Origin of the sequence: Pantoea phytostimulans, from assembly GCF_046118715.1 — a bacterium.
GTDB classification, from domain to species: domain Bacteria; phylum Pseudomonadota; class Gammaproteobacteria; order Enterobacterales; family Enterobacteriaceae; genus Pantoea; species Pantoea phytostimulans.
In genome coordinates this window covers 2,075,654-2,133,324 of the sequence record NZ_CP173698.1, presented here as the reverse complement: position 1 = coordinate 2,133,324, position 57,671 = coordinate 2,075,654, and the positions used below count along the sequence as shown (strand labels likewise).

51 protein-coding genes (2 of these 51 running past the window's edge) are annotated in these 57,671 nt (G+C 52.1%); 41 read left to right on the top strand and 10 right to left on the bottom strand.

Annotated features, from left to right (window positions below):
• A protein-coding gene (grpE, locus tag ACF2G4_RS09870; protein ID WP_215845835.1) for a nucleotide exchange factor GrpE crosses the window boundary here: on the top strand, window positions 1–4 show its 3' end. 578 nt of this gene lie to the left of the window's left edge; 4 of the gene's 582 nt are visible here — the last part of the coding sequence; its start codon lies off the left edge, out of view; its stop codon occupies window positions 2–4.
• Window positions 5–61: 57 nt separating this feature from the next.
• On the opposite strand, the gene ung is transcribed toward grpE, so the two are convergent.
• Window positions 62–742 carry a uracil-DNA glycosylase gene (ung, locus tag ACF2G4_RS09865; RefSeq protein ID WP_409074753.1) on the bottom strand — a complete coding sequence of 227 codons (681 nt, stop codon included), beginning with the start codon at window positions 740–742 and terminating at the stop codon, window positions 62–64.
• 260 nt (window positions 743–1,002) lie between these two features.
• Here ung and grcA point away from each other — a divergent pair, with 260 nt between their 5' ends.
• Window positions 1,003–1,386 (top strand): autonomous glycyl radical cofactor GrcA, encoded by a 384-nt coding sequence (gene grcA, locus ACF2G4_RS09860; protein ID WP_243077378.1) that lies wholly within the window; start codon window positions 1,003–1,005, stop codon window positions 1,384–1,386.
• Window positions 1,387–1,614: 228 nt separating this feature from the next.
• Here the strand turns inward: grcA and srmB are convergent, their stop codons facing one another.
• Window positions 1,615–2,943 (bottom strand): ATP-dependent RNA helicase SrmB, encoded by a 1,329-nt coding sequence (gene srmB / locus ACF2G4_RS09855; protein WP_215845836.1) that lies wholly within the window; start codon window positions 2,941–2,943, stop codon window positions 1,615–1,617.
• 163 nt (window positions 2,944–3,106) lie between these two features.
• Here srmB and trmN point away from each other — a divergent pair, with 163 nt between their 5' ends.
• Entirely contained in the window at window positions 3,107–3,856 is a 750-nt protein-coding gene (trmN, locus tag ACF2G4_RS09850) for a tRNA(1)(Val) (adenine(37)-N(6))-methyltransferase TrmN (RefSeq protein ID WP_409074752.1), read from the top strand.
• On the opposite strand, the gene nadB is transcribed toward trmN, so the two are convergent.
• Window positions 3,841–5,502, bottom strand: coding sequence for an L-aspartate oxidase (gene nadB, locus ACF2G4_RS09845; RefSeq protein WP_243077380.1), 1,662 nt, complete (start codon window positions 5,500–5,502; stop codon window positions 3,841–3,843). The genes trmN and nadB overlap by 16 nt on opposite strands.
• A gap of 376 nt (window positions 5,503–5,878) precedes the next feature.
• Between nadB and rpoE the strand changes: the two genes are divergently transcribed.
• The 11 genes from rpoE (at window position 5,879) to acpS (ending at window position 15,188) form a co-directional block, all read left to right on the top strand.
• Entirely contained in the window at window positions 5,879–6,457 is a 579-nt protein-coding gene (gene rpoE / locus ACF2G4_RS09840) for an RNA polymerase sigma factor RpoE (protein ID WP_243077381.1), read from the top strand.
• Window positions 6,458–6,484: 27 nt separating this feature from the next.
• On the top strand, window positions 6,485–7,138 hold the full coding sequence (rseA, locus tag ACF2G4_RS09835) for an anti-sigma-E factor RseA (RefSeq protein ID WP_409074751.1): 654 nt from the start codon (window positions 6,485–6,487) through the stop codon (window positions 7,136–7,138).
• Window positions 7,138–8,094, top strand: coding sequence for a sigma-E factor regulatory protein RseB (gene rseB / locus ACF2G4_RS09830; RefSeq protein WP_215845838.1), 957 nt, complete (start codon window positions 7,138–7,140; stop codon window positions 8,092–8,094). Before rseA ends, rseB begins: the two co-directional genes overlap by 1 nt.
• Window positions 8,091–8,555: a SoxR-reducing system protein RseC gene (rseC, locus tag ACF2G4_RS09825; protein ID WP_215845839.1), complete on the top strand. Its 465-nt coding sequence runs from the start codon at window positions 8,091–8,093 to the stop codon at window positions 8,553–8,555. The genes rseB and rseC overlap by 4 nt, the downstream gene beginning before the upstream one ends.
• Window positions 8,556–8,773: 218 nt before the next feature.
• Complete coding sequence (gene lepA, locus ACF2G4_RS09820; RefSeq protein ID WP_243077383.1) at window positions 8,774–10,573, top strand: translation elongation factor 4; 1,800 nt, start codon at window positions 8,774–8,776, stop codon at window positions 10,571–10,573.
• Window positions 10,574–10,582: 9 nt separating this feature from the next.
• Window positions 10,583–11,557 carry a signal peptidase I gene (lepB, locus tag ACF2G4_RS09815; RefSeq protein ID WP_215845840.1) on the top strand — a complete coding sequence of 325 codons (975 nt, stop codon included), beginning with the start codon at window positions 10,583–10,585 and terminating at the stop codon, window positions 11,555–11,557.
• 131 nt (window positions 11,558–11,688) lie between these two features.
• Complete coding sequence (gene rnc, locus ACF2G4_RS09810) at window positions 11,689–12,369, top strand: ribonuclease III (protein WP_215845841.1); 681 nt, start codon at window positions 11,689–11,691, stop codon at window positions 12,367–12,369.
• Window positions 12,366–13,271 (top strand): GTPase Era, encoded by a 906-nt coding sequence (gene era, locus ACF2G4_RS09805; RefSeq protein ID WP_215845842.1) that lies wholly within the window; start codon window positions 12,366–12,368, stop codon window positions 13,269–13,271. The genes rnc and era overlap by 4 nt, the downstream gene beginning before the upstream one ends.
• A 4-nt stretch (window positions 13,272–13,275) precedes the next feature.
• Complete coding sequence (gene recO, locus ACF2G4_RS09800; RefSeq protein WP_243077385.1) at window positions 13,276–14,004, top strand: DNA repair protein RecO; 729 nt, start codon at window positions 13,276–13,278, stop codon at window positions 14,002–14,004.
• 72 nt (window positions 14,005–14,076) lie between these two features.
• A complete protein-coding gene (gene pdxJ / locus ACF2G4_RS09795) occupies window positions 14,077–14,808 on the top strand; it encodes a pyridoxine 5'-phosphate synthase (protein ID WP_243077386.1) in 732 nt (243 codons plus the stop codon).
• On the top strand, window positions 14,808–15,188 hold the full coding sequence (gene acpS, locus ACF2G4_RS09790) for a holo-ACP synthase (protein ID WP_243077387.1): 381 nt from the start codon (window positions 14,808–14,810) through the stop codon (window positions 15,186–15,188). The genes pdxJ and acpS overlap by 1 nt, the downstream gene beginning before the upstream one ends.
• Here the strand turns inward: acpS and ACF2G4_RS09785 are convergent.
• Together ACF2G4_RS09785 and ACF2G4_RS09780 are read right to left on the bottom strand one after the other, a co-directional pair.
• Entirely contained in the window at window positions 15,185–15,433 is a 249-nt protein-coding gene (locus ACF2G4_RS09785; RefSeq protein WP_215845845.1) for a YfhL family 4Fe-4S dicluster ferredoxin, read from the bottom strand. The genes acpS and ACF2G4_RS09785 overlap by 4 nt on opposite strands.
• Window positions 15,434–15,487: 54 nt before the next feature.
• Entirely contained in the window at window positions 15,488–16,327 is an 840-nt protein-coding gene (locus tag ACF2G4_RS09780) for a MurR/RpiR family transcriptional regulator (RefSeq protein WP_215845846.1), read from the bottom strand.
• A gap of 156 nt (window positions 16,328–16,483) precedes the next feature.
• On the opposite strand from ACF2G4_RS09780, the gene yfhb reads away from it, so the two are divergent.
• Together yfhb and tadA are read left to right on the top strand one after the other, a co-directional pair.
• Entirely contained in the window at window positions 16,484–17,122 is a 639-nt protein-coding gene (yfhb, locus tag ACF2G4_RS09775) for a phosphatidylglycerophosphatase C (protein WP_215845847.1), read from the top strand.
• 66 nt (window positions 17,123–17,188) lie between these two features.
• Window positions 17,189–17,683, top strand: a complete 495-nt coding sequence (gene tadA / locus ACF2G4_RS09770; RefSeq protein WP_243077389.1) for a tRNA adenosine(34) deaminase TadA — start codon at window positions 17,189–17,191, stop codon at window positions 17,681–17,683.
• Here the strand turns inward: tadA and mltF are convergent.
• A complete protein-coding gene (gene mltF, locus ACF2G4_RS09765; RefSeq protein WP_215845848.1) occupies window positions 17,680–19,137 on the bottom strand; it encodes a membrane-bound lytic murein transglycosylase MltF in 1,458 nt (485 codons plus the stop codon). The genes tadA and mltF overlap by 4 nt on opposite strands.
• Before the next feature lie 269 nt (window positions 19,138–19,406).
• Here mltF and purL point away from each other — a divergent pair, with 269 nt between their 5' ends.
• The 5 genes from purL to glnB all read left to right on the top strand — a co-directional run bounded on the left by purL (window position 19,407) and on the right by glnB (window position 27,743).
• Window positions 19,407–23,297 carry a phosphoribosylformylglycinamidine synthase gene (purL, locus tag ACF2G4_RS09760; protein ID WP_243077390.1) on the top strand — a complete coding sequence of 1,297 codons (3,891 nt, stop codon included), beginning with the start codon at window positions 19,407–19,409 and terminating at the stop codon, window positions 23,295–23,297.
• Window positions 23,298–23,869: 572 nt separating this feature from the next.
• Window positions 23,870–25,297 carry a HAMP domain-containing sensor histidine kinase gene (locus ACF2G4_RS09755; protein WP_243077391.1) on the top strand — a complete coding sequence of 476 codons (1,428 nt, stop codon included), beginning with the start codon at window positions 23,870–23,872 and terminating at the stop codon, window positions 25,295–25,297.
• Window positions 25,298–25,300: 3 nt separating this feature from the next.
• Window positions 25,301–25,969 (top strand): two-component system QseEF-associated lipoprotein QseG, encoded by a 669-nt coding sequence (gene qseG, locus ACF2G4_RS09750; RefSeq protein WP_215845850.1) that lies wholly within the window; start codon window positions 25,301–25,303, stop codon window positions 25,967–25,969.
• Window positions 25,969–27,303 carry a two-component system response regulator GlrR gene (gene glrR / locus ACF2G4_RS09745; protein ID WP_409074750.1) on the top strand — a complete coding sequence of 445 codons (1,335 nt, stop codon included), beginning with the start codon at window positions 25,969–25,971 and terminating at the stop codon, window positions 27,301–27,303. Before qseG ends, glrR begins: the two co-directional genes overlap by 1 nt.
• A 101-nt stretch (window positions 27,304–27,404) precedes the next feature.
• Complete coding sequence (glnB, locus tag ACF2G4_RS09740) at window positions 27,405–27,743, top strand: nitrogen regulatory protein P-II (protein ID WP_007886217.1); 339 nt, start codon at window positions 27,405–27,407, stop codon at window positions 27,741–27,743.
• Window positions 27,744–27,806: 63 nt separating this feature from the next.
• On the opposite strand, the gene hmpA is transcribed toward glnB, so the two are convergent.
• Window positions 27,807–28,991, bottom strand: a complete 1,185-nt coding sequence (gene hmpA, locus ACF2G4_RS09735; RefSeq protein WP_409074749.1) for an NO-inducible flavohemoprotein — start codon at window positions 28,989–28,991, stop codon at window positions 27,807–27,809.
• Between the two features lie 330 nt (window positions 28,992–29,321).
• Here hmpA and glyA point away from each other — a divergent pair, with 330 nt between their 5' ends.
• On the top strand, window positions 29,322–30,575 hold the full coding sequence (gene glyA, locus ACF2G4_RS09730; RefSeq protein WP_215845852.1) for a serine hydroxymethyltransferase: 1,254 nt from the start codon (window positions 29,322–29,324) through the stop codon (window positions 30,573–30,575).
• Between the two features lie 128 nt (window positions 30,576–30,703).
• Window positions 30,704–31,852, top strand: coding sequence for a 3-phenylpropionate MFS transporter (locus tag ACF2G4_RS09725; RefSeq protein ID WP_409074748.1), 1,149 nt, complete (start codon window positions 30,704–30,706; stop codon window positions 31,850–31,852).
• Here the strand turns inward: ACF2G4_RS09725 and csiE are convergent.
• A complete protein-coding gene (gene csiE, locus ACF2G4_RS09720) occupies window positions 31,834–33,102 on the bottom strand; it encodes a stationary phase inducible protein CsiE (protein ID WP_409074747.1) in 1,269 nt (422 codons plus the stop codon). The two genes, ACF2G4_RS09725 and csiE, sit on opposite strands and share 19 nt — an antisense overlap.
• Before the next feature lie 155 nt (window positions 33,103–33,257).
• On the opposite strand from csiE, the gene ACF2G4_RS09715 reads away from it, so the two are divergent.
• From ACF2G4_RS09715 to ACF2G4_RS09705, 3 genes are all read left to right on the top strand, one after another.
• Window positions 33,258–33,884, top strand: coding sequence for a DUF1007 family protein (locus ACF2G4_RS09715; RefSeq protein ID WP_409074746.1), 627 nt, complete (start codon window positions 33,258–33,260; stop codon window positions 33,882–33,884).
• Window positions 33,875–34,855, top strand: coding sequence for a nickel/cobalt transporter (locus ACF2G4_RS09710; protein ID WP_409074745.1), 981 nt, complete (start codon window positions 33,875–33,877; stop codon window positions 34,853–34,855). Before ACF2G4_RS09715 ends, ACF2G4_RS09710 begins: the two co-directional genes overlap by 10 nt.
• 210 nt (window positions 34,856–35,065) lie before the next feature.
• The gene (locus ACF2G4_RS09705) at window positions 35,066–36,079 is read left to right on the top strand and encodes a TIGR04086 family membrane protein (RefSeq protein ID WP_409074744.1); all 1,014 of its coding nucleotides are present in this window, start codon (window positions 35,066–35,068) and stop codon (window positions 36,077–36,079) included.
• 88 nt (window positions 36,080–36,167) lie between these two features.
• Here ACF2G4_RS09705 and suhB read toward each other — a convergent pair whose 3' ends face one another.
• Complete coding sequence (gene suhB, locus ACF2G4_RS09700) at window positions 36,168–36,971, bottom strand: inositol-1-monophosphatase (RefSeq protein ID WP_215845856.1); 804 nt, start codon at window positions 36,969–36,971, stop codon at window positions 36,168–36,170.
• Between the two features lie 120 nt (window positions 36,972–37,091).
• Here suhB and trmJ point away from each other — a divergent pair, with 120 nt between their 5' ends.
• From trmJ to sseB, 5 genes are all read left to right on the top strand, one after another.
• Window positions 37,092–37,844, top strand: a complete 753-nt coding sequence (gene trmJ / locus ACF2G4_RS09695; RefSeq protein WP_215845857.1) for a tRNA (cytosine(32)/uridine(32)-2'-O)-methyltransferase TrmJ — start codon at window positions 37,092–37,094, stop codon at window positions 37,842–37,844.
• Between the two features lie 129 nt (window positions 37,845–37,973).
• Window positions 37,974–38,471 (top strand): Fe-S cluster assembly transcriptional regulator IscR, encoded by a 498-nt coding sequence (gene iscR / locus ACF2G4_RS09690; protein WP_215845858.1) that lies wholly within the window; start codon window positions 37,974–37,976, stop codon window positions 38,469–38,471.
• A gap of 88 nt (window positions 38,472–38,559) precedes the next feature.
• Window positions 38,560–39,726: an IscS subfamily cysteine desulfurase gene (locus tag ACF2G4_RS09685; RefSeq protein ID WP_409074743.1), complete on the top strand. Its 1,167-nt coding sequence runs from the start codon at window positions 38,560–38,562 to the stop codon at window positions 39,724–39,726.
• A 164-nt stretch (window positions 39,727–39,890) separates the two neighbouring features.
• Window positions 39,891–41,177 (top strand): aminopeptidase PepB, encoded by a 1,287-nt coding sequence (gene pepB, locus ACF2G4_RS09680; protein WP_215845860.1) that lies wholly within the window; start codon window positions 39,891–39,893, stop codon window positions 41,175–41,177.
• A 48-nt stretch (window positions 41,178–41,225) separates the two neighbouring features.
• A complete protein-coding gene (gene sseB / locus ACF2G4_RS09675; RefSeq protein ID WP_215845861.1) occupies window positions 41,226–41,990 on the top strand; it encodes an enhanced serine sensitivity protein SseB in 765 nt (254 codons plus the stop codon).
• 55 nt (window positions 41,991–42,045) lie between these two features.
• On the opposite strand, the gene sseA is transcribed toward sseB, so the two are convergent.
• On the bottom strand, window positions 42,046–42,888 hold the full coding sequence (gene sseA / locus ACF2G4_RS09670) for a 3-mercaptopyruvate sulfurtransferase (RefSeq protein WP_332625208.1): 843 nt from the start codon (window positions 42,886–42,888) through the stop codon (window positions 42,046–42,048).
• Window positions 42,889–43,035: 147 nt separating this feature from the next.
• Between sseA and ACF2G4_RS09665 the strand changes: the two genes are divergently transcribed.
• The 10 genes from ACF2G4_RS09665 to bamB form a co-directional block, all read left to right on the top strand.
• Window positions 43,036–47,931 carry an alpha-2-macroglobulin family protein gene (locus tag ACF2G4_RS09665; protein ID WP_409074742.1) on the top strand — a complete coding sequence of 1,632 codons (4,896 nt, stop codon included), beginning with the start codon at window positions 43,036–43,038 and terminating at the stop codon, window positions 47,929–47,931.
• Window positions 47,932–47,946: 15 nt separating this feature from the next.
• Window positions 47,947–50,271: a peptidoglycan glycosyltransferase PbpC gene (gene pbpC, locus ACF2G4_RS09660; RefSeq protein WP_409074741.1), complete on the top strand. Its 2,325-nt coding sequence runs from the start codon at window positions 47,947–47,949 to the stop codon at window positions 50,269–50,271.
• 177 nt (window positions 50,272–50,448) lie between these two features.
• Window positions 50,449–50,880, top strand: coding sequence for a nucleoside-diphosphate kinase (ndk, locus tag ACF2G4_RS09655; RefSeq protein WP_003848684.1), 432 nt, complete (start codon window positions 50,449–50,451; stop codon window positions 50,878–50,880).
• A gap of 184 nt (window positions 50,881–51,064) precedes the next feature.
• The gene (locus ACF2G4_RS09650; protein ID WP_215845863.1) at window positions 51,065–52,234 is read left to right on the top strand and encodes a bifunctional tRNA (adenosine(37)-C2)-methyltransferase TrmG/ribosomal RNA large subunit methyltransferase RlmN; all 1,170 of its coding nucleotides are present in this window, start codon (window positions 51,065–51,067) and stop codon (window positions 52,232–52,234) included.
• 81 nt (window positions 52,235–52,315) lie between these two features.
• The gene (gene pilW / locus ACF2G4_RS09645; protein WP_409074740.1) at window positions 52,316–53,062 is read left to right on the top strand and encodes a type IV pilus biogenesis/stability protein PilW; all 747 of its coding nucleotides are present in this window, start codon (window positions 52,316–52,318) and stop codon (window positions 53,060–53,062) included.
• Window positions 53,052–54,044 (top strand): cytoskeleton protein RodZ, encoded by a 993-nt coding sequence (rodZ, locus tag ACF2G4_RS09640; protein WP_215845865.1) that lies wholly within the window; start codon window positions 53,052–53,054, stop codon window positions 54,042–54,044. Before pilW ends, rodZ begins: the two co-directional genes overlap by 11 nt.
• Window positions 54,045–54,081: 37 nt before the next feature.
• A complete protein-coding gene (gene ispG / locus ACF2G4_RS09635; protein ID WP_243077405.1) occupies window positions 54,082–55,203 on the top strand; it encodes a flavodoxin-dependent (E)-4-hydroxy-3-methylbut-2-enyl-diphosphate synthase in 1,122 nt (373 codons plus the stop codon).
• A gap of 105 nt (window positions 55,204–55,308) precedes the next feature.
• Complete coding sequence (gene hisS, locus ACF2G4_RS09630) at window positions 55,309–56,583, top strand: histidine--tRNA ligase (RefSeq protein WP_243077406.1); 1,275 nt, start codon at window positions 55,309–55,311, stop codon at window positions 56,581–56,583.
• A 39-nt stretch (window positions 56,584–56,622) separates the two neighbouring features.
• On the top strand, window positions 56,623–57,240 hold the full coding sequence (locus ACF2G4_RS09625) for a YfgM family protein (RefSeq protein ID WP_409074739.1): 618 nt from the start codon (window positions 56,623–56,625) through the stop codon (window positions 57,238–57,240).
• Window positions 57,241–57,259: 19 nt separating this feature from the next.
• Window positions 57,260–57,671: the beginning of an outer membrane protein assembly factor BamB gene (bamB, locus tag ACF2G4_RS09620; RefSeq protein ID WP_243077407.1), read on the top strand. 770 nt of this gene lie beyond the right edge of the window; the window shows 412 of its 1,182 coding nt (coding positions 1–412); its start codon is at window positions 57,260–57,262; its stop codon lies off the right edge, out of view.

Sequence of the window (57,671 nt, the reverse complement as noted above, 5' to 3'; positions counted from 1 at the left end):
CTGAGTTTACGTCTGAAAATTGCTAGACGGCCGCGCATTGTCGCGGCCGTTTGCATTTGGCCTATTCAGGCAGAACAGGTGTCCAGTTAATGGGCGTTTTGCCTTCTTCAGTCAGAATCGCGTTGGTTTTAGAAAAGTGCTGACACCCAAAAAAACCACGATGTGCTGAAAGCGGGGAAGGGTGCGGAGCCTGTAAAACGTGATGGCGCTCGCGATCGATAATGCTGCCTTTTTTCTGCGCGTGAGAGCCCCAAAGTAAAAAGATCACACCTTCCCGATGTTGGTTGATGGCTGCAATGACATTATCCGTAAACGTTTCCCAGCCGAAACGCGCATGCGAATGCGCTTTTCCCGCTTCTACGGTTAAAACCGTATTCAGCAACATCACGCCTTGTTTAGCCCAGCTTTCGAGAAAGCCGTGATGGGGTTTTTGGAAGCCCTCAATATCTTGCTGCAACTCTTTATACATATTCTGTAGGGAAGGCGGGGTAGGAACGCCCGGCAACACTGAAAAAGCCAGACCATGCGCCTGGTTTGGGCCGTGATAAGGATCCTGTCCTAGAATAACAACCTTAATATCATCCAGTTCAGTTAAGCGAAACGCATTAAAAACATCTTTTTGGGGAGGATAAACAGTTACCCCTGCAGCACGCTCATTGGCAACAAGTTTTAAGGTTTCAACGAAGTAAGGTTTCTCTTTCTCTTCTGCCAGCACATCATGCCAGCTCAGCTTTTCAGCCATGTTTAGCTCCTTCAAAAATCGATGTCTTAAGCTTAGCTGTTCTCGCTAAAGAGCAGAAGGGTAAAAATATTTTAAAAAGACAACAAATGTTGATCAGTGTTGTTCAGATAAATCAATAAGATAATAAAAACGATTTTTTTTGCCCCGATGAGATTGATGCAGGTCAAATCTTCATCACTTCAACAATGCTATACCAACGCCTCTATTTGATTTCTTCACCAGATTGGCAATAGTCAATGCAATGCCTTGGAGGCTCAATCATGATTACTGGTATCCAGATTACTCAGGCTAACAATCCACAACTTCTCAACTCTTTCTGGCTGCTGGACGATGAGAAAGCAGAAGCGCGTTGCCTGTGCGCGAAAGGGGATTATGTAGAAGATCAGGTTGTAGCGGTGAAAGAGCTGGGTGAAATTGCGTATCGTGAAGTGCCATTGGAAATGAAGCCGCAGGTTCGCGTGGAAGGGGGGCAGCACTTAAATGTGAATGTGCTAAGCCGTGAAACGCTGGAGGATGCAGTTAAACACCCAGAGAACTATCCGCAGTTAACCATTCGTGTTTCAGGTTATGCGGTACGCTTTAATGCACTGACACCTGAACAGCAGCGTGACGTGATTACCCGCACTTTTACTGAAAGTTTGTAATAACGGCGTTCCGGCGCTTTTGAATCACCGGTAGGAAAAAGAGACAAGACTCACACAGTATGTTTTCTTTTTATAATTATAAAGATAGGAAGAAATAACACCTTTCAGCATGAGTGAAAATTAACTTTATACTCATCAGAGCTTAGTTTCATCTCCAACGCGTTATTAATCGTTATATAAACAAAAAAATCGCCTTTTTAAGAGGCGATTTTTTGTCTGGGTGTCGATTTATTCAGCTTTACCGGTGGTTGCTGCTTCACCGCTCGGCTTGCGGCGTTTGCCGACGTTTTTCATGTCACGATGACGTTTCTTCACACGTGGCTTTTCAACTTCTTTATCTTTGTTCTCAGAGCGCTTCGCAAGCACCTTTTTCGACGGTTTACCTGTCGCTTTTGCACTTGGTGCTCGCGTAGTTGGACGTAACTCATCGATGGTGCGAATCTTTATCGGCTCATTGACATAGCGGGTGATTTTACCCAGCAAGATATGGTCATGCGCTTCAACTAACGATATCGCGATACCTTTACGGCCCGCACGGGCGGTACGGCCAATGCGGTGTAAATAGGTGTCGGCGGTGCGTGGCATATCAAAGTTGATGACGTGACTGACGTCATCAATATCGATACCACGCGCGGCCACATCGGTCGCGACTAACACATTAATTCGGCCATCTACCAAGCGTTTCAGCGCTTCAGTACGCTTAGCCTGCACCATCTCACCTTCAAGATAGCTGCTACGAATCCCTGCATCATGTAACCAGCTAACCAGCTCGTGTAAACGTTCACGCTTACGAACAAAAACAATGGTACGCGTAGCTTCTGGCTGCTTTAACAGATGAACAAGCAGCTTGGTTTTATGCTCGAGATCATCAGCGCGGTAATACCACTGCTGAATTTTTTTACGCTCGCGACGGCTTGGATCGGCTTCAAGCTCAACCGGATCGTTAAGCAGACGCTCAGCAAAATCTTTGATGTTCTCGCCTTCCAGCGTTGCGGAAAACAGCATCGTCTGTTTGCGCCAACGCGTTTCAGCGGCGATGGTTTCGATATCCTGCGCAAAACCCATGTCCAGCATGCGGTCGGCTTCATCAAGAATCAGCGTTTCTACGGCGCGGCAATCAAAGTTCTCTTCTTTGATGTACTGCAACAGGCGTCCGGTCGTGGCAACGACGACGTCCTGATTCTCGCTGAAGACTTCAGCATGGTTCATGTAGGCGACGCCGCCGGTAATGGTCGCGATGTCGAGATGAGTATGTTTAGCCAGTTCACGCGCTTGATCGGCAACCTGCATGGCCAGTTCACGCGTTGGCGTGAGGATCAAAATGCGCGGTGGGCCTGATTTTTTACGTGGAAAGTCGAGCAGATGCTGCAACGCCGGTAGCAAAAATGCGGCGGTTTTCCCGGTCCCGGTAGGTGCCGAACCCAGAACGTCGCGGCCCTCCAGAGCGGGCGGAATAGCAGCAGCCTGGATCACTGTTGGGCGCGTGTAGCCTTTTTCCTGCAGTGCTTCTAGCAGGCTTTCGTCAAGTTCGAGTTCGGAGAATGTGGTTACTGTCATGGTCTACCTCAGTTTGGGGCGCTGATTATAGACAGATCAAACATAATCTTCATCTGTTAATCCGCATCCTCTGCGTCCGGCATCGTCTGTTACGTGAATTCCACTACACGTCACGTTACACTGATGCGCTGTCGTACGGCAGAAAAATCAATGGTAGCAGAGAATGATGCAGGACAAACCGCCTGGGCGGCCCCAGTTAAAAAAGAATGGTTTTACCTTTAAACAGTTTTTTGTTGCACACGATCGCTGTGCAATGAAAGTGGGCACTGATGGCATTTTATTAGGTGCATGGTCGCCCATTGCCAATGTAAAACGCATTTTAGATATCGGTAGCGGAAGCGGACTTATTGCGCTGATGCTGGCTCAACGCACGCCGGAAACCGTTCATATTGATGCGGTTGAACTGGATAGCCAGGCGGCACAGCAAGCACGCGAAAATATTCAACCGTCACCCTGGTCAACACGCATTCATGTTCACCCGCAAGATATTGCCTCGTGGGCTGAAAACAGCGATCAACGTTATTCATTAATCGTCAGTAATCCACCTTATTTTGCGCCTGGCATTGCGTGCTCAAGTCCCGAACGTGACAGTGCGCGCTCGACCGCGACGCTCGATCATCAAACATTATTGCGTAGCGCAGCGTTACTCATCGAAGAAGATGGCTTTTTTTGTGTAGTGCTGCCAGAAACGGTGGGGCAAGACTTTAGCGCGTTAGCGCTGGCTGATGGCTGGCATTTACGTTTCCGCCTTGACGTGGCGGAATACGCAGAACGTCCGCCACATCGTGTACTGCTCGCTTTTTCGCCCAGCCCAGGCGAAACGTTACTTGAACGCCTCGCTATCCGCGCTAAGGACACCCATTACTCAGAAGATTGGTGCGGCTTAACGCGTGACTTCTATTTGTTTATGTAAGCATCGGGAGCCAGTATCGTTGGCAAGGCTTCCGGCAGTAGATCAGGGTAATCGAGAGTGAAGTGCAGGCCGCGGCTCTCTTTTCGCTCCAACGCACAGCGCACCATGAGATCCGCGACCTGCACCAGATTACGTAACTCTAATAAGTTATTGGATAGCCGGAAGTGAGCGTAATATTCATTAATTTCTTGCTGCAGCAAATTAATGCGGCGAAGCGCTCGCTCCAGCCGTTTAGTGGAACGGACAATCCCCATGTAATCCCACATAAATAACCGTAATTCATGCCAGTTGTGTTGAATCACAACGCGCTCGTCGGCGTCGTCCACTCGACTTTCATCCCACGCTGGCAACGTATCCACGAGGCTAATTTCAGGCAGCGTACGGATTAAATCTTCCGCTGCAGACCAGCCATAAACCAGACATTCCAGCAACGAGTTTGAGGCCATGCGGTTAGCGCCGTGTAAGCCGGTATAACTGACTTCACCGATAGCATATAAGCCGTTTACATCGGTACGACCTTGTTGGTCAACCATGACGCCGCCGCATGTGTAATGCGCCGCCGGTACTACCGGTATGGGGTCTTTAGTTAAGTCAAAACCGAAGGTCAGCAACTTCTCATAAATCATGGGAAAATGAGCGCGGATAAACTCTTCAGGCTGATGGCTTATATCAAGATACATACAATCTACGCCTAATCGCTTCATTTCATGATCGATTGCGCGTGCCACCACATCACGCGGCGCTAATTCTCCGCGCTGATCAAAGTCAGGCATAAAACGAGTGCCATCTGCACGAACCAGTCGAGCACCTTCACCGCGCAGCGCTTCTGTGAGCAAAAAATTTTGCGCTTGTGGATGAAACAAGCAGGTCGGGTGAAACTGATTGAATTCAAGGTTAGCCACGCGGCTACCGGCGCGCCAGGCCATGGCAATGCCATCGCCAGAAGCAATATCTGGGTTAGTCGTGTATTGATAGACTTTTGCTGCGCCACCTGTCGCCAGAACCACCGCTCGTGCGCAGCAGGTTTCAACTTGTTCGCGATTACGGTTCCAAATCCAGGCACCTACGACCCGACGTGGCCCTGGCAAGCCAAGTTTATCGGAAAGTATGAGGTCAACGGCATTGGTACGTTCGAGTATGCGAATATTAGGATGGTTTAGCGCCTGGCTAACTAAAGTCGTTTCGACTTCACGTCCGGTAGCATCAGCGCTATGTAAAATGCGGCGGTGGCTGTGCCCGCCTTCTTGGGTCAGGTGGTAACGCATATCACCTGCAGCCTGCGGATCGAGATCAAAGGCAACGCCATTATCAATCAGCCATTGCACACAATGACGGGCATTGTTGGCGATAAACGAGACCGCGTTGCGGTCACATAATCCTGCGCCAGCAATTAATGTATCTTCAATATGAGAATCGATACTGTCATTTTCATCAAAGACTGCGGCAATGCCGCCCTGAGCATACAGCGTAGACCCTTCATTCACCTGCGCTTTGCTCAATACGGTGACGTTGTACTGCTGAGCTAAACGCAGCGCCAGGGATAAGCCTGCAGCGCCACTGCCTACGATCATGACATCGCACTGATAATCTGGAAGTGAGTGAGTTTTCATAGTGTTTAATTTACTAAACAAGGATGGGCCGAGCATAAGCTTTATGTCGATTTCTGTGAAGTATTTTGAACAAATTATCGACTCTAAAATCTCCTTTTTAAAATATATAGTTTCTTATCAGCGAGTTAGTACACGCATGGTTTAAAAAGTGTTTTTTATACCAAACATAGATGTGGGTAAGGATTTAAAGATGAAAAAGCCGTTGTCATGGGTTACTCTGCCAGCGATTTGCGCTCCTTACATTGAACGATAAACAACAAGCTGCATGATCTGCAGCGGAGCGGTAATAATCAGGGCGATAAGTGAACTTTACGCCATATCATGACTCTAAGCGCATGCTTGCTCAGAACAATGAGATGTGCTGGCAGTTCCTTTACGCATTAGAAATGAATTTGGGGAGACATTACCTCGGATGAGCGAGCAGTTAACGGATCAGGTTCTCGTTGAGCGGGTTCAGAAGGGAGATCAAAAGGCTTTCAACTTACTGGTTATTCGTTACCAGCATAAAGTGGCGAGCCTGGTTTCACGCTATGTTCCCTCAGGGGACGTGCCTGACGTAGTTCAGGAGTCTTTCATTAAAGCTTACCGCGCACTGGACTCGTTCCGTGGCGATAGTGCTTTTTATACTTGGCTGTATCGAATTGCGGTCAATACCGCTAAAAATTACTTAGTTGCTCAGGGGCGTCGTCCACCTTCTAGTGATGTGGATGCAATTGATGCGGAAAACTTTGAAAGTGCAGGTGCACTGAAAGAAATTTCGAACCCTGAGAACTTAATGTTGTCAGAAGAACTGAAGCAAATTGTCTTTCGTACCATTGAGGCGCTTCCTGAGGATTTGCGTATGGCAATCACCCTCAGGGAACTGGATGGGCTAAGTTATGAAGAAATTGCCGCCATCATGGATTGTCCGGTAGGTACCGTACGTTCGCGTATCTTCCGTGCACGAGAGGCTATTGATAATAAGGTTCAACCGCTTATCCAACGTCAGTGATAACGGCTACTGGAAGGGTACTTAGGCATGCAGAAAGAAAAACTTTCCGCTTTAATGGATGGTGAAACCCTTGATAACGAACTTTTTTCGGCGTTATCAAAGGATGCTGAGCTACAGAAAAGCTGGGAAAGCTACCATCTGATTCGCGACACAATGCGTGGCGATGTTGGCGATGTCCTGCATTTTGATATCTCTGCACGCGTAGCTGCTGCCATCGAAAAAGAGCCGCTGCGTAAAATCACTACGTTGATTCCTGAAGCGCAGCCAGAACCGTCTCGCTGGGAAAAAATGCCGTTCTGGCACAAGATGCGTCCGTGGGCTGCACAGTTAACCCAGGTCGGCGTTGCAGCTTGTGTTTCTCTGGCTGTGATTGTGGGTGTTCAGCATTACAATCAGCCTGGAAGCAGCAGCGTTGAATCTTCAGATTCGCCGGTATTCAATACGCTGCCTATGATGGGCAAGGCATCACCCGTCAGTTTAGGTGTGCCGTCTGATGCATTTGATACCAACAGCGCTAATCAACAGGTTCAGGATCAGCGTCGTCGCGTTAATGCCATGCTGCAGGATTATGAATTGCAGCGTCGTTTGCACGCTGATCAACTGCAGTTTGAAACTGACGCGCCTAAACAAGCGCAAACCAATGTTCCCGGAACTCAATCCTTAGGAATTCAGCAGCAGTAATGAAGCAGCTTTGGTGTGCCGTTAGCCTGCTGGCAGGCAGCCTGCTTTGGTCATCTACCGCCCCAGCGCAAACCTCTGCGTCTGGGGCGTTGTTACAACAGATGGAGCAGGCAAGCCAGAACCTCAACTACGAATTCGCCTATATCAACGTTTCTCGCATCGGTATTGAATCGCTGCGTTATCGTCATGCCGTGATTGATAACCGCGTTTTCGCTCAGCTATTGCAGATGGATGGACCGCGCCGTGAAATTATTCAGCGCGGTAACGATATTAGCTATTTTGAGCCCGGCCTTGATCCTTTCTCTCTGCCAGGTAATCACATCATTGATGCGTTACCGTCACTGATTTTCGCCGACTTCTCAAAACTTAGCAGCGCTTACGATTTCATTACTGTTGGTCGTTCTCGTATCGCCGATCAAATGTGCGATGTACTGCGCATTGTTTCGCGCGACGGCACGCGCTACAGCTATGTAGTCTGGCTGGACGTGGATACTAAGTTGCCGCTGCGAATTGATTTACTGGACCGTGATGGCGAAACGCTTGAGCAATTCAGGGTAATCAGTTTTGCTGTTGATGAAGGCGTACGTAATCTGATGCAAGGGCTGGAGAAAGCGAATTTACCGCCATCACTCTCCGTGCCGAAAGGCGATAAAGCGACGCTGACGTGGCAGCCTTCCTGGATTCCAGCGGGCATGGCGCTTGTGTCCCAAAATCGTCGTGACATCCCGGCAATGAACAAAAGCGTCGAATCACGGCTTTACAGTGACGGCCTGTTCAGTTTTGCCATTAACGTTACCTCAGCCGATAAAAGCAGCACGACCCAGACATTGCGCACTGGACGTCGTACCGTACAAACCGTTTTGCGTAATAATAGTGAGATAACGGTCGTCGGCGAGTTACCGCCTACGACGGCAAAACGCATTGCGGACAGCATCGATTTAGGGTCACAAAAATGATGAGAGAATGGGCCACCGTGGTGGCATGGCAGGATGGTATCGCAACGTTGCATACTGAGGCGAAAACCTCCTGTAGTAGCTGCTCAGCGCGTAAAGGTTGCGGCAGCCATATGCTTAACAAGCTTGGCCCAAAGAATGCTCATGTCATGCAGATCGCCAGCAGCAAACCGCTGGAACCGGGCCAACGTATTGAATTGGGTATAAAAGAAAGCAGTCTGCTCGGTTCAGCGTTACTGGTATATATGACACCGCTGTTTGGCCTTTTCCTTCTTGCTGGCCTATTTCAGGCGCTATTTAATAGTGATCTTGCGGCAGCGAGTGGGGCCTTATTAGGCGGCATTGGCGGTTTTATTGTGGCAAAAGGTGTGTCGATGAAATTTGGTGACCGCGAAGCCTTCCAGCCTGTAATACTCAATATCGCTTTACCGCCTGATGCGCTGCGCGTTGAAAGCGAAGCGTGATCCTCATCCAGGCCGCATAGCTCGCGGCCTTCGTCATGTCCCCTCTCGCCACAATCTGTTGTGATTCCATCACGTTCCATTCTTTTATGCGCGGCCTTAACAGTGTAATATGCGTCGTCATTAATGAGGCTGACAGGATTGTGGGTAAAGAGCGATCTTCCTGAATGTGTCTGTGCTCAGGTTTTCAACTGATTTTCTACGTGAAGATATTCATATAAATGAAGCACATCCGAAATTTCTCCATCATCGCGCACATTGACCACGGCAAATCGACGCTCTCTGACCGCCTGATTCAAATTTGTGGTGGCTTAACCGATCGCGAAATGGCTGCGCAGGTTCTGGATTCCATGGACCTAGAACGCGAGCGCGGTATTACTATCAAAGCGCAAAGCGTAACCCTCGATTATAAAGCGTTAGACGGCGAAACTTACCAGCTCAATTTCATCGATACTCCGGGACACGTTGACTTCTCTTATGAAGTTTCTCGCTCATTGGCTGCCTGTGAAGGGGCATTGCTGGTGGTGGACGCCGGGCAGGGTGTAGAAGCGCAAACCCTGGCTAACTGTTACACAGCGATTGAGATGGATCTGGAAGTGGTGCCGGTCCTAAACAAAATTGACTTGCCAGCGGCCGACCCCGATCGTGCGGCGCAAGAAATCGAAGATATTATCGGTATCGATGCCACTGATGCGGTTCGCTGCTCGGCTAAAACCGGCGTTGGCGTACCCGAAGTGCTTGAGCGACTGGTACGTGATATTCCAGCACCGGAAGGTGATCCTGATGCGCCGCTTCAGGCGTTGATCATCGATTCCTGGTTCGACAACTATCTTGGCGTGGTGTCACTGGTGCGTGTTAAGAACGGCACCATGCGCAAAGGCGACAAGATCAAAGTTCTGAGTACGGGGCAGGTTTACAATGCCGATCGCCTTGGCATCTTTACGCCGAAGCAGGTTGATCGCACGCAGTTAAACTGCGGTGAAGTAGGCTGGTTAGTCTGTGCGATTAAAGACATTCTTGGCGCACCCGTAGGCGATACTTTAACTGGCGCACGTAACCCAGCGGATAAAGCATTGCCAGGCTTCAAAAAAGTGAAGCCGCAGGTCTACGCGGGTTTATTCCCAATCAGCTCTGATGATTACGAAGCTTTCCGTGACGCGTTGGGTAAACTCAGCCTGAACGATGCTTCTCTGTTTTATGAGCCAGAAAGCTCTACCGCGCTAGGCTTCGGTTTCCGCTGTGGCTTCCTCGGTTTGCTGCACATGGAAATCATCCAGGAACGTCTGGAGCGTGAATACGATCTCGATCTGATCACCACCGCACCAACAGTGGTCTATGAAGTCGAAACCACCGGTGGTGAAGTGATCTATGTCGACAGCCCATCCAAGCTGCCGCCACTGAACAATATTCAAGAACTGCGTGAACCGATTGCAGAGTGTCATATGCTGCTGCCTCAGGAATATCTGGGCAACGTCATTACGCTATGCATCGAGAAGCGTGGCGTGCAAACCAACATGGTTTACCATGGCAATCAGGTTGCGCTGACGTATGACATTCCAATGGCTGAAGTGGTTCTCGACTTCTTTGACCGATTGAAATCGACGTCACGCGGCTATGCCTCGTTGGATTATAACTTTAAACGTTTTCAAGCCTCTAACATGGTGCGCGTCGACGTTCTGATCAACTCTGAACGTGTAGATGCGCTTGCGCTCATCACCCATAATGAAAATGCACCGTATCGTGGACGTGAACTGGTTGAGAAAATGAAAGAACTCATCCCACGTCAGCAGTTCGATATTGCAATTCAGGCGGCGATTGGCAACCACATCATTGCTCGCTCAACAGTTAAACAGCTGCGTAAAAACGTTCTCGCCAAGTGTTATGGCGGTGACGTTAGCCGTAAGAAGAAACTGTTGCAGAAGCAGAAAGACGGTAAGAAGCGAATGAAGCAGGTCGGTAACGTTGAGCTGCCGCAGGAAGCGTTCCTTGCCATTCTGCATGTCGGTAAGGACAGCAAATAAGGACTTACAATGGCTAATATGTTCGCCCTGATTCTGGCGATAGCAACACTGATTACAGGCATTATCTGGTGTATCGATCGGTTCAAATGGGCGCCTGCACGTCGTGCCCAACAAGCCGCAGCGCAAGCACAGACAGGTAACACGCTGGACAGCAAAACGCTGGCAAAAGTGTCGCCGCAGCCCGGTTGGATTGAAACGGCAGCGTCCGTTTTCCCCGTTCTTGCGGTGGTGTTCATTGTGCGTTCGTTTATCTACGAACCGTTCCAGATTCCGTCTGGATCAATGATGCCAACGCTGTTGATTGGTGATTTTATTGTGGTTGAGAAGTTCGCATATGGCATTAAAGATCCCATTACGCAAACCACACTCATTCCCACTGGTCAGCCAAAGCGTGGTGACATCGCGGTATTCAAATACCCGAAAGATCCAAGCCTGGACTATATCAAACGTGTTATTGGCTTGCCTGGCGACAAAGTCACTTACGATCCTTACAGTAAAACACTGACGGTGAATCCGAACTGCAACCAGGATAAAGCTTGTACGACTGCGTTGCCGGTGACTTATACCGATGTGGCACCAAGCAGCTTTATTCAGACCTTCAGCGGGTTTGATGGTAACGAAGCCGGTAATGGTTTCTACCAAGTCCCTCAGGGTGAGAACATGCGCGGCGGTTTGCGCCTGGGTACACGTAAAGAGACGCTGGGTAATGTTACTCATGACATTCTGCTGGTGAACGAAGCACAAAGTCAGGCGGGGATGTATTACCAGCAGCCAGGCCATCCACAGTCAAGTTGGGTGGTGCCGCAAGGGCAATATTTCATGATGGGCGATAACCGTGATAACAGCGCCGACAGCCGCTACTGGGGCTTTGTCCCAGAACGCAATCTGGTCGGTAAAGCGGTCGCTATCTGGATGAGTTTTGATAAACAAGAAGGTCAGTGGCCAACCGGTGTTCGACTCAGTCGAATTGGCGGCATTCACTGACAGTAATCGCCTGATCCTCAGGCAATCAAGTGGCCTCCAGCGGGAGGCCACTGCACACCAAACAGAATGTGTTGGAATCTCAGCCCTGTTTGGTATGCAGAGTCACAGACGCAAAAAAGAACTGGAATCGCATGAACCCCATCTTGATTAACAAGCTTCAGCGCAAACTGGGCTACACTTTTATTCATCCGGAATTGTTACAGCAAGCGCTCACACACCGTAGCGCAAGCAGTAAACATAACGAGCGTCTTGAGTTTCTTGGCGATTCTATTCTCAGCTATGTGATTGCAAATGCACTTTATCACCGCTTCCCGCGGGTAGATGAAGGTGACATGAGTCGCATGCGTGCCACGTTGGTACGCGGTAATACGCTGGCTGAGATGGCACGAGAGTTCGATCTTGGCGAATGCCTGCGTTTGGGCCCGGGTGAACTGAAAAGCGGCGGTTTCCGTCGCGAATCCATCCTCGCGGATACGGTGGAAGCGCTGATTGGCGGTATCTTCCTCGACAGTAGTATCCAGACGGTGGAACAACTGATCCTTGACTGGTATCAGACGCGCCTGGACGAAATCAGCCCTGGCGACAAACAAAAAGACCCTAAAACGCGCCTGCAAGAGTATTTGCAAGGTCGTCATCTGCCGCTACCAAGTTATTTAGTGGTGCAGGTGCGTGGCGAAGCCCACGATCAGGAATTCACCATTCACTGTCAGGTGAGTGGCATGGCCGAACCGGTAGTGGGCGTAGGCTCCAGCCGCCGTAAAGCAGAACAAGCAGCCGCTGAACAAGCGCTGATTAAGTTAGGACTCGAATGAGCGAACACGTTACCTATTGCGGCTTCGTCGCAATTGTAGGCCGACCCAACGTCGGCAAATCCACTTTACTGAACCAGTTGCTGGGGCAGAAGGTGTCGATCACCTCGCGTAAGCCGCAGACCACGCGCCACCGCATTATGGGTATTCATACCGAAGGCGCTTATCAGGCGATTTACGTCGATACGCCGGGCTTGCACATGGAAGAGAAGCGCGCGATTAACCGCCTGATGAACCGTGCAGCCAGCAGCTCAATCGGCGATGTTGAGCTGGTGATTTTTGTTGTAGAAGGCACGCGCTGGACACCAGATGATGAAATGGTGTTGAACAAGCTGCGCGACGGCAAAGTGCCGGTACTGCTTGCTATAAACAAGGTCGACAACGTTCAGGATAAAAGCATTCTGCTGCCGCATCTGAAGTTCCTTAGCGAACAGATGAACTTCATGGATATCGTACCGATCTCTGCAGAAAGCGGTAAAAACGTCGATACCATTGCCGCAATTTGCCGCAAGCACCTCAAGCCCGCTGAGCATCATTTCCCGGAAGATTACATCACCGATCGCTCACAGCGCTTTATGGCATCTGAGATCATTCGTGAAAAGCTGATGCGTTTCTTGGGTGCTGAGCTGCCTTATTCGGTCACCGTTGAGATTGAACGCTTCGTCTCTAATGAACGTGGCGGTTATGACATCAATGGTCTGATTCTGGTCGAACGTGAAGGGCAGAAGAAGATGGTGATCGGTAACAAAGGCGCCAAAATCAAAACCATTGGTATCGAAGCACGTAAAGACATGGAAGACATGTTTGAATCAAAAGTGCATCTCGAACTGTGGGTGAAGGTGAAATCGGGTTGGGCAGACGACGAACGTGCGCTGCGTAGCCTGGGTTATGTAGACGATCTCTAATCCGATGGAAGGCTGGCAACGCGCCTTTGTGCTGCATAGTCGCCCTTTCAGCGAGACCAGCCTGCTGCTCGATCTGTTTAGCGAGAGTCAGGGCCGGGTGCGTGTCCTTGCCAAAGGCGCACGCTCCCGGCGTTCACAGCTTAAAGGTGCGTTGCAGCCGTTTACACCGCTGTTAGTTCGCTGGAGTGGGCGTGGCGAGGTCAAAACGCTGCGCAATGCAGAAGCCGTGTCGCTGGCTTTACCGTTAAACGGCACCACGCTCTACTGCGGCCTGTACGTCAACGAGCTGCTGTCTCGCGTGCTGGAGCAGGAAATTCCCTTCTCGGAACTCTTTTTCGATTATCTCAATTGTCTTCAGGAACTGGCTGCTAGCAGCGGCTCGCCGGAGCCGGCGTTACGTCGCTTTGAATTGGCGATGTTGGGCCATCTTGGTTATGGGGTGGACTTCCTGCATTGTGCCGGTAGCGGCGAACCTGTTGCTGATGCAATGACCTACAGTTATCGCGAAGAGAAGGGATTTATCGCCAGTTTGGTCGTGAATCAGCGCAGCTTTACCGGGCGAGAGTTGCGTGCGTTGTGTGAGCGTGAATTCCCCGACGCGGCGTGCTTACGTGCCGCTAAACGTTTTACTCGCATGGCGCTGAAACCCTATTTAGGGGGCAAGCCATTAAAAAGTCAGGAACTGTTTCGCCAGTTTGTGCCGAAAAAGAAACCCGACGCGGCGAGTGAATAGCGCTGGTCATACCGCTTATGGCTTGCAACACGTTACACTCATAATTTCGACGTTAAAGAACTGAGGATTGTCATGGCTGAGTTGCTATTAGGGGTCAACATTGATCATATCGCCACGGTACGTAACGCGCGTGGCACTCATTACCCCGATCCGGTGCAGGCAGCATTTATTGCCGAGCAAGCGGGTGCGGATGGAATTACTGTTCATCTGCGCGAAGATCGCCGTCATATCACCGATCGCGACGTCCGTATTCTGCGTGATACCATTCAGACGCGCATGAATCTGGAAATGGCCGTCACGGATGAAATGATCGGCATTGCCTGCGAAATCAAACCGCAATTCTGCTGCCTCGTTCCAGAAAAACGTCAGGAAGTGACGACGGAAGGGGGGCTGGATGTGGCGGGCCAGCAAGACAAACTCAATGCGGCAGTTAAGCTGCTGAGCGAAGCCGGTATTCTGGTTTCACTGTTTATCGATGCCGATCATCGTCAAATCGAAGCAGCCGTTACCAGCGGCGCACCTTATATTGAGATTCACACCGGTGCCTACGCCGAAGCGCCAGAAGGTTTAGCGCGTGAGGCTGAACTCGCACGTATTCGCAAGGCTGCGACTTTTGCCGCCAGCCTCGGTTTGAAAGTAAACGCCGGTCATGGTCTGACTTATCACAACGTACTGCCGATTGCTGCGCTGCCGGAAATGCACGAGCTGAACATTGGTCATGCGATCATTGGACGCGCTGTCATGAGCGGTCTGCCAGACGCAGTAAAAGAGATGAAGCAGTTGCTGAGAGAAGCGCGTCGCTAATGGCTATTCTCGGGCTGGGCACCGATATCGTAGAAATTGAGCGTATCGCGGGAGTGATTGAACGCTCTGGCGATCGTTTAGCGCGTCGCGTGTTGAGTGAAGCAGAATGGCAGCAGTATCAGGCGCATCAGCAGCCTGTACGCTTTTTGGCAAAGCGGTTTGCGGTGAAAGAAGCGGCAGCGAAGGCTTTTGGCACCGGTATTCGCGGTGGTTTAGCCTTCAACCAGTTTGAAGTGTACAACGATGACCTGGGTAAGCCAGGTTTACGCTTTTTTCAGCATGCTGCCGAAGTGGCTCAGCGGCTGGGCGTAAACGCTGTGCATGTCACGCTGGCAGATGAGCGTCATTATGCTTGCGCCACGGTAATCATCGAAAGTTAGCCGTGCAGCTCGACAAACTTTTCCCACAGCGCATCGCGTGATTCGGTGTGCTGTGGATCGATAATAATTGTGTTATCGATAGGGCAGACGCTCTGGCAAGTGGGTACATCATAATGTCCAACGCATTCTGTACAGCGGCTGACATCAATTTCATAAATCATATCACCCAACGAAATGGCCTGATTCGGGCATTCCGGTTCGCACATATCGCAGTTAATGCATTTGGCCGTGATCAACAGCGCCATAATCCCACCTGATAACAACAGAAAAAACGCGGGTATTATACGTGTTGAGTCTGATCAGACCAGCTTTTTCACTAAGGCTTCACTGTGACGAATATGGCTGGAGGCACGTTCTGGATCGTTTTGTACCAGCGCCATGAACAGCAGGTCGGTGAGTGCTAACTGTGCAGTCGTTGAAGAGATAGCCGCGCTACGCGTGCTTTGTTCTTCTGCCACGGTATAAAGGCAATGCGTTGCGCACTGTTGTAAGGTGTTGGGTGTGAAGCCAGTAAAAGCGAGCACGCTTGCCCCTATGCTTGCGGCTTCCTGTGCGGCCAAATTAATCTCACGGCGTTCGCCGGTATAGGAGATTGCCAATAAAACGTCGCCGGGCCCCATCGCCTGAACGCTTGCCAGCAATGCGTGCATATCCTGCTCAGCGACTGCGTTAATTCCAATCTTCATCAGTTTCCACGAAAAGTCTTTTGCCACTAAACCTGACGCGCCAATACCCACTAATAAAGTGCGCCGGGCATTTTTAAGTAACAGCAAGACGTCACGAAGCTTCTCTTCGCTATTAATATCCAGCGTGGCGCGGATCGCAGAAAGCTTTTCAGCCAATAATTTCTCGCCGACGGTTTTCAGCGGATCGTCACTTAAAATATGGTTATGCACGGTAATCGCATCCTTGTCTGCCAGCGATTCGCTTAACGCTAACTTCAACGCCGGAAAGCCTTTGTAGCCCAGTTTCTGGGCAAACTTCACCACGCTTGACTGGCTGACACCCGACTCTTCAGCCAGTTTTTGTGAACTGAGATGTCGAGCCCGATCCGGTTGCGATAACAAAAAATCTGCCAGTCGGCGCTCGTTCAGCGCCAGGCGTGGATAGAGCTGGCGTATACGCAGCAATGAACTCATGCCCGATCCTCAAGGTATTAGGAATTATTCTGAGAAGAATAAACTATTCATCGGGGATTGTAGTCATTGGAATTAAAAATGACAGTCATCGCCGCGTCGCCTGATGATAGCTACAATAAAGGCTGTTAACGCAAAATCAGCGAAAAGGAGAGTTGTTTGACCAAAGGTACACAACGTCGCGTGGTGTTTTTTGACCTGGATGGCACTCTGCATCAACAGGACATGTTCGGCACCTTTATGCGTTATTTGCTGCGGCGTAAGCCGCTAAATGTATTGTTGGTGGTGCCATTGCTGCCGGTGGTAGGACTGGGCTTGCTTTTTAAAGGGCGGGCAGCGCGCTGGCCGATGAGCCTGCTGCTATGGTCAATTACATTTGGTCGCTCTGAAAACACCTTATTACGTCTGGAAGCAGAGTTTGCGCAATGGTTTCGTCTGCGGGTAAAAGCTTTTCCGGTGGTACAGCAGCGGCTGACTGACTATCTCAGCAGCGATGATGCAGACGTGTGGTTAATTACCGGCTCGCCACAATCGCTGGTCGAGCAGGTCTACTTCGACTCTGCTTTCTTGCCACGGGTTAAACTCATCGCCAGCCAAATGCAGCGTGGATTGGGTGGTCGCGTGCTCGCGATGCGCTGTCTCGGCCATGAAAAAGTGGCACAACTGGAAGAAAAGATTGGCACACCGCTACAACTTTACAGCGGTTACAGCGACAGCAAGCAAGATAACCCACTGCTGTTTTTCTGCCAACATCGCTGGCGCGTGACGCCAGGCGGTGAGTTGCAGCAACTCGAATAAGCTGCTTCGAATCTGGTGAAGAGATCGCTATAATGCGCCGCTTTTCTGCAGCCGGGAGTGACCAGCGTGAACCAACAACAAGATGAATACTGGATGCGGCATGCGCTGGGGCTGGCGCGTTTAGCCTGGGAGCAAGGCGAGGTTCCGGTTGGTGCAGTACTGGTGCAAGGCGATCGGGTTATCGGCGAAGGCTGGAACCGACCCATCGGACAACAGGATCCTACTGCGCATGCTGAAATCATGGCTCTGCGTCAGGGCGGGAAAGTGTTGGAAAACTATCGACTGCTTGATACCACGCTCTACGTCACGCTTGAACCCTGCGTAATGTGTGCGGGTGCAATGATACATAGCCGCATTACTCGCTTGGTGTTTGGCGCTCGCGATGAGAAAACCGGTGCAGCAGGATCATTAATCAATGTGCTGGGCCATCCGGGAATGAATCATCAAATCGAAATGGTCAACGGCGTGCTGGCTGATGAATGTGCTGGCATGCTCAGTGATTTCTTCCGCATGCGGCGTGAGCAAAAAAAAGCGCTGCGACTGGCGCAGCGCGAGGTTTAGTTCATCGCTATTTTCGGCTCGACGGCCGGATAACCTTTGCCCAGCTCTGCTTCCAATGCCGCTTGCTGGGCAATACGTCGGTCTTGTTCCTGCAAATACCCCACCAAACTGATCTGATATTTACGGATATTTTCAACGTAGTTATACGCTTCGTGACCGCGTGCATAGCCATATGTGGTCTGGGCGTAATAGCGTTTTTGGCTCAACATGGGTAATCGCAGCTTCACATCCGCCCAGCTGTCTGGATTACCGCCTTGTTTGGCGGTGAGTTTCCGCACATCAAGCATATGCGCATAGCCCATATTATAAGCGGCCAACGCAAACCAAATGCGCTCATCTGAAGGAATTGTCGGCGGCACTTTTTCCATCATATTCTGTAAATATTGGCTGCCACCGCGAATACTTTGTTCAGCATCAGTACGGTCATCCACATTCAGGCTGTCGGCAGTGTTACGTGTGAGCATCATCATACCGCGCACGCCGGTGGGCGAGGTGGCCTGCGGATTCCAGTGCGACTCTTGATAAGAGATGGCTGCCAGTAAACGCCAGTCGATAGTGGTTGCATACTTTTCAAACAGCGGTTTGATGTCTGGTAAGGTGCTGTCGATGGCGCGTAGAAAGGTGCGCGTATCAACGTAATCAAACGTGCCAACGTGGCCGAGATATTTCTCTTCCAGCCGCGCCATCGCACCTTCTTCGCCCATGCCGTTAAAGAAGTCGAGTAGGGCGGCATTCAGGCTATCGTCATCGCTGTGTGGCACATACCAGGTTACCGGCTCTTCATCGGTTACATCAAAGGCCACTGCCAGCTGAGGATGGATCCGCTGCAGCAAAGCGATAGTGACAGAATCCCCTACGGTGTAATCGAGTTTACCGTCAGCCACTGCTTCAAGCAGGGCTTTCGGGCTCTGATCGGTGGCGATTGCCCAGTCGAGATCGGGAAATTGATTGGATTTAGCGTTCTTCAATGTCGATAAATAGGCTGAACCCGAAGCAACCGTTAGTCGCCCCTTCAAATCACCGAGGTTTTTAGGGCGCGGTTTGTCCACGCGATACACCAGCTGCTGCGAAACGTTGTAGTAGCTTGGCCCGGTTTGATAACGAGCCAGACGTTCGCTGTTGTAGTTCAGACCCGCCGCGAGCAAATCCGCTTTGCCATCGTCAAGGTCGTCAAACAGGTCACTGAGATTAGGACGTACAGTGACTTTCAGTTTCACGCCCAAATAGTCGGCGAAGCGTTTTGCCAGCTCGTAATCCATTCCGGCCGGAGATTTATTGATGGTGTAGTAAGTCAGCGGGGAGTTAATGGTACTGATACGCAGTACTCCCCGTGATTTAATCTGTGAAATCGTGTCTTGTCCACCGCCATACCAGGGTATGGATGGCCACAAAGCCATTGCTAACAACACAGCAACCAGACCGATAAACAGATAATTAAATTTTAGGCGTTTCAAATAGTTATCTCTCGATGGCTCTAAGGCCTCTGTCTTTTATAGGCAGTATTGATCTTTTTTGATCTCCCCGAGCGAGGGGCATTTTGCGCAACAAAGCGAAGCAGAGCAACTCATAAAGCAGCTTTTGTGCAAAATTCAGGCAAATCCGGTGGGCTATTAATTTTGCGCAAACGGTTTCGTCGAGAGAGCTGTTTCTCTATAATGTGCCCCGTTTTCCCTGTTGCGCCCAATGAAGCGTCGCCCGGCGCTTCGAAGACGAGAGATCTTTAATGATGGAAATTCTGCGTGGTTCGCCCGCCCTGTCGGCTTTTCGTGTAAACAAATTGCTGACCCGCTTTCAGGACGCTCATCTGCCGGTGAGTGATATTTACGCTGAGTACGTCCATTTTGCCGATGTCAGCGCGCCGCTAAGTGCCGATGAAAAAGCCCGCTTGCAGCGCCTGCTTAAATACGGTCCTTCTCTCGCTGAACATGCGCCGCAAGGGCGTCTGCTGCTGGTCACGCCGCGCCCAGGTACTATTTCGCCGTGGTCATCTAAAGCGACCGATATTGCCCATAACTGTGATTTACCGCAGGTGCGTCGTCTTGAGCGCGGTATGGCCTTTTATGTGCAAGCACCGCAATTAACCGAAGCGCAGTGGCAAACACTGGCCTCACTGCTACACGATCGCATGATGGAAACCGTCTATAGCGACTTGGCGCAAGCCGAGCAGCTGTTCGTGCATCATGAGCCACAGCCCGTAAAAAGCGTGGATATGCTGGGTGAGGGTCGTCAGGCGCTGGTTGAGGCGAACATTAATCTGGGCCTGGCGTTAGCAGAAGATGAGATTGATTACCTGCTCGACGCCTTCACAAAATTGGGTCGCAACCCAAACGACATCGAACTGTACATGTTCGCGCAGGCCAACTCTGAGCACTGCCGTCATAAAATCTTCAACGCTGACTGGATTATCGACGGCGAGAAACAGCCAAAATCGCTGTTTAAGATGATTAAAAATACCTTTGAGCAGACGCCTGATTATGTCCTTTCTGCTTATAAAGATAACGCCGCTGTGATGGAAGGCTCCGAAGTGGGCCGTTTCTTCGCAGACGCGGATAAAGGCGAATATGCCTATCATCAGGAAGCAGCACACATCCTGATGAAAGTTGAAACCCACAACCACCCAACCGCCATTTCTCCGTGGCCGGGTGCAGCAACCGGCTCCGGTGGTGAAATCCGTGACGAAGGCGCAACGGGACGAGGTTCCAAACCTAAAGCCGGTTTGGTTGGTTTTTCGGTATCGAACTTACGTATTCCCGGCTTTGAACAGCCATGGGAAGAGGATTTTGGTAAGCCAGAGCGCATCGTAAGCGCGCTGGACATCATGACCGATGGCCCGCTGGGTGGCGCAGCCTTTAACAACGAATTTGGTCGTCCGGCGTTAAATGGCTACTTCCGTACCTATGAAGAGCAAGTTAATAGCCATAACGGTACTGAGCTGCGCGGTTATCACAAGCCGATCATGCTGGCAGGCGGCATCGGTAACATCCGTGCCGATCATGTACAGAAAGGTGAGATCACCGTGGGTGCCAAACTGATTGTGCTGGGCGGACCGGCGATGAATATTGGTTTGGGCGGTGGCGCAGCGTCTTCGATGGCATCGGGTCAGTCTGACGCCGATCTCGATTTTGCCTCTGTACAGCGTGATAACCCAGAAATGGAACGTCGCTGTCAGGAAGTGATCGACCGCTGCTGGCAGCTGGGCGATGACAACCCGATTCTGTTTATCCACGACGTCGGCGCGGGCGGATTATCGAACGCCATGCCTGAACTGGTTAGCGATGGTGGTCGCGGTGGGCGTTTTGATTTGCGCGACATTCTCAGCGATGAGCCAGGTATGAGCCCGCTGGAAGTGTGGTGTAACGAATCACAAGAGCGTTACGTCATGGCGGTTTCACCAGAAAAACTGGCTGAGTTTGCTGCTATTTGCCAGCGCGAACGCGCTCCTTATGCGGTGATCGGTGAAGCCACCGAAGAACTGCATTTGAGTCTGGCTGACAGCCATTTCGATAACACGCCAATCGATATGCCACTGGATGTGCTGCTGGGCAAAACGCCCAAAATGACCCGCGATGTGGTTAAGCAGCAGGCGCAAGGCACTGCATTACAGCGCGATGGCATCACATTGACTGATGCGGTCAATCGCGTACTGCATTTGCCTACCGTGGCTGAAAAAACCTTTCTTATCACGATCGGCGACCGCAGCGTTACCGGCATGGTCGCGCGCGATCAGATGGTCGGCCCTTGGCAGATCCCTGTTGCGAACTGCGCGGTCACCACTGCAAGCCTCGACAGCTATCACGGTGAAGCTTTCGCCCTTGGCGAACGTGCGCCGGTTGCCTTGCTAGATTTCGCCGCGTCTGGCCGTCTGGCGGTAGGTGAAGCACTGACTAACATTGCAGCCACGCAGATTGGTTCTCTGAAGCGCGTTAAGCTTTCAGCAAACTGGATGTCTGCAGCGGGCCATCCGGGTGAAGATGCCGGTTTGTACGAAGCGGTTAAAGCGGTGGGCGAAGAGCTCTGTCCGGCGCTGGGCATCACTATTCCAGTGGGTAAAGACTCAATGTCGATGAAAACCCGCTGGCAAGAAGGTACCGAGCAGCGTGAAATGACGTCACCGCTGTCGCTGGTGATCACCGCATTTGCGCGCATTGATGATGTACGCCGCACTGTAACGCCAGAACTGCAGGTAGAGCAGGATAACCTGCTGCTGCTTATCGATCTGGGCAATGGCGCGAACACATTGGGCGCAACGGCGCTGTCGCAGGTTTATCGTCAGTTAGGTGACAAACCCGCAGATGTGCGTGATGCGCAGCAGCTGGCGGGCTTCTTTAATGCTATTCAGGCGCTGGTGGCTGAGCAGAAACTGCTGGCTTATCACGATCGTTCCGATGGTGGCTTGCTGGTAACGCTGGCAGAGATGGCGTTTGCAGGGCATTGCGGCGTGGATGTTGATATTGCTGCACTGGGCAGCGATGCGCTGGCGGCCTTGTTTACTGAAGAGTTGGGCGCGGTGATTCAAATTAATGCTGCCGATCGTGCTGCGGTAGAGAAGATTCTTGCCGATCACGGATTAGCCGCTTGCAGCCATGTATTGGGTAGCGCACAGCAGGGCGATCGCTTTGTTATCCGCGCGGGTGACAGCGCCGTATACAGCGAAAGCCGCACGACGTTACGTACCTGGTGGGCAGAAACCACCTGGCAGATGCAGCGCCTGCGTGACAACCCGGTTTGTGCCGATCAAGAGCATGAAGCCAAGAAAGATGACAACGATCCGGGCCTGAACGTCCATCTGACCTTCAAACCGGAAGAGGATATTGCTGCGCCAATGATCGCTACCGGAGCGCGTCCGCGTGTTGCCGTATTGCGTGAGCAAGGCGTTAACTCACATGTTGAGATGGCAGCCGCTTTTGATCGCGCAGGTTTCACGGCAGTTGACGTGCACATGAGCGATTTGCTGGCAGGTCGACGCGGTCTGGAAGAGTTCCAGGCTTTAGTTGCCTGTGGCGGCTTCTCTTACGGTGACGTACTGGGCGCAGGCGAAGGCTGGGCGAAGTCAATCCTCTTCAACACCCGCGTGCGTGATGAGTTCGAAAACTTCTTCCATCGCCCGCAAACCTTAGCGCTGGGCGTGTGTAACGGTTGCCAAATGATGTCCAATCTGCGTGAACTGATTCCAGGCAGTGAGCTGTGGCCACGCTTTGTACGTAACCAGTCAGAGCGTTTTGAAGCACGCTTTAGTCTGGTTGAAGTTGCAGCAAGCCCATCGCTGTTGCTGGATGGCATGGTCGGTTCTCATATGCCCATCGCCGTTTCGCACGGTGAAGGTTTTGTTGAAGTGCGTGATGGCACACACCTCGCGGCGCTGGAAGCGAAAGGTCTGGTTGCGTTGCGTTTTGTCGATAACTTCGGCAAAGTCACCGAAACCTATCCGGCTAACCCGAATGGCTCGCCAAACGGCATCACCGCCGTGACCAACGAAAGTGGTCGCGTTACGATCATGATGCCACACCCGGAACGTGTATTCCGTACGGTAAGCAATTCATGGCATCCGGCAGAGTGGGGCGAAGACAGCCCATGGATGCGCATTTTCCGCAACGCGCGTAAGCAGTTGGGCTGATTATAAAAGCGTTATAAGACAAGGAGGCAGCGATGCCTCCTTTTTTTTAATATCGCAATTGTAGGAAAAAGGCGACAAACGGCAACTTGTTGCGTCTCCAAACAGCGACACATATCCTTTTGATTTTAAATGTTAAATTCATTATTGGTTTTCAGTGTTGGCTATTGGCGACACTTTTTCAGACCAAATGGAACACTTCGCGATGCGACGCGAACCAGCTTGTAGTAATTATCTGATAATAAAGTGATTAATTATATTGGCACGCAAATTGCTTATATTTACATGCGGCTCATTCACCTGTTTATGATTGCCAGGCTTCACGGCCCAGAGCTCATAAAAATCGAATGACGCACCAAACGGAGCCTGTCGTCCACCCCACCGATAATCGCTTGCTTAGCAACGTTATCAAGCATCGGACGCAACGTTGAGTTAGGCTCCACCTATTCTTACCGCGATGTCCCGGCGTCGCGTTAACGGCAGGCCTTAGCGCCTGCCGTTTTCATTTGTTTCCCTTCCTTCCCTTAGCAGAGTCCGCTAGCATCCGATAAGCGTTTTTTAGAGGAAGCGATTGCGTGAAAAAATGGCGTTTATTTCCCCGTTCACTGCGTCAACTGGTGTTGATGGCATTTTTGCTGGTGCTTTTACCGCTGTTGGTGCTGGCATGGCAAGCATGGGAAAGCCTTTCAGCCCTGAGCGAGCAGGCGGCTAATACCAATCGCAACACGTTTACCGATGTGCGTCGCAGTGAGGCGATGGCGCGCACCGCGGTGGAGTTAGAGCGCAGCTATCGACAATATTGCGTTTTAGACGACGCCACCTTGTCACGTCTTTATCAAACCCAGCTCACCCGCTATAACCAAATGCTAAGCTCGCACGCGAATAGCCTGCCGGAACTGCCCGCTTTCCAAACGGTGCAGGCTATCATGCCGCAGCTGACCCAGCTGCAATGCGACAATGGAAATCCCGTTGCGATTGCATCGCAAGCGTTGGATCGCTTTTCAGCCACAAATGCGCAGTTAGTGCAGGACACGCGACAGGTTGTATTCTCGCGGGGTTTACAACTGCAGCGTGAAATTGCCGATCGTGGACAGTTTTTCGGCTGGCAGGCGCTGATTTTATTCATCATCAGCCTGGCGTTGATGCTGTTGTTTACCGGTATGATTATCGGCCCAGTGAAAAGCGTTGAACGCATGATCAATCGACTTGGCGAAGGGCGAGAACTGGGCAGCAGCGTGGTTTTTCGTGGGCCGCGTGAGCTGCGCTCACTCGGTCAACGTATTGTCTGGCTAAGCGAACGGCTGGCATGGCTAGAAACCCAACGCCACGAATTTTTACGCCATCTTTCCCACGAACTGAAAACGCCGTTAGCCAGCCTGCGCGAAGGTGCCGAACTGCTGGCTGACGAAGTGGTCGGCTCGCTCAATACCGATCAAAAAGAGGTTGTTGCGATATTGGATGGCAGCAGCCGTCATTTGCAGCAACTGATTGAACAATTGCTCGACTACAATCGTAAGTTGGCCGACAGCCCAACGCCGCTTGAAACGGTAGCGTTGGATGAGATCATCGATATGGTCGTCAGCGCACATGCTTTGCCCGCCCGAACTAAACTGATGCACACCGAAATCGCGCTTAAGGTGACGCGTTGTCTGGCGGAGCCGATGCTGCTAATGCGCGTTATTGATAATCTCTATTCCAACGCCGTGAACTACGGCAGCGAATCCGGTAACATCTGGCTGCGCAGCCAGCAGCAGGGCGACAGAATTTGGATTGAGGTCGCAAATACCGGTACGCCGATCCCTGCAGAAGAGCAAAAAATGATTTTCGAACCTTTTTTTCAAGGTAGCCAACAGCGTCAGGGGCCGATCAAAGGCAGCGGACTGGGACTGAGCATCGCCAAAGATTGTGTTCGTCGCATGTTTGGCGATCTTACATTGGTCGATAGCCCAGACGCCGACGTTTGTTTTCGCATTGAACTGAACACCACAGCCGGGAACGTCTGATCGATGAAACTCTTTACACCTTTGTTGCTAAGCATGTTAAGCGGCCTGTTGCTCAGCGGATGCCAGACTGCTCCCGCTTCACCTTCGCACGCTTCGACACAGCCGGTTGCAGAGCCTGATGTGAAATTAGCCGATTACCTTGCTACAGATTGCGACAATGTCTGGCAGATTGAAACGGACGCAGCCATGAGCAATCCACTTTACTGGCTGCGTGCTATTGATTGCGCTGAACGTTTGTCGCCTGCGCAAGCACGAGCTGAAGCTCATCGCTGGCCAGCTGAAAACTGGTCGCGCGCCTTTAAACAGGGCGTATTACTGGCTAACGGTAACGTCACGCCGTTAGAACGACGCGATTATGTCGTGACGCTTGATGCCTTCAGTAATACCTTTCCAGCGGCGGTTCGTCCCCTTATTCAGCTCTGGCGCAGCAATCAGGCGGGGCAACTTGATCTAAGCGAGACGCGTACACGCTATTCTCACCTGCAACAATCGAGTGACGTGCAGATGGATCATCTGCGACAGCAACAACTGCAAATGCGTCAACAATTAGCCGACACCCAGCACAAGCTGGAGCGACTGACCGACATCGAACGCCAGCTCTCGTCGCGTAAAGCACCGGACGTTTCCGACAGCACCCACGGCACAGCCTTGCCGCAAGAAGAGGATCAGTAATGGTAAAACAACCGGCGCGCCTGTTGCTGGTGGATGACGATCCCAGCTTATTGAAACTGTTAGGAATGCGTCTGAGCAGCGAAGGTTATCAAGTCACCACCGCTGCCAGCGGGCCAGAAGCGTTACGTCTGCTGCAAAAAGAGAAGATCGAGCTGGTGATCAGCGATCTGCGTATGGATGAGATGGACGGTCTGGCACTATTTGGCGAGATCCAGAAACGTCATACCGGTTTGCCGGTGATCATTCTTACCGCGCATGGATCGATCCCAGATGCAGTATCTGCTACTCAGCAAGGTGTATTCAGTTTTCTGACTAAGCCGGTGGATCGCGATGCTTTATACAAGGCTATCGACGACGCGCTGGCGCAGCGGGCACCGATCAACGACAACCGCTGGAGCGAAGCGATTGTTACGCGCAATCCACAAATGCTGCATTTGCTTGAACAGGCGCACATGGTGGCGCAATCCGATGTCAGCATATTGATTAATGGTCAAAGCGGAACCGGAAAAGAGATTCTGGCGCAGGCGATTCACGCGGCGAGTCCACGCGCGACGCAACCGTTTATCGCCATTAACTGCGGCGCGCTCCCGGAACAGTTGCTGGAATCAGAGCTGTTTGGTCACGCCAAAGGGGCCTTTACTGGCGCGGTCAGTGCACGTGAAGGGTTGTTCCAGGCTGCGGAAGGTGGCACGCTGTTTCTTGATGAAATTGGCGATATGCCGCAGGCGCTGCAGGTCAAACTGCTGCGCGTATTGCAGGAGCGCAAAGTGCGTCCGCTGGGCAGCAACCATGATATTGCTATCAATGTACGCATCATCTCCGCGACGCATCGCGATCTGCCGAAAGCGATGGAAAAGAAAGAATTTCGCGAAGATCTTTTCTATCGTCTGAATGTCGTGAATTTAAAGATTCCTACGCTGCACCAGCGCACGGAAGATATTCCTTTGTTAGCTAATCACCTGTTACGTCAGGCCGCGGAACGGCATAAACCGCAGATTCGCAGCTTTTCAGTGGACGCCATGAAACGATTAATCTCGGCAAGCTGGCCGGGAAACGTGCGTCAGCTGGTGAACGTAATAGAGCAATGCGTGGCGCTTAGCTCTTCGCCCGTGATTAGTGATGCGTTAGTTGAGCAAGCGCTGACCGGCGAAAACAGCGCGCTACCCACGTTTGTCGAGGCGCGAAATCAGTTTGAGCTGAACTACCTGCGTAAACTGTTGCAGATGACCAAAGGCAACGTGACGAATGCGGCTCGTCTGGCTGGACGTAACCGCACCGAATTTTATAAGCTGCTGTCGCGCCATGAACTGGACGCCAGTGATTTTAAAGAGTAGTTTTCTGCCGCGAAAAAGCACGATAAGCCCGCGGCACCGCCAGGAACATTTATACTTGAGAAACCCTTCCGACCACGGAGGGAGAGAGAAAAGGGTCCGATATGAAAAAGATTGATGCAATTATCAAACCATTCAAACTCGATGATGTACGTGAAGCCTTAGCTGAAGTCGGCATCACCGGGATGACCGTAAGTGAAGTCAAAGGTTTTGGTCGTCAGAAAGGTCATACCGAACTTTATCGTGGTGCGGAATACATGGTCGATTTTCTGCCAAAAGTGAAAATTGAAATGGTGGTGGGGGATGATATCGTCGATACCTGCGTCGAAACCATTATGAAAACCGCGCAAACCGGCAAGATTGGTGACGGTAAAATCTTTGTATTCGACGTTGCGCGCGTAGTGCGTATCCGTACCGGCGAAGAAGACGAAGAAGCGATTTAAGCCAGGTTCAACAAAAAGCCCGCAACGGTCAACGCTGCGGGCTTTTTTATTGTGAGGCATTCACTACAAAACTTTGTGCGGGCCAAAGACTTCATAATGAATGCGATCGGCCTCTACACCCGCGTCACGCAGTTGAGTGCCGACAAACTGCATAAAGCCTAGCGGACCGCAAAGATAGTAATGCGTATTCTTATCTTGTAAGCGTGCTGACATCAACGTCACATCCATCAAGCCTTGTGCATTAAAACGATCCGCATCCTCTTCAGTTGGCTCGCGATACCAAATCTGCTGAACGAAATCATTCAGGCGTTTGCCCGTCGTGGAAACTTCCTCACTGAACGCGTGCTGTTCACCGTTTTCAGTGGCATGCAGCCAGCTTACCGGCGCGGCGTGATGTTGGTCGGCTAGGGTATGCAGCATCGCCAGCATTGGGGTTTGGCCGACGCCGGCGGAAATCAGCGCAACCGGCGTGGCAGGATCAATCTGCATAAAGAAATCGCCGTGTGGGGCGGCCAGTTGAACCTCATCACCTACTTTAGCGTGCTGATGCAAATAGCCAGAAACCGTGCCTTGCGCTTCACGTTTCACCGCAATGCGATAATCTTTGCCGTTGCTGCTGTGGGTCAGGGAGTATTGACGAATTTGCTGATGCTCAAACGCCGCAGGATGCAAATGTACCGTCACATATTGTCCCGGCTGGAAGGTCGCTACCGCACCCCCATCAACCGGGGTCAAGGTGATGCTTTTGATCACGGCGCTTTGTTGCTCAATAGCGCTGATACGGAAAGCACGCGTGCCTCGCCAACCGCCCACCTGCTGCTCAGATTCTTGATAGATTGCCTCTTCACGCTGGATAAACACCTGCGCAAGCACACCATACGCACGTCCCCAAGCCGCCAATACCTCTTCGCCTGGATTCAACAGCTCTTTAATGGTTGCTAACAGATGCTCGCCGACAATGGCATATTGCTCAGGCTGAATATTGAGGCTGGTATGTTTCTGCGCAATTTTTTCCACGGCGGGCAACAGCACCGCAAGGTTTTCTAAATTCGCACCGTAGGCGCAAATAGCATTAAACAGCGCTTCGCGCTGCGCGCCGTTGCGCTGGTTATTCATGTTGAACACGTTTTTCAGTTCAGGGTGATGCGACAACATGCGGTCATAAAAGTGAGCGGTAAGTTTTGGGCCACAGGCCGCAACGGCAGGAAGGGTTGATTTCACGGTAGCGATGGTTTGTGTATCAAGCATAAAGAATCCCTTGGTTTATTAAGTTGTATTTTAAATGCATCTTATGTCCGCTTGGTTTAACTGTAAATTACCTCCTACTTTTTTACAGTAATAAAGTTGGCAACTTTTCGTTGCATCGTCAGAGAACTTCCCTCACAACGTGAGGAAAAATAGTGAGGCTTAAGGCGTGTAAAACGGCGTAAAAAACCTTTGCCAGTGCGGGGCCAAACGTTTGCGTAAAAAGAGGGGATTCGCGCTACCGTCACTAGTTAAAACGGTTTACACTGTGGGCCTTCGCCCCTAGCGGGGCTTAAATTGCCGTTAAAAAGATAGCTGAGTCAGGAGATGCGGATGCTAAAGCGTGATATGAACATTGCCGATTATGATGCCGAGTTGTGGCAGGCGATGGAGCAAGAAAAAGTGCGTCAAGAAGAGCACATTGAACTGATTGCTTCTGAAAACTACACCAGCCCGCGTGTTATGCAGGCGCAAGGTTCTCAGCTCACCAACAAATACGCGGAAGGCTATCCGGGCAAACGTTACTATGGCGGCTGCGAATACGTTGATATCGTTGAGCAACTGGCGATTGACCGTGCAAAAGCGCTGTTTGGTGCAGACTACGCTAACGTGCAACCCCATTCTGGTTCCCAGGCTAACTTCGCTGTTTATACCGCGCTGCTGAAGCCGGGCGACACCATTCTGGGTATGAACCTGGCACACGGTGGTCACCTGACGCACGGCTCACCGGTAAACCTGTCCGGTAAGCTCTACAACGTGGTGCCTTACGGCATCGATGAAACCGGTAAAATTGATTACAACGAATTGGCTGAGCTGGCGAAAACCCATCAGCCTAAAATGATCGTTGGTGGTTTCTCTGCGTATTCAGGTATCTGCGACTGGGCAAAAATGCGTGAAATCGCAGACAGCGTAGGCGCTTATCTGTTCGTGGATATGGCACACGTTGCGGGTCTGATCGCAGCTGACGTTTATCCAACGCCAATTCCGCATGCTCACATCGTCACCTCAACGACTCACAAAACCCTTGCGGGTCCTCGTGGTGGTTTGATTCTTGCAAAAGGCGGCGACGAAGAGCTGTACAAAAAGCTGAACTCTGCGGTGTTCCCGGGTGGCCAGGGCGGCCCGTTGATGCACGTCATTGCAGGTAAAGCCGTCGCTTTCAAAGAAGCGATGGAGCCTGAGTTCAAAACGTACCAGCAGCAAGTTGCGAAAAACGCGAAAGCGATGGTAGAAGTGCTGATTGAACGCGGTTACAACATTGTTTCTGGCGGCACCTATAACCATCTGTTCCTGATCGATCTGGTGAGCAAAAACCTGACCGGTAAAGAAGCCGATGCTGCATTGGGTCGCGCGAACATCACCGTGAACAAAAACAGCGTACCAAACGATCCTAAGAGTCCATTTGTGACTTCGGGCGTGCGTATCGGTACTCCAGCTGTAACGCGTCGTGGCTTCAAAGAAGCGGACGTGCGTGAGCTGGCTGGCTGGATTGCTGATGTGTTGGATAACATCAACGACGAAGCAACTATCGAACGCATCAAGCAGAAAGTCTTGGAAATTTGCAGCCGTTTGCCGGTTTACGCGTAAGCGTTTAGTCGGCAGGGTTAGCAGAAAAAAGGATGGCGAAAGCCATCCTTTTTTATTGCCGCAACTACAGTGCTCTGCCAAAGTAGCGGCCATTCTTGCTGCGTCGCAGCATCTTTGCTGGAGGGAATATGGCAATCGGCTCCGCCAAATGGCTCGGATTGAGCTACTTCACTTACTTCTTTTGTTATGGCATTTACCTGCCTTTCTGGGGCGTGTGGTTAAAAGGCACAGGCCTTGATGCTGAGAAAATTGGTCTGCTGCTCGGCTGTGGCATGGTGGCGCGTTTTGTCGGCAGCTTGCTGATTGCTTCACAAGTACGAAATCCCGCTCAACTCATTACCGCGCTGCGCCTGTTGGCATTAATGACCTGTCTGTTTGCGGTAGGTTTTTGGGTGGGAGAGCAATGGCTGTGGCTGCTGATGGTGATGGTAGGCTTCAATCTGTTTTTCTCGCCGCTGGTGCCGCTTAGCGATGCGCTTGCCGCAACCTGGACGCAGCAAATTGGTCTGGCGTACGGCCCTGTAAGACTTTGGGGGTCGCTGGCCTTTGTGATTAGCTCGGCATTAACGGGCCTGCTGGTCAGCGCGTACTCATCACAGGCAATCTTAGCGTTGTTATCACTTGGCGGGATTTGTATGTTGGCGGGCATGATGCTGTCACCCGCTACACGACCGCAGGGCAGCGAAAGACAAGGTGCCGCAGACGGCGGCTGGCAAGCCTGGCGATCTTTATTACGTGAAAATGCAGTCTGGCGCTTTATGTTATGCGTCACGCTGTTGCAGGGTGCACACGCCGCTTACTACGGCTTCAGTGCTATCTGGTGGCAAGAAAGCAGTTATTCTGCCTCGGTGGTGGGCTATTTATGGTCACTGGGCGTTGTGGCAGAAATCATCGTGTTTGCTTCGAGTAATCGATTATTCCACCGCTGGAGCGCACGCGATTTATTGTTGTTGTCGGGTATTTGCGCTTTGATTCGCTGGAGCTTATTAGGTGCCAGCACCGCGCTACCGTTGCTCATTGTGGCGCAAATTCTTCATTGTGGCAGTTTCACGGTGTGTCATCTGGCCGCGATGCGTTTTATTGCCGCACGCAAAGGTGCGGAAGTGATCCGCCTGCAGTCGCTTTACTCTGCGTTGGCGATGGGCGGCGGTATTGCGGTAATGACCATGATTTGCGGTGTCCTGTTCACGCATTTGCAGGGGCATCTGTTCTGGGTCATGGCGCTGGTAGCGCTGCCTGCTCTGTTTTTACGTCCGCGTTACGACTCCAGTAAATAACGAATCCGCTGCTGATGATGTGCGGTCAGCGGCAGTTCAGCATGGATCAGCGGCGGTGAAAACAGCGGTAGCGAGGTTGCATAGGGCGAGATCACCATATCGATCTCGCGCGGTGCGCCATCGCGCTGGAAATCGCGTATTGCCTGATATTTGATATTAATTGGCAACAAGGTGATCTCACGAATTTGCTGTTCGACCTCTTGCTCAAGCTGAGGATTTTCGCCGGTTAGCAGCAGCACCTGCTTCTCCTGCAACGCGTTTTCCTGCATCAGCCACGCGCCGAAAATCACCGTAATCAGGCTGATCTCTTCCGGGTTAAACGCCACTTCATAATCTGTCTCAAACGCAGTTAACGCTTGTTGCGTGGTTCGCAGCAGGCGTGGATAGAGGTGAGCAACGTCAAGCGCCACGCTGTTATCAATGCCAATCGTGAAATGGAGGCGATCCAGCGCCTGAGCTAAATGGGTGTAAAGCTGCTGCCGCAATTCGCTGCGATCAGCGAAGGTGACTTCGGCGCAGCGCTCAAAATCATCGATCAGTCTGTCGGTGGAGATCATCAAACGGTATTCACTGGGATGCTTCAACGATTCTGCATTGGGCGCATGGATCAGGCTAAACAGCAGCGTCCAAAATTCAGCTTCGGAGGGATGCGGTGCAAGGTGGCAACGCTTTTGCCAATGATGAATCACATCCATTGCAACATCCCGTTCAGCTTTATTGAGTAGCCATGCACATTGCTGTTCATTGAAAAGTGCGGGCTGGCGCTGGCATAGCCCATATTTCATTAAAATCTGTAAAAAAAGACGATCGCGTGGCGTAAAATCACGCGCCAGCCGTTGGCTACAATGTTGGATAAGTGCCTGCAAATTGATCTCATCGTAGAGCACTTTCTCAATTTTCATGACTTTCAAACGTTGGCGCAGCGGCGCAGCGAAATGCTCACGAACAAAATCTTCCGACAAGCGCAAGCTACGCCGCAGGTTATGCAGCAAACAGATACGTCGGTCCAACTCCGTGCCATGGATGCGCAAGCTGCCGTCCACCATTTGATGCAGTTCAAGTTGGTGGTAGCGCTGTATCTCGTCACCGACATCCGCGATATCCTGTCGAGCGACCGAAGGATCTACGCCATTAAGCTGGCAGATTTTTTCTAGCGTTAATGCGGGAGTCGGCAGAAACAACAGCAGCAAGAGATGGCAATGGCGCTGGGAACGGGTGAAGAGTGGTGCTGAAGATGTAGCAGAACTCATCAATCAAAATTCCAGCGGGTAATTTTGAGCTAAGAATAGTCAACCGCCTGCGACACCGCGTAAATTGTCCGGTTTTTTGCTCAGAGGTTTAAAGCGGGTCACAAAATTTTGTTACTTATGGATTCTTTTCATCAGGAACGTTACTTTATAACATTATGAAACGCACACTTTTTGCTTTGCTGATACTGATGAGTTCGACGGCGTTAGCGCATCCGCACAGCTTTATCGATATGAAAACTGAATTAGTCGTTGATGGTGATCATTTTACCGGCCTGAAAATGACCTGGACGATGGATGAGATCACCTCCGCTGATCTGTTATATGACGCGGGTGACGCGAAACCGGGTTCGGTGATCTGGAAAAAACTGGCGGCAGGCGTCATGGCTAATGTATTGGGCCAGCACTATTTTTCTGAAATCTGGCACAATAAACAGCGGGTGAAATTTTTGAATTTACCAAAAGAGTATCAGCTCTCACGTAACGGTCACAAAGCGGTGCTGGAATTCATCCTGCCGCTGGCAGAACCCCCCATACTCAGCGGCCAGCGCTTCGAAATCCTGACATTCGATCCCACCTATTTTGTCGATATGTTTTATGACAATGCAGGCGCGTTGAGCTTGCCAGACAGTTTGCAGTCGCGCTGTGCATTTGACCTTAACACGCCCAAACCAAACGATTCACTGAAGCAATATGCTTTGTCCCTGGACAAAGCGGACGCGCCGCCGGAAGACGTCGATTTAGGACGGCAATTTGCCCAAACGGTGATATTGACATGTCATTGATGTCTCTGTCGCCACGCGTGTTGCGCAGCTGGCCGCTTTGGTTACTGGCTGCATTATTGATGGTGCTGGGCGTGACCCTTTGGCTGCACTGGTCGCAGATTCTGTTGCAGAGCGTGTTGTGGCAGAAAACGCTGCACCGCGAAATGACCCAGTTGTTGCAGCAGGTAGCTGATCAACCTCATCAGGCTGGCCTTTCACTGCTGTTATTCAGCCTGCTCTATGGCGTGCTGCATGCGCTGGGCCCGGGACATGGCAAAGTCGTCATCACCACTTTTTTGGCAACCCATCCGGCAAAGCTAAAAACCAGCTTGAAACTCACGCTACTGGCATCGCTGCTGCAAGGTACAGTTGCCATCGTGTTAGTGACGCTCATGCTGGTTATTCTGCAAACGTCGTCACGTCAGCTTCATCTCGGCAGTTTTTGGCTTGAAAAGGGCAGCTATTTGCTGGTGATTGGATTAGGCATTTGGATAGGTTATCGCGCGCTACAGTCGCTTTGGCAGCAACGGCAGCAGCGTTCGGCACTAAAAATCTATACTTTACGGCCTGATCATCAACACGATGCACATTGCGGCTGCGGTCACGCGCATCTGCCCAGCGCGCAGCAAATTTCTGAGGCGGTGAATGGCAAGACGCAGTTACTGGTGGTGATGTCGATGGGTTTACGCCCTTGCTCGGGTGCCATCATGATGCTGCTGTTCGCTAAGGTCATCGGCGTCTATCTTTGGGGCGTGGCATCGGCAGCAGTAATGGCCGTGGGCACCGCGCTGACTATCTCCGCCATTGGCTTGTTCGTGCAGCGATCGCGTGCTTTAGCCCAGCGGTTGGCACGCGTCAGCGGTGTAGCGAAAAGTGCACGCTTTTTGATGCCCCTGCTGGCGCTGTTGTGTAGCCTGCTATTAATATTTGCCGGAGCACTATTATGGCAATCAGTACAACCCGCATTAACCGGCGGAATTCGCCCTTTCTAATTATTAAAAAAGCGCAGCGGAATTTATATTTCCACGCGCTATTCTCCTCGCTAGTTATTTTTTCACGCCTCGGTAATATTTTTATCTCTTCACGCTTTGCTGGTGAAATGAGTTTTCTCTGTCTACGCTGAATAACAACCAAAGGGTATTAACTCACTCGGTTAGATAATTAAAAGTTTTTACTTACGTCTGTCGCAAGGAGAATACATTATGGCTGAAACTCGGATTAGTAATGGTACTACGCAAACGGTGGCAACAACGCCTGTCGGCTTACCATTGAAACGTATTTCCTGGAGCGCTGTTTTCGCAGGGGTTATATGTGCTTTGATCGTGCACATTTTATTAGCCCTGCTTGGAACCGCAATTGGCGCAACCACCATCGATCCTATGGAAGAAAAGAATCCACTGCAGCATCTCGGCACAGGTGCGTTGGTGTGGACTGCCATTAATATGCTGCTGGCTATGGCTGCAGGTAGTTACGTTGCCGGACGTTTAGCGCAGCGTGAAGGTGCAATGCATGGTTTGTTAATGTTCGGCCTGAGCACATTATTTACCATTTGGCTCGCAGTTTCACTCGCCAGCAGCGTATTAGGCGGTGCAATGAATATTGTGGGTTCAGGATTTCAGGCATTGGGTAGTGGTATTTCCGCCGCCGCGCCGTCGGTTACGCAAATGGCAAAAGATAAGCTACAAGAAAATAATATTAATTTAGGCGATCTGCAAAATGAGCTGGAAACCACGCTGCGCCAAACGGGCAAGCCGGAATTACAGCCAGAGAACTTACAGCAGGATGCAAATAAAGAAGCGCAAAATGCAGAGAACCAAGCGGCAGATACAGCTAAGCAGCCACAAAATGCTGATACTGACTTAACAAACTGGCTGCGCGGCATCATGGATCGTCACTCAGATACATTACAAGCAGCCGATCGTGACGCTTTGAAAAATATCATTAAAGCGCGTACTGGGAAAAGCGATCAGGAAGTCGATCAGATTGTGGCCCAGACTGAACAGAGCTACCAACAGGCGATGCAGAAATATCAGGAACTCAAACAGCAAGCTGAGCAAAAAGCGCGTGAAGCGGCTGAGCAAGCTGCCGCTGCTACGGCAAAAGCCAGCTGGTACGCTTTCTTCATGCTAATTATTGAAGCTATCCTGGCCGGTGTGATGGGAATGATTGGCCGTCGTACTCAGCCGCATCAGGTTCTGAGCCACGAACGTCGTTAATCTTCTTTTGTCACTGAAAGGCAATAAAAAAGGCGGCATAGGAATGCCGCCTTTTTCGTTCACGCTGTCGCGCGATACATCTCTGCTTTTAGCGCTTCAGCGCTTCACTCAGTTCTTCACGCATAGAGGAAAGCATCGCTTTTACGACACGAGGATTACCCGCTACGAGGTTACCTGAGTGCAGATAGCCGTGATTACCCGTGAAATCCGTGACCAAACCGCCTGCTTCACGGACCAGCAAATCGCCTGCTGCGAAATCCCACGGCTTAAGGCCGATCTCGAAATAACCATCAACGCGACCTGCTGCAACATACGCTAAATCCAACGCAGCTGAACCGGTGCGACGGAAATCGGCACACTGAGTAAAGAGTTTGGTAACGATGTTCATGTAAGTTGGCGCGTGCTGCTTCAGTTTGAACGGGAAGCCGGTTGCCAGAATAGTGCCATCCAGATCGCGAGCGATGCTTCCGCGCAGACGATATCCATTAAGCTGTGTGCCTTGACCACGTACTGCGCTGAACAGCTCATTGCGCATTGGATCGTAAACCACGGCAACTTCGGTGCGGCCTTTGATGCGCACAGCGATAGACACAGAGAAGTGGGGCAGACGTTTGATGAAATTGGTGGTGCCATCCAGCGGATCGATTACCCATTGAATGTCCTGATCTTCGCCCGCCAGTTCACCGCTTTCTTCGGTGATAATGGTGTGCTGCGGATATGATTTACGAATAACTTCGATAATCAGGCGTTCTGCGTCGCGGTCAACATTGGTAACGAAGTCGTTGCTGCCTTTCTGGCTAGCCTCGACGGCGTCCGGGGTTTCATAATTCTTGGCAATTAAATTTCCGGCCTTGCGCGCTGCGCGCACGGCGATGTTGAGCATCGGATGCATCGGTATCTCTCACTGGATGTTAAAGAACGGGGAAAACGGCGCGGAGTATATCAGCGTGTTCGGTAAATGTCCTGTTTTTATGTTAGGCTGAGCGCCATCATTTTCTGACCAATCCCAATTATGCTGCAAAATATTCGAATTGTGCTGGTGGAAACCTCCCACACCGGCAACATGGGCTCCGTTGCGCGCGCCATGAAAACCATGGGTTTAACGAATCTTTATCTGGTTAATCCGCTGGTGAAGCCGGATTCCCAAGCTATATCCCTGGCCGCAGGCGCCAGCGATGTTATTGGCGAAGCCAAAATCGTTGACTCGCTCGACGAGGCGATCGCCGGATGTAGCCTTGTTGTTGGCACCAGCGCACGCTCACGTTCGCTGCCGTGGCCAATGCTCGACGCGCGCGAATGTGGCATCAAAAGTGTGGAAGAGGGCCAGCAAGCGCCGGTCGCGCTGGTGTTTGGTCGTGAGCGCGTGGGGCTAACTAACGACGAATTGCAAAAATGCCATTATCACGTCGCGATTCAGGCTAATCCTGAGTACAGCTCACTGAACCTGGCGATGGCGGTACAGATCATCGCCTATGAAGTGCGCATGGCATGGCTGCAGGCGCAAGAAAAAGCCGATCCAAAACCAGAGTATCAAGCGTCACCTTATCCGCTGGTCGACGATCTTGAGCGCTTTTATCAGCACATGGAACAGATGATGCTGCGCAGCGGCTTTATTCGTGAAGCCAATCCGGGCCAGGTAATGAGCAAATTGCGTCGCCTTTATACCCGTGCGCGTCCAGAACGTGATGAGCTCAATATTTTGCGCGGCATGCTTTCTTCATTTGAGAAGCGTAAAAACAGCAAGGATGGCGACGATAATAGTTGAGTAAATTACTTGGTTAAATACTTGACTAAAATACTCGGTTAAATAGTTGACCAATTTACTCGGGAATGTCAGACTTCGGACATCTTTCGCTAATCCTCCGATAACCGGACGCTATTGAGGTCGTACGCTATGAGACTGACATCCAAAGGACGTTATGCCGTTACTGCTATGCTGGACGTTGCCCTTCATTCCCATGAAGGCCCGGTTCCGCTAGCTGATATTTCTGAGCGTCAGGGCATTTCGCTGTCGTATTTGGAGCAGTTATTCTCGCGTTTACGTAAAAATGGCTTAGTGGCCAGTGTTCGCGGCCCGGGTGGCGGTTATCTGCTTGGTAAAGAGTCGAATGCTATCGCGGTAGGCGAAGTGATCACGGCGGTTGACGAATCTGTCGATGCCACTAAATGTCAGGGCAAAGAAGGTTGTCAGGGCGGCGAGCGTTGTCTGACTCACGTTCTGTGGCGCGATCTGAGCGTGCGCATTAGTGAGTTCCTGAACAACATTACGCTGGCTGAATTGGTCAACAATCAGGAAATCCTTGATGTTGCCGATCGTCAAAATGCGAATGACAACCGTCGCTTCCAAAAGCCGCGTGCTCAGGAAATTAACGTTAACCTGCGCGCCTCTTAATCCCTGCCTCTTCGGCCCTTACTGCTAACGCGGTCAGGGCCGTTTCTGCTATAAATACGTATGAATTTTTATACGGAGCTGTAGCGCAATGAAATTACCGATTTACCTGGATTACGCCGCAACCACGCCGGCCGATCCGCGTGTGGCCAGCAAAATGATGCAATTTTTGACGCTGGACGGCACTTTTGGTAATCCGGCCTCGCGTTCTCACCGTTTTGGTTGGCAATCTGAAGAAGCGGTCGACGTTGCGCGCAATCAAGTGTCGGAACTGGTTAATGCCGATCCACGTGAAATTGTTTTCACTTCCGGCGCGACTGAATCAGATAACCTCGCCATAAAAGGCGCTGCCCATTTTCATCAGGCGCGCGGCAAACACATCATCACGAGCAAAACGGAACACAAAGCGGTGCTCGACAGTTGTGAACAACTTGAGCGCGAAGGCTTTGACGTGACCTATTTAACGCCTGCCGCTAATGGCATCATCACGTTGGATGCGCTGCGCGCGGCGCTGCGTGATGACACCGTGTTGGTTTCAATCATGCACGTCAATAATGAAATTGGTGTCATTCAGGATATCGCTGCCATGGGCGAGTTGTGTCGTGAGCGCGATATTCTCTTTCATGTTGATGCCACACAAAGCGTCGGCAAATTGCCCATTGATCTCAGCAAACTAAACGTCGATTTGATGTCCTTTTCAGCGCATAAAATCTACGGCCCGAAAGGCATTGGCGCGCTCTACGTGCGGCGTAAACCGCGTATTCAAATTGCGGCCCAGATCCATGGCGGCGGTCATGAGCGCGGTATGCGTTCGGGAACGTTGCCGGTGCACCAGATTGTCGGCATGGGTGAGGCGTACCGTATCGCCCATGAAGAGCGTGAACAAGAGATGGCGCGTTTGCAGCAACTGCGCGATCGTTTATGGCAAGGGCTTAGCGTGCTCGATAATGTCTACCTCAACGGCGATCTGCAGCAAAGTTCTGCCAATATCCTTAATGTCAGCTTTGCCAATGTTGATGGCGAATCGTTGATCATGGCCCTAAAAGATTTGGCGCTCTCCTCGGGTTCAGCCTGTACTTCTGCCAGTCTTGAACCTTCTTACGTGCTGCGAGCCTTGGGCCTGAGCGACGAACTTGCACACAGTTCGCTGCGCTTTTCGCTTGGCCGTTTTACCACTGAAGAAGAGATCGATTACGCCATCGCATTGGTGCAAAAATCGGTCACACGTCTGCGCGCCTTGAATTCTGCTGCACGCTAATCGTTAAGCCGCATGATTCTGGAAAGGGCGCTATTGTCCAGGATGCGCTGGCATCGCCTGAAATAATCTGTTATCAGGATTGTCTGCACATTCCATGTAACACCTTCACAGGCCGTACCTACACTTTGCCTGGATGACACTTATAACGTATACGGAGCTTCGCGATGACCACGCAACCGATGAACATCACTCTTAGCAACCAGCCCGCCGATGCGCGCTGGGGCGAAAAAGCCATTCTGACCAGCAACGACAGCGGTATGACGCTGCATATTACCGGCGCGGATGCGCTGATGACGATTCAACGCGGCGCACGCAAAATTGATGGTCAGGGCGTTCGCCATGTCGCGCTGGTCGGTGAGGGCTGGCACCTCGAACAGTGCTGGGCTTTCTGGCAAGGCTATCGTGGACCAAAAGGCAAACGTCAGGTTGACTGGCCGACACTGGGTGAGCATGAGCAAGCTGAGTTTGCTCGCCGCCTGAAAATCGTTGATTGGGTACGTGACACCATTAACCTGCCAGCAGAAGAGTTGGGGCCAGAAGATTTAGCGCACAGCGCAGTGGATTTGATCAGTGAAGTAGGCGGCGATGCTGTTAGCTATCGCATTACCAAAGGCGAGGATCTGCGCGAGCAAGGTTACATGGGCTTGCATACGGTTGGGCGCGGTTCAAATCGCCCACCCGCTTTTCTTGCCCTGGATTTCAACCCAACCGGCGACGACAAAGCACCGGTTTACGCTTGTCTGGTCGGCAAAGGTATCACCTTTGATACTGGCGGTTACAGCATGAAGCAGAGCAGCTTCATGGACTCAATGAAATCCGATATGGGCGGTGCGGCAACGGTGACTGGCGCGCTGGCGATGGCCATTTCACGCGGTCTTAATAAGCGCGTAAAACTCTATCTTTGCTGCGCGGATAACATGGTCAGCAGCAATGCCTTCAAACTGGGCGATATCATTCGCTATCGTAACGGCAAATCCGTTGAAGTCATGAATACCGATGCGGAAGGGCGTTTGGTCCTGGCCGATGGCCTGATTGATGCCAGCGAGCAAAAGCCGACTTTACTGATTGATGCGGCAACGCTGACCGGTGCGGCGAAGACGGCGCTCGGCAACGATTATCACGCCCTGTTTACCTTTGATGATGTCATGGCGCAGTCGCTGATGGGCAGCGCAGTCAGTGAGAACGAGCCGTTCTGGCGCTTGCCGTTGGCAGAATTCCATCGTAGCCATTTGCCATCAAACTTTGCCGATCTGAACAATATTGCCAGCCCAGCACATGCTGCGGGTGCCAGCAGCGCGGCTGCTTTTCTGTCGCATTTTGTCAGCGATTATCAGCAAGGTTGGCTGCACATTGACTGCTCCGCCACCTATCGCAAAGCCGCAGTGGATCAGTGGTCTGCGGGTGCAACCGGTCTTGGCGTACGTACGCTGGCAAACCTGTTACTGAAGTAAACGATCCCAGCGGCGGCAAACAGGCCGCCGCTTTTTTGAGAGTAGATTATGAATCGTCTTGAAGAAGTGCTGAAGCTGGCGGCAACCGAGCCTGCGCATCGTCCCGAGTTTTTCCAGTTATTGCTGGAAGCAGATGCCTGGGTGCCGGGTGAAAGCACTGCACAGCAGCTGGATGCCAATACACCGGTCGATTTGCAGCACTGGGAAAAAGAAGATGGCAGCAGCGTCATTCCATTTTTTACCTCTGAACACGCGATGAGCGAAGCCATCAGTGCTGAACAAGCTTATCTGCGTTTGCCGGTTCGCACGCTGTTCGAAATGACACGTGGCGAAGCGCTGTTTCTGAACCCAAAATTGCCGAGCGGTAAAGAGTTTTCTGCGGCTGAGATCAGCCATCTGTTGGGCGAGCAGGGCGATGCGCTGAGCCAGCAAACAGTGTTGGAAGGCGGGCATGCGCTGCTGTTATCAGAAGTGGCGGAACCGCCTGCGCAGATGATCGATTCTCTGACGCAGCTGTTCAGCAAGTACAAACAGGTGCGACGCGCCTTTGTCGCCAGCATTCGTGAAAGTGCGGAAGAAGAGCCAAATCTGCTGATTGGCATCGAGGCGGAAAGCGATATTGACGCCATCATTCAGGCTGCAGGCAGCGTAGCGACTGATACCTTACCGGATGATGCGCCCATCGATATTTGCGAAGTGACGCTGGACGATCGCGGCATCAGCCACTTTTTTACCGCCCACATTACGCCATTTTATGAACGTCGCTGGGGCAGTTTCCTGCGCGACTTCAAGGGCAGCCAGCGTATTATCTAAAAAAAGTGCGGCACTGTTTATCGTTAAACAGGCCGCACTTTTTCAATTAATACGTTTATTTCTCAATGGGTAAGTCGTCGCGGCTGCCCCATTCGCCCCACGAACCGTCATACAGCGCGACATTACGCGCACCCAGCGCAGTCAGCGCCAGAATCACCACCACCGCAGTCACACCCGATCCACAGCTGGCAACCACCGGTTTTTCAATATCCACACCCGCTTTGACAAACAGGTCGCGCAGCTCTGCTACCGGCTTTAACTCGCCGTTCGCCACCAGATTGTTCCACGGCACATTCAGGCTACGCGGGATATGACCACGATGCAGTCCGGGCCGCGGTTCATCCACTTCTGCATTGAAGCGATTCGCGGCTCGCGCATCGACAATCTGCGCACCGCCTTCATGGCTGATCAGCAACACATCATTCAAACGCTTAACCTGGCTTTCATCGTAGGTGGCTTCAAACTCGCCTTCTGGCAGCGTAACCGGGCCGGCTTCTACCGGGAAGCCTGCCGCTTTCCAGCCCTGCAAACCGCCCGCTAAAATAGAAACCTGCTGTACGCCAAAAGCGCGCAGCATCCACCATGCACGGGGTGCCGAGAACAGGTTGCCTTCATCGTACACCACTAAATGTTTATCGCTGCTGACGCCCAGTTCGCGCATCGCCACTGAAAAACCTTCGGCGCGCGGCATCATGTGCGGATAGGGGCTGGTGTGATCGGAGAGCGCTTCAATATTGAAAAAAGGCGCATCAGGTAAATGGCCTGTCAGATATTCGGCTTGAATATCCCGCACCGCCTCCATGCCTGGCGGCAGCATTCGCGCATCCAGCACTTGCAGGTCTTTGTCGGTGTAATGTTCATTCAACCAGTCAGCGGATACAAACAGGGGAGCTGTCATAGCAACCTCTTCTCAAGATTCAGGAAGAGCCAGTTTCCGGTAATGGGCGCGCTATCTCAAGGGAAAGCGTTGATTAAATGGCGGCGTTGATGTGAAATTGCGCAGCGTTATTTACAACCTCTTCTGGGTCTGGGTGAAGGATTTACCATGAACAAACGCATTAACCGGCTGCTGCTCAGCATGCTGTTGAGCAGTGTACTGCTGAGTACCGCAGCGCTTACTTCTTTTTCAGCTGTTGCCGCTGAGTCGGTGACGGCAACATCGCTAGCCAAGCCGCTTCAGGTGAGTGATCTCTCTGAATTACAGCTGGACGGCGCAGCGACGTTAGTGCTGACCTTCAATGCTCCGCTCGATGAAAAGCAGGATTTCTCTCGCCTGGTCACACTGACCGATGATGAACGCGGAAAAGTTGACGGCGGTTGGGAGCTTTCAAACAACCGTAAAGCGCTGCGTTTTCGTCACCCTGAACCCTCCCGTAAGCTGTCACTGAAGGTCGATGCCGCGCTGCGTGCCGCCAGCGGTGAAAGCCTTAGCGCGCCTTTCTCGCAAAAGCTTACCACCCGCGTTATTCAACCGATGGTGGGATTTGCCAGCCGGGGTTCATTGTTGCCGCTGCGTTTGACGCAAGGTTTACCGGTTCTTGCGCTAAATATTGCGCGCGTTGATGTGGATTTTTTCCGGGTTAAAAACGCCACGCTGGCGGATTTTTTGGCTCAGTGGAATTACGGCAGCAACTTGTCGAGTTGGCAATCTGACGATTTACTGAAAAACGCAGATTTGGTCTATACCGGCCGCTTTGATCTCAATCCAGCACGCAATACACGTGAAAAATTGCAGCTACCGCTGAGCAACGTGGCTGCTCTCAAGCAGCCGGGTGTTTATCTGGCGGTGATGAAACAGGCTGGCAGTTATCACTACAGCACGCCCGCCACGTTGTTTACGCTCAGCGATATTGGTCTGTCGCTGCATCGTTTCCCTACGCAGTATGATCTCTTTACCCAAAGCCTGGAAACTGGCGCACCGCTTTCAGACGTCAGCGTGCAGTTGCTGGATGAGAAAGGGCAGCAACTGGAAAAAAGCGAGAGCGATAATAACGGGCATTTACGCTTCAAAGCTCAACCCAAAGGCAAGCTGCTGCTCGCCACCCTGGGTGAACAGACTTCATTAATTGATCTCACTCGCCCGGCGCTCGATCTGGCTGAATTTCCTGTCGCCGGGCCGCAAGGTTACGAAAAACAGCTGTTCGTCTTTGGGCCACGCGATCTGTATCGTCCAGGCGAAACGGTGATAGTTAACGCTCTGCTGCGTGATGTTGATGGCAATCCGTTGCCCGCGCAGCCCATCAAAGCTGAGCTGCTGCAACCGGATGGTGAAGTGTCGCGCAGCTTTGTCTGGCAGACGGAAAAGGGTTTTTACCAACAGCGTCTGACGTTACCAGCCTCTGCGATGACCGGCGAATGGTCATTGCGCCTGAATACCGGTGACAATTTGCCGCGACAGTGGAAATTTCAGGTAGAGGATTTTTTGCCAGAGCGCATGGCGCTTACTCTGAAAAACAGCGATCAGCCGCAACACGCTGATGCTGACATTACTTTTGATATTGCTGGGCGTTATCTTTATGGCGCACCCGCCGCGGGAAATCAGCTGCAAGGCCAGCTTTATCTTCGTCCGGCACGTGAAGCCGTTGCTGCGCTGCCAGGTTATCAGTTTGGTGATATCACCGAAAAGGAATTAACGCGCAGCCTGGGTGACGTCGACCTCAAGCTGGATGCAAAAGGTCAGGCGCAACTGGCGGTTGAAAGTCAGTGGGCAGAAAGTCATTCGCCGCTCAATCTGATTCTACAAGCCAGCCTGCTTGAAACCGGTGGTCGTCCGGTCACGCGTCGTGTAACCCAGGCGATTTGGCCAGCCGATACGCTGCCGGGTATTCGCCCGCTGTTCAGCAGCAAAGCAGTCTATGACTACCGCAACGACAGCTACCACGACGAACCCACGGTGCCAGAAAATAGCCAGGCCGAGTTTGATATCCTGTATGCCAACAGCAAGGGTGAAAAGCTCGCCGTAAACAATCTGGATGTCAGACTCATTCGTGAACGCCACGACTATTACTGGAGCTTTTCCGACAGCGAAGGTTGGCAATCACGCTTCGATCAAAAAGATCTGCAGGAAGATGAACAGCGCATCACGATTCCTGCTGGCGGCAGCAGCAAAGTCAGTTTCCCGGTGGAGTGGGGCGCCTATCGTCTGGAAGTGCAGGCCGGTGAGAAAATTGTTAGTAGCGTGCGATTCCAGGCCGGTTACAGCTGGCAGGATAACACCAACGGCACTGGCGCATTACGCCCGGATCAGGTCAAGTTGAAGCTCGATAAAGCGGCTTATCAACCGGGAGATACTGCACAGATACAGGTGGAATCGCCCGCAGCGGGCAAAGGTTATCTGTTGGTTGAATCGAGCAGTGGCACGCTTTGGTGGCAGGCACTGGATGTTCCCGCTGGCGGTACCACCCTCGCTGTGCCCATCGATAAAAGCTGGCAGCGCCACGATCTCTATCTCAGCGCCATCGTGGTGCGTGAAGGGGATAAAGTCAGCGGTGCTACGCCAAAACGCGCGGTGGGTTTACTGCATTTACCCATGGCAACAGAAGCGCGGCGTTTAACGCTGGCACTCGACGCACCTGACAAGGTTCGTCCCGATCAAACGGTGAAAATCAACATAAAAGCCAGCCGGGAAGGTGGCGCACTACCACAGCAGATTCATCTGCTGCTGTCGGCCGTGGATAGCGGCGTACTCAGCATCACGGATTATTCAACCCCGAACCCGTGGGACGCCTTCTTTGGCCGTAAACGTTACAACGCCGATCAATATGATGTATTTGGCCAGCTGATTGAAGGCGGAGGGCGGCTGGCGGCATTACGCTTCGGCGGCGATGCCAGCGAAGATGCCATGCGGCGCGGCGGCAAAAAGCCGGTCACACAGGTCAATATTGTGGCGCAGCAATTACAGGCGGTCACGCTGGATGAAAAGGGGGAAGGCACACTGGAACTGCCGATTCCAACCTTTAACGGTGAGCTGCGCCTGATGGTCCAAGGCTGGAGTGAGGAGAGTTTTGGCGCAGCAGAGCGCAAGCTGGTGGTCGCTGCACCGCTTATTACCGAACTCGCCACACCGCGCTTCCTGGCGGGCGGCGACCAAGCGAACCTGGCGCTGGATATCACTAATCTCACCGATCTCCCGCAAACGTTAAAAGTGAATTTCTCTGCCAACGGATTGGTTGCATTGAATGGCGCGGTGACACAAAACGTGACGCTGGCGAAAGGCGCGCGAACCACGCTGAAAGTGCCTGTTAAAGCGCTGAACGGCTTTGGTGATGGCAGCGTAGACGTTGAAGTGTCTGGCCTGAATCTGCCGGGTGAAAATCTCAAGTCCAGCAAGCAGCAGTGGAAAATAGGCGTGCGGCCCGCTTATCCAGCGGAAACACTGAATTTCGATGCAGTGATTACGGCCAATCATCCGTGGCAAGTGATGGCAACTGCGTTCAGCGGAATGGAGAAAGAGACCTTAAGCGGCAGATTGTCGCTCAGCAATCGTCCACCGCTGAACATCGCCAGCTACATCAGCGAGCTGTACGCTTATCCTTATGGCTGCCTGGAACAAACCGCCAGCGGAATCTGGCCGTCGGTATTTACCCGCCATGCGCAACTTATGGCAATGGGCATCAAAAGCAGCAGCGACGATGCGCGTCGTGCCGCCATTGATACCGGTATTGCTCGCATGGCGGGAATGCAGCGGCCCAACGGCAGCTTCGGCTTGTGGAGCAAACAAAGCGAAGAGGAGTTTTGGCTGACAGCGTATGTCGCTGACTTTTTATTGCGTGCCAACGAAGCGGGGTATGCGCTGCCAGAAGGTGTCATCGCCCGCGCCGATGAGCGTCTGCTGCGCTATCTGCAAGATCCGTCACAAATTGACAAAGGCTGGAGCAATGACGTTGAGGCGCTGCGTTTTAGCGTTCAGGCATACGCGGGACTGGTGCTGGCGCGGCAGCAGAAAGCGCCGTTAGGGGCGTTGCGTGCGCTATATGAAAAACGCGACAAGGCGAAATCAGGGCTGGCGCTCATGCAATTGGGTATTGCGTTAAAACTGATGGGCGATGAACAGCGTGCGCAGCTGGCCATTGGGCAGGGCGCTGCGATGAATCGTCCAGACAATGATGGATTTGGTGATTACGGCAGTGACGTTCGCGACCGCGCATTAATGATCGCTTTGCTGGCGGAAAATAATCTCCAACCGGATTTACAAAACACGCTGCTGCTGGCGCTGACCAAAGCGGTTCATGGCAAGCGCTGGTTCTCTACACAAGAAAATAATGCGTTGTTCCTGGCGGCACGAACGCTGCAAAACAGTAAAGGTGACCAATGGCAGGCGACACTGACCGGTCATCGGGAACCGCTGAGCAGTGACGGATTGCTGAACACCGCACTGAATGAAACGCAGCTGATGCGTGGCGTGGAGGTTAGCAATGAAAGTCGTTCGCCGCTGTATGCCAGTCTCAACGTGGTGGGGTATCCCGCTTCATCGCCTGCACCGATGAGTAACGTGCTGGGTATCAAGCGCGAGTATTTCACACTCAACGGCAAAGCCGCCAATCTCGACAATTTGAGCAGCGGTGAATTAATCATGGTGCGTTTAACCGTGTCGGCGAAGAAAAGCGTTAACGATGCGCTGGTGGTCGATATGTTGCCTGCGGGTCTGGAACTGGAGAATCAGAACCTCGCTGACAGCAGTGCCAGCCTCGGCGACAGCGCCGATGCTCTCAAGGAGAGCATGATGGATATGCAGCAGGTAGACATCAAACACATTGAGTTTCGTGACGATCGCTTCGTGGCGGCGTTGGCTGTGGATACCTATCGGCCTGCCACGCTGATCTATCTGGCACGTGCCGTTACGCCAGGCCGCTATAAAATGCCGCCGCCGCAGGTGGAATCAATGTATGTGCCGGAATGGCGCGCGGTGGGCAATACGGCAGAGATGCTTCATGTGCGTTAAGCAGGATGCGTGCGGGTGAAGCGCGTGCACTTCAACAAGCGGTGGCTCGGGCTGCCGCTTTTTTTTCTGACATTATTCGCGCTTCCTTTGGCGTTGGATCGGTTATTCCCTCTTCCCTTGCATCAGGTGCAACCTGCACGTGTCGTCGTGGCGGAAGATGGCACGCCGCTGTGGCGCTTTGCCGATCGGCAGGGCATCTGGCGCTATCCCGTCACGCCGGAAGATGTCGCGCCCGCTTACGTAGAAGCGCTACTGACTTATGAAGATCGCTGGTTCTGGCACCATCCGGGTATCAATCCATTCGCGTTAATTCGTGCCGCCTGGCAAGATCTCTCCAGCGGTGAAATCATCTCGGGTGGCAGCACCTTAACGATGCAAGTAGCGCGATTGGTCGATCCTCAACCGCGTACCCTGCGTGGCAAAATCATTCAAGCGTGGCGTGCCGTGCAGCTTGAATGGCATCTCTCTAAACAGGAAATTTTAACCCTTTATCTCAACCGAGCACCCTTCGGCGGCACCTTAGAAGGTGTGGGTGCGGCAAGCTGGAGCTGGTTGGGTAAGCCGCCTTCACAGTTGACCAAAGGCGAAGCGGCATTGTTGACGGTATTACCGCAGGCGCCCAGCCGTTTACGTCCCGATCGCTGGCCGCAACGTGCAGAAAAAGCGCGTAACAAAGTGCTGGATCGTTTGGCTGAATACCACGTTTGGACCCCAAAAGAGGTGGCAGAAATCAGGCAGGAAGCGGTTTGGCTGCCGCCACGCCAAATGCCACAAATGGCGCCGCTGCTGGCGCGACGTTTGCTATCGCAAACCCACGAAAACAAAATCGTCTCAACCCTCGATCCCGCATTGCAGCGTGAACTGGAGAGGGTGGCAGAAAACCTGAAAGCGCAACTGCCGCCCCGGAGTTCGTTAGCGATGCTCGTGGTGGATCATACGTCGATGAAGGTGCGTGGCTACGTTGGCTCAGTCGATTTCAACGATGACAGCCGCTTTGGCCATGTGGATATGATTTCCAGCGTGCGTTCGCCAGGATCGGTGCTCAAACCCTTTATATATGGCATGGCATTGGATGACGGATTGATCCATGCGGAATCACTGTTGCAGGATGTTCCTCGCCGTTTTGGTAACTATCGCCCCGGCAATTTTGATAGCGGGTTTCATGGGCCGGTCAGCGCCAGTGACGCGCTGGAACGCTCGCTCAATCTGCCAGCAGTGCAACTATTGGAAGCGCTAGGGCCAAAAAATGTCACTGCGCGTTTGCGCAACGTAGGATTGAATTTGAGCTTTCCGCCCGCCGCAGAACCCAATCTTTCGCTGATCCTTGGCGGTACTGGCACGCGCATGGATGAACTGCTGGCGGCTTACAGCGCTTTCGCTCGTCATGGCAATGCGGCAAATTTGCGCTGGCTGGCGGATCAGCCTTTGCATGAGCGTCCCTTGCTCTCGCCGGGCGCGGCATGGATTGTAAGGCGCATTTTGGCCGGTGAAGCACAACCTGCGGGAAATGGCACTGTGACGGATGTGGTGCCGCTGGCGTGGAAAACCGGCACCAGCTATGGCTATCGTGATGCATGGGCGATAGGCATTAATCCACGTTATTTAATCGGAATCTGGGTTGGACGGCCCGATGCAACCCCGGTTGCAGGACAATATGGCGTTGCCACCGCCATTCCGATACTGAATCAGGTGAATAGCGTGCTGATGAGCCGCTTATCGGGCAACCGCGCACCGGGCGATCCGCGTCCTGCCTCCGTCAGCAGCGCGAGCATTTGCTGGCCTGGCGGACAACCTTTACCGGCGGGTGACACAAACTGCCGACAACGGCGACAAAGCTGGGTGCTGGATAATACGCTGCCACCCACGCTGCTTGCGCCCGGCCAGGAGGGATTTAGCGGTTTGCGGCTGCGCTACTGGCAAAATGCCAAAGGATTACGTGTTGCTGCGGATTGTCCGCAAGCCACACCTCACGAGCAAATTATGTGGCCGCTGCCGCTGGAGCCATGGTTGGCAAAAGCTGAGCGTCGCAGCCAAAGGTTGCCGCCTATTGATCTGCAATGCCCACCGCTACAGCAGGGAAATGTGCTGCCGCTGATTTTAACCGGGGTGATTGAGGGGCAGAGCGTGCAGCCACTGCCCGGGAAAACATCATTGGTTTTACCGGTTACGGTGCAAGGCGGTCAGGGAAATCAACGCTGGTGGTTTCTTAATGGTGAGCCGTTGGCAGAGGAGAGCCCAACCAATACGCAGTCGCTGGCCCTGAACAGCACGGGTGAATATCAATTGGTGGTGATGGATGAAACCGGTCAACTCGCCTCGGTGAACTTTACCGTTCAATGAGGGCAAACCGGCTGATTGCACACTTACTGAGCCATTACTTCGACAGAGATCAATATTTTTCAACAAATTATGGGATCTCTGATAGGCAATGCCTGACTCAACCCCTATAATCGGCGCCGTTTCTTAGCCGGGGCGTGCGCTTCCCGGTTTCTTCAGGACATCAAGACAGAGGTCATCATGGCAATCGAACGTACTTTTTCTATCATCAAGCCAAACGCCGTCGCTAAAAACGTGATCGGTGCAATCTACAACCGTTTTGAAAGCGCAGGCTTCAAAATCGTTGGCGCGAAAATGCTGCAGCTGAGCAAAGAGCAGGCTGAAGGTTTTTATGCTGAGCACCAGGGCAAACCTTTCTTTGACGGTCTGGTTGAGTTCATGACTTCTGGCCCGGTAGTAGTTTCAGTGCTGGAAGGCGAAAATGCCGTTCAGCGTCACCGCGATCTGATGGGCGCAACCAACCCAGCGAACGCGCTGGCGGGCACGCTGCGTGCAGACTATGCTGACAGCTTCACTGAGAACGCGACTCACGGTTCAGATTCAGCAGAATCCGCAGCACGTGAAATCGCTTACTTCTTCGGCGAAAACGAAATTTGCCCACGCACTCGTTAATCGCTTCGCGATAAACGGATAGCTGGCTTTACAAAAATCTGCGCAAGGATTTCGATCCCGCCTGGCATCAGGCAGCAGATGTTGTACAATATTGCGCCCTCATTAAGCTTTCTTAGTGAGGGCGCAATTTTTTACCTATTCTTAACCAGAGCCATAACGTGTAACAACGAGGCCAGAGAACATTATGTCCGAACAGATTGTGACGCCATCGTCCGCATCCCCCATTGTTGTTTCCCCAAAAAGCCAAAAAATTAATTTGCTGGATCTGAGTCGTCCGCAGATGCGCGAATTTTTCCTTTCGCTTGGCGAAAAGCCTTTCCGTGCCGATCAGGTTATGAAGTGGATGTATCACTACTGCTGCGATGATTTCGAGCAGATGACTGACATCAACAAAAAGCTGCGCACTAAGTTGATGGAGCTGACCGAGATCCGCGCGCCGGAAGTGGCAGAAGAATGGCGCTCCGCCGATGGCACCATTAAGTGGGCGATCCGCGTGGGCGATCAGCTGGTGGAAACCGTGTACATTCCGGAAGGCGATCGCGCCACACTGTGCGTATCATCACAAGTAGGTTGCGCACTGGAGTGTAAATTCTGTTCGACTGCCCAACAGGGTTTCAACCGCAACCTGCGCGTGTCCGAAATTATCGGTCAGGTATGGCGCGCGGCAAAAATTGTCGGTGCCGCAAAATTGACCGGCCAGCGTCCGATCACCAATGTTGTGATGATGGGCATGGGCGAACCGCTGCTTAACCTGAACAACGTGGTTCCGGCGATGGAAATCATGCTGGATGACTTCGGTTTTGGATTGTCTAAACGCCGTGTGACGCTTTCCACCTCTGGCGTGGTGCCTGCGCTCGACAAACTCGGCGATATGATTGACGTTGCGTTGGCGATCTCGCTGCATGCCGCAAACGACAAACTGCGCGACGATATCGTGCCAATCAATAAAAAATATAACATTGAAATGTTCCTGGCAGCGGTAAAACGCTACATCGCAAAATCCAATGCTAACCAGGGACGTGTCACCATCGAGTACGTCTTACTCGATCACGTTAATGACAGCACTGATGATGCGCACGAACTTGCCGCACTGCTGAAAGAGACGCCATGTAAAATCAACCTGATTCCATGGAACCCCTTCCCAGGGGCACCTTATGGACGCAGCTCAAACAGCCGAATTGACCGCTTCTCAAAAGTCCTGATGGATTACGGATTTACCACTATTGTGCGTAAAACCCGTGGCGATGATATCGATGCTGCTTGTGGTCAGCTGGCGGGTGAAGTCATAGACCGTACCAAACGTACCCTGAAGAAAAAAATGGCAGGCGAACTGATCTCTGTGAAGGCGCTCTGAAACCCTGACGCATAATATTCCCCGTTGGTGTCGCTCGTGGCAGGCTGCTGCCAGCTAATCAAGCGACATGGGGGAAGTAAAATGCGTAAAGGATTACCGGCAGGCGTGTTAGCAAAATTAGTGGCGCTGTTTGTTGTAAGCGGTTGTGTCAGCAATACACCACAACCTGGCGCGGCAGAAGTCCGTCTACAGTTAGGTATGCATTATTTAGCAGTAGAAGATTATGCCGCAGCACAGCGCAACTTTCTGCGCGCTCAGGCTGCTGCGCCTCGTGATTATCGGGTGCCTTTGGCGCTGGCTCGACTGGCGCGGCTACAGGGAAATTCTGCTGCCGCGACCAGGCAGTTTCTTGTGGCTCAGCGGCTGGCACCAAAGAATGGATACGTTGCTAACAATTACGGTGCGTTTCTTTGCGCTTTAGGGCAGTATGACGAAGCGCATCAACAGTTTAAACGGGCAATGGATGCGCAGGAAGGAGACGCCCGCATCGATGCTTTCGAACTGTCGGGATATTGTTATCTGCAGGCAGGGGACGATGAGTCAGCACGTTCAGCCATACTGCACGCGCTGGATGCGGATCGGGGCAAAGGAGAGTCCATGTTGGCCGAAGCTGAAAGGCTGGTGGAGACCCACCAATCGGTTAACGCACCGTTATTGTTAGAGATTTACCAGCAACGTTTGCCAGAAACGGCACGCAGTCTGGCGTTACACATACGTTTCGCCGCGCAACAGGAAAATGCCGCAGACATTACTCGTTATGGCGACCAGTTAGCGCGACGTTTTCCACAATCGATACAGTACCAGCGTTATTTAGCTAATGAATACTGAAGCCACTCAAGAGAACTCTGCAGTACATTCTACAGGCGAACGCCTGCGTCTGGCCCGTGAGCAGATGGGACTGACGCAGCAGAACGTTGCTGAACGCCTGTGTCTGAAACTTTCTACCGTACGAGACATTGAGGAAGATAAATCGCCTGCTGATTTAGCCTCAACGTTTTTGCGCGGATACATTCGCTCTTACGCACGTCTGGTGCATATTCCTGAAGAGGAATTGCTGCCAATGATGGCGAAACAAACGCCGGTGCGTGCAGCAAAAATCGAACCGATGCAAAGTTTCTCCTTGGGCAAGCGCCGCAAAAAGCGCGACGGTTGGTTGATGATCTTCACCTGGCTGGTGTTGTTTGTGGTCGTGGGTCTGACGGGCGCCTGGTGGTGGCAAAACCACAAAGCGTCGCAAGATGAACTGGTCACGATGGCCGATCAGAACGGCAGCAGCAACGGTGACAACAGTCAATCCATCCCGTTGGGTGAAAACGCGGGCGACGGCGGAGCGGATGACACCGCTGCGCCTGCCGCACCAGACGAAAGCAATACCGCGCCTGCCGCAACAGAAAACAGCGTTGCTAATACGCCTGCACCTGCGACTAACGCGAATAACACGGTACCGTCGCCACAAGACAATGCTGTGGTTTCACCTAGCCAGCCGCCGGTAAACACATCAGCAGCACCAACCGCACCACAAATGCCGGTGGGTGCCGCTGCAGTAAGTGAACCAGCAACCGATCCTAATGCCGTTGTTATGACGTTTAACGCGGATTGCTGGTTAGAAGTCACAGACGCGACCGGTAAAAAATTGTTCAGCGGATTGCAACGCAGCGGCGGTAAACTTAGCCTTGCCGGAACTGCGCCGTATCGCCTGAAAATTGGCGCGCCATCAGCAGTTCAGGTGCAATACCAGAACCAGCCTGTTGATTTGAGTCGTTTTATCCGTACTAACCAGGTTGCTCGCCTGACATTAGGTGCGCAATAACAGCGTATTGCGTACCGGGCAATTGTGGAGAAGAAATATGCATAACGAAGCACCCATTATCCGTCGTAAATCTAAACGTATTTACGTCGGCAAGGTGCCAGTCGGCGACGGTGCGCCTATTGCCGTTCAGTCGATGACCAATACCCGCACCACCGACGTGGCTGCAACAGTTAATCAAATTAAAGCCCTTCAGCGCGTAGGCGTGGACATTGTTCGCATCTCCGTGCCAACAATGGATGCCGCCGAAGCGTTCAAGCTGATTAAACAGCAAGTCGACGTTCCGCTGGTCGCCGATATCCATTTTGATTATCGCATTGCACTAAAAGTCGCTGAATATGGCGTCGATTGTCTGCGTATCAATCCAGGTAACATTGGCAACAACGAACGTATTCGTATGGTTGTTGATTGCGCTCGTGACCACAACATTCCCATTCGTATCGGTGTAAATGCCGGTTCGCTGGAAAAAGATCTGCAGGAAAAATATGGCGAGCCGACGCCGCAGGCGCTGCTCGAATCCGCCATGCGTCACGTTGATCATCTCGATCGCCTGAATTTCGATCAGTTCAAAGTCAGCGTGAAAGCATCTGACGTTTTCCTGGCTGTTGAATCTTATCGCCTGCTGGCAAAACAAATTGAACAACCGTTGCATCTCGGTATTACCGAAGCAGGCGGCGCACGCGCAGGTGCAGTGAAATCAGCGATTGGCTTAGGCCTGCTGCTTTCAGAAGGCATCGGCGACACGCTGCGTATTTCGCTGGCAGCCGATCCTGTAGAAGAAGTAAAAGTCGGATTCGATATTCTGAAGTCGCTGCGTATTCGTTCGCGTGGGATTAACTTCATCGCTTGCCCAACCTGCTCGCGTCAGGAATTTGACGTTATCGGCACGGTGAACGCGCTGGAGCAACGCCTTGAAGACCTGATCACGCCGATGGACGTTTCGATTATCGGCTGTGTCGTCAACGGCCCAGGCGAAGCAACTATTTCTACGCTTGGCGTAACCGGTGGCAGCAAGAAGAGTGGTTTTTACGAAGATGGCGTGCGTCAGCGCGTTCGTCTCGACAATGACGATATGATCGATCAGCTTGAAGCGCGCATTCGCGCTAAAGCCTCAATGCTCGACGAAAGCCGTCGCATTGACGTACAGCACCTGGAAAAATAATGGCGTGCGCAGGCTGCGCGCGTGACTTTTTTGACTGAACCTGTGCGGTTTCATCCTCATAAGGTATGATGCCGCACAGGTTTTTTTGCATTAAGAGATTCTAACGTGGCGAAGAATATTCAAGCTATTCGCGGGATGAACGATTATCTGCCTGCGGATACAGCCATCTGGCAACGGATTGAAGGCGTTCTGAAACAGGTTCTGGCGAGCTATGGCTACAGCGAAATTCGCATGCCGATCGTTGAACAAACGCCGTTATTTAAACGCGCTATCGGTGAAGTCACCGATGTGGTTGAAAAAGAGATGTATTCCTTTGACGACCGCAACGGTGAAAGTCTGACGCTGCGCCCGGAAGGCACCGCAGGCTGCGTGCGTGCCGGCATCGAACACGGTTTGCTTTACAATCAAGAGCAGCGCTTATGGTACATGGGACCGATGTTCCGCTATGAGCGCCCGCAAAAAGGCCGTTATCGCCAGTTTCACCAGATGGGCGTCGAAGTGTTTGGTCTGCAAGGACCGGATATCGATGCTGAATTGATCATGCTTAATGCCCGTTGGTGGAAAGCGTTGGGCATTGCCGATCACGTTCGCCTGGAACTCAACTCCATCGGTTCACTTGAAGCGCGTGCTAATTATCGTGATGCGTTAGTCGCTTTCCTTGAACAGCATAAAGAGACGCTGGACGAAGATTGCAAACGCCGCATGTACACCAATCCCATGCGCGTATTAGACAGCAAAAACCCTGATATCCAGCAATTACTGAATGATGCGCCAAAACTGGGCGACTATCTCGACGACGAGTCGCGAGCGCATTTTGATGGTCTTTGTGCGCTGTTGGATGATGCAGGCATTGCTTATACCGTTAACCAGCGTCTGGTACGCGGTCTCGATTACTACAACCGCACCGTGATTGAATGGGTTACTGATAGCCTGGGTTCGCAAGGCACGGTATGTGGCGGTGGTCGCTATGATGGCCTGGTTGAACAGCTCGGTGGTCGTGCTACGCCAGCCGTAGGTTTTGCCATGGGCATGGAGCGTCTGGTGTTACTGGTTCAGGCGGTTAATCCTGAATTTGAACCGACTCGCGTTGTCGATGTCTATGTTATCGCTTCGGGTCAGGGCGTGCAGTCAGCAGCGATGCAGCTGGCAGAAAAACTGCGTGATGAAGTGCCAGAACTGAAGTTGATGACCAACTTCGGTGGCGGCAACTTCAAAAAGCAATTTGCACGCGCTGATAAGTGGGGCGCACGCGTCGCGCTGGTCGTGGGCGAAGACGAAGTGAAAGCTGGCCAGGTGGTGATTAAAGATCTGCGCAGTGGCGATCAGCAAACGCTGGCGCAGGCAGAGGCTGCTGCTGCATTGCGCACGCTGTTACAGTAAGCGTGTCACAGCAACGACCATTGAAAGGAGAAGGATTGCGTGGAAGTTTATAGCAATGATAACGAACAGGTTGATGCACTTCGCCGCTTTTTTGCCAACAATGGCAAGGCGTTAGCCGTTGGCGTAGTGATCGGCATTGCCGCGTTGGGTGGCTGGCGCTATTGGGCGAGTCAGCAAGAAAGCTCGGCCAAAGCCGTTTCAGCACAGTATCAGCAGCTTACCAGCGCTATGCAGGCAGATAAGCCTCAGACGCTGGAAGCTGTCAGCAACTTTGCCAATGAAAACAGCAACACTTACGGTGCGCTGGCTTCTATGGATGTGGCAAAACAGTATGTTGACAGCAACCAGCTCGATAAAGCGGCAATGCAGTTACAGAACGGTCTGAAAGATACTAAAGATGCCAACCTGCAGGCAGTCATTAACCTGCGCCTGGCTCGCATTCAACTGCAACAGAATCAAGCTGATGCGGCGCTTAAAACCCTTGACGGTGTAAAGGGTGATGGCTGGACAGCCATTGTCGCCGACATTCGCGGCGAAGCGCTGCTAAGCAAAGGCGACAAGCAGGGCGCGCGCGATGCATGGAGTAAAGGGGTAGAATCTGACGCCTCTCCGGCATTGAAGCAAATGATGCAGATGAAGATGAATAACTTAAGCTAAGCCAGTCGAGAGAGAGCGCATGGAATTACGTAAATACCTGCTGCCGGGGCTGATTTCAGTCACTTTGCTCAGCGGTTGTTCGCTGTTTAGCGGCGAAGAAGATGTAGTAAAAATGGCCCCGTTGCCTAAGGTCGAAAACCAATTCACACCACAAGAAGCGTGGAGCACATCGGTTGGCGATGGCATTGGTGATTTCTATTCCAATCTGCATCCTGCCTGGCTGGATGGCACCGTTTATGCTGCCGACCGCTTCGGTATCGTGAAAGCGTTAGATGCAGCAAACGGAAAAGAAAAATGGAAAATCGATCTTTCTGAGAAAACCGGCTTCTTTTCCAGTAATCGCTCAGCCTTGCTCTCCGGCGGCCTGACAGCGAATGGCGATCGCGTTTATGTTGGCAGCGAGCGCGGACAGGTTTATGCATTAAACAGCA

Excerpts from the sequence above, each read along its gene's own strand:
- pepB (WP_215845860.1), top strand. The coding sequence starts at position 39,891 with ATGACCACGCAACCGATGAACATCACTCTTAGCAACCAGCCCGCCGAT.
- acpS (WP_243077387.1), top strand. The coding sequence starts at position 14,808 with ATGGCTATTCTCGGGCTGGGCACCGATATCGTAGAAATTGAGCGTATC.
- ACF2G4_RS09785 (WP_215845845.1), bottom strand. The coding sequence starts at position 15,433 with ATGGCGCTGTTGATCACGGCCAAATGCATTAACTGCGATATGTGCGAA.
- ung (WP_409074753.1), bottom strand. The coding sequence starts at position 742 with ATGGCTGAAAAGCTGAGCTGGCATGATGTGCTGGCAGAAGAGAAAGAG.
- sseA (WP_332625208.1), bottom strand. The coding sequence starts at position 42,888 with ATGACAGCTCCCCTGTTTGTATCCGCTGACTGGTTGAATGAACATTAC.
- pdxJ (WP_243077386.1), top strand. The coding sequence starts at position 14,077 with ATGGCTGAGTTGCTATTAGGGGTCAACATTGATCATATCGCCACGGTA.
- ACF2G4_RS09650 (WP_215845863.1), top strand. The coding sequence starts at position 51,065 with ATGTCCGAACAGATTGTGACGCCATCGTCCGCATCCCCCATTGTTGTT.
- glrR (WP_409074750.1), top strand. The coding sequence starts at position 25,969 with ATGGTAAAACAACCGGCGCGCCTGTTGCTGGTGGATGACGATCCCAGC.
- rseA (WP_409074751.1), top strand. The coding sequence starts at position 6,485 with ATGCAGAAAGAAAAACTTTCCGCTTTAATGGATGGTGAAACCCTTGAT.
- qseG (WP_215845850.1), top strand. The coding sequence starts at position 25,301 with ATGAAACTCTTTACACCTTTGTTGCTAAGCATGTTAAGCGGCCTGTTG.
- trmJ (WP_215845857.1), top strand. The coding sequence starts at position 37,092 with ATGCTGCAAAATATTCGAATTGTGCTGGTGGAAACCTCCCACACCGGC.
- ACF2G4_RS09715 (WP_409074746.1), top strand. The coding sequence starts at position 33,258 with ATGAAACGCACACTTTTTGCTTTGCTGATACTGATGAGTTCGACGGCG.
- ACF2G4_RS09710 (WP_409074745.1), top strand. The coding sequence starts at position 33,875 with ATGTCATTGATGTCTCTGTCGCCACGCGTGTTGCGCAGCTGGCCGCTT.
- ndk (WP_003848684.1), top strand. The coding sequence starts at position 50,449 with ATGGCAATCGAACGTACTTTTTCTATCATCAAGCCAAACGCCGTCGCT.
- nadB (WP_243077380.1), bottom strand. The coding sequence starts at position 5,502 with ATGCTCGGCCCATCCTTGTTTAGTAAATTAAACACTATGAAAACTCAC.
- iscR (WP_215845858.1), top strand. The coding sequence starts at position 37,974 with ATGAGACTGACATCCAAAGGACGTTATGCCGTTACTGCTATGCTGGAC.
- srmB (WP_215845836.1), bottom strand. The coding sequence starts at position 2,943 with ATGACAGTAACCACATTCTCCGAACTCGAACTTGACGAAAGCCTGCTA.
- purL (WP_243077390.1), top strand. The coding sequence starts at position 19,407 with ATGATGGAAATTCTGCGTGGTTCGCCCGCCCTGTCGGCTTTTCGTGTA.
- rseC (WP_215845839.1), top strand. The coding sequence starts at position 8,091 with ATGATGAGAGAATGGGCCACCGTGGTGGCATGGCAGGATGGTATCGCA.
- grcA (WP_243077378.1), top strand. The coding sequence starts at position 1,003 with ATGATTACTGGTATCCAGATTACTCAGGCTAACAATCCACAACTTCTC.
- glnB (WP_007886217.1), top strand. The coding sequence starts at position 27,405 with ATGAAAAAGATTGATGCAATTATCAAACCATTCAAACTCGATGATGTA.
- rnc (WP_215845841.1), top strand. The coding sequence starts at position 11,689 with ATGAACCCCATCTTGATTAACAAGCTTCAGCGCAAACTGGGCTACACT.
- era (WP_215845842.1), top strand. The coding sequence starts at position 12,366 with ATGAGCGAACACGTTACCTATTGCGGCTTCGTCGCAATTGTAGGCCGA.
- lepB (WP_215845840.1), top strand. The coding sequence starts at position 10,583 with ATGGCTAATATGTTCGCCCTGATTCTGGCGATAGCAACACTGATTACA.
- glyA (WP_215845852.1), top strand. The coding sequence starts at position 29,322 with ATGCTAAAGCGTGATATGAACATTGCCGATTATGATGCCGAGTTGTGG.
- lepA (WP_243077383.1), top strand. The coding sequence starts at position 8,774 with ATGAAGCACATCCGAAATTTCTCCATCATCGCGCACATTGACCACGGC.
- rseB (WP_215845838.1), top strand. The coding sequence starts at position 7,138 with ATGAAGCAGCTTTGGTGTGCCGTTAGCCTGCTGGCAGGCAGCCTGCTT.
- ACF2G4_RS09780 (WP_215845846.1), bottom strand. The coding sequence starts at position 16,327 with ATGAGTTCATTGCTGCGTATACGCCAGCTCTATCCACGCCTGGCGCTG.
- hmpA (WP_409074749.1), bottom strand. The coding sequence starts at position 28,991 with ATGCTTGATACACAAACCATCGCTACCGTGAAATCAACCCTTCCTGCC.
- ACF2G4_RS09665 (WP_409074742.1), top strand. The coding sequence starts at position 43,036 with ATGAACAAACGCATTAACCGGCTGCTGCTCAGCATGCTGTTGAGCAGT.
- trmN (WP_409074752.1), top strand. The coding sequence starts at position 3,107 with ATGATGCAGGACAAACCGCCTGGGCGGCCCCAGTTAAAAAAGAATGGT.
- sseB (WP_215845861.1), top strand. The coding sequence starts at position 41,226 with ATGAATCGTCTTGAAGAAGTGCTGAAGCTGGCGGCAACCGAGCCTGCG.
- ispG (WP_243077405.1), top strand. The coding sequence starts at position 54,082 with ATGCATAACGAAGCACCCATTATCCGTCGTAAATCTAAACGTATTTAC.
- csiE (WP_409074747.1), bottom strand. The coding sequence starts at position 33,102 with ATGAGTTCTGCTACATCTTCAGCACCACTCTTCACCCGTTCCCAGCGC.
- pilW (WP_409074740.1), top strand. The coding sequence starts at position 52,316 with ATGCGTAAAGGATTACCGGCAGGCGTGTTAGCAAAATTAGTGGCGCTG.
- ACF2G4_RS09705 (WP_409074744.1), top strand. The coding sequence starts at position 35,066 with ATGGCTGAAACTCGGATTAGTAATGGTACTACGCAAACGGTGGCAACA.
- rpoE (WP_243077381.1), top strand. The coding sequence starts at position 5,879 with ATGAGCGAGCAGTTAACGGATCAGGTTCTCGTTGAGCGGGTTCAGAAG.
- ACF2G4_RS09725 (WP_409074748.1), top strand. The coding sequence starts at position 30,704 with ATGGCAATCGGCTCCGCCAAATGGCTCGGATTGAGCTACTTCACTTAC.
- rodZ (WP_215845865.1), top strand. The coding sequence starts at position 53,052 with ATGAATACTGAAGCCACTCAAGAGAACTCTGCAGTACATTCTACAGGC.
- suhB (WP_215845856.1), bottom strand. The coding sequence starts at position 36,971 with ATGCATCCGATGCTCAACATCGCCGTGCGCGCAGCGCGCAAGGCCGGA.
- ACF2G4_RS09685 (WP_409074743.1), top strand. The coding sequence starts at position 38,560 with ATGAAATTACCGATTTACCTGGATTACGCCGCAACCACGCCGGCCGAT.
- recO (WP_243077385.1), top strand. The coding sequence starts at position 13,276 with ATGGAAGGCTGGCAACGCGCCTTTGTGCTGCATAGTCGCCCTTTCAGC.